This is a genomic window from bacterium (assembly GCA_021372515.1).
Taxonomy (GTDB): Bacteria; Gemmatimonadota; Glassbacteria; order GWA2-58-10; family GWA2-58-10; genus JAJFUG01.
This window is the reverse complement of the sequence record JAJFUG010000044.1, coordinates 1-44,212: the sequence shown is the minus strand read 5'-3', so window position 1 is coordinate 44,212 and position 44,212 is coordinate 1. Positions and strand designations below refer to the sequence as shown.

The window sequence follows — 44,212 nt, the reverse complement described above, 5'->3', positions numbered from 1 at the left end:
GAGCTACCTGTTGACCGACGACATGGTCATGGACCTGGTGGCCTATTACCGGGACATTGACGGCAACCTGGCGACCAAGGAGTTCTTCCGGGACTACTGGAAATGGAAAACCGAGGAGCGCATCCGCGACTGGTTCACCGGTGCGACGAACCGCGACATGGGCAACATCAAGGGGGTGGACCTCACCCTGCGCAAGCGCTTCTCCAACAGCTTCGCGTTCAACCTGATGTATACCCTGCAGTTCTCGCGGACCACCGGCAGCGCGCCCAACACTCCCAGCCTGATCGGCAATCTCGACCCGGCCACGGGAGAGCATTACGTGTCGCCGGACGAGTTGCGGCCGATCGATAACGACCGCGCCCACAAGCTCACCTTCCAGTTCGACTACCTCTTCCCGGAGGATTACAGGAGCGGGACAGTGGCCAACACCATACTCGGGAATCTGCGGGCTTACGCGGTCCTTTCGCTGCAGAGCGGTGAGCCGCTCCTGGATATCGGTGGCTCGAACTGGACCCAATACGATGACCTGAGCCTGACCCGCGACGCCTCCGGCCGGCGGGTCGGCGGCCTGAATTTCTTCCGCGGCCGCTGGAACTACAATCTGGACCTGCGGTTCTCCAAGCAGTTCAGCCTCGGGGCGCAGCGCAGGGTGAGCGCGTTTGCCGAGGTCTTCAACGCTTTCAACAGCCGGGACAACCGTCCGTACCCGAGCGGCTACACGCTCGAGCCCTATGCCCACGAAACAGGTGGCGTGGACATGAAATGGTCGGACCTCTCTGTCGGTGACGCCAACCTGCCCCGGTTCAACGCCGACTTTGACGGCAACGGCATTCTAACCGTGAATGAGGCGGCCCTGGGAGCGATCGCCCAGTCGGTCATGGATGACACCATGGACAAGAGGATGTGGGGCCGGGCCAGACAGATCCGGACGGGACTGGAGCTGAATTTCTGATAGCCGCCGGACTTGCGGATTTCTTTCCCGGGGCCTGCCGGATATGCAGTCTGACAAAACCCGTCAATCAACGAGGACAATTCCTATGCATAAACACAAGTTTCCGATGATCTTCATCTTGGCTGTACTGTTGGTCAGCCTGGCCGGTCAGTCGGCGGCCGAGATGAAACAGTCGCGGACATCGCAGGGCAACAACCTGGGCTGGGACCTGGCGGTCGGCTGGTGCATGCCCTGGCGCAGCGGGAACCTGGCCTTTCCCAGGGGCTCGACCAATTTCATCACCAACGGCGGCTGGACCATCGGGTGCTACGGGTTCGCCGACCTGGACGGCGACGGGCTGCCCGGCGACACCATGGGCGTGGAACACATCCGCGACCAGATGCCGAACCTGTGCTCGATCGAGTCCCACGACCTGATCGAACAGTGGGCCGCCGCGGGGGAGATATATTCCCAATCCTCCAAAATCGCATACGCCCGGGTCTGGAGTTCCCTGGACAAGGATGAGCTGGCCCTGTGGCCGGCCGAGGGACGTGTCGGCCACACCGCCTCAGGCGCGCCGGACATCACCGAAAGCGGCGAGACCGTTTTCATGCACAGCGGCGACGTGTTCACCGACTGGGGCGGGCCGAACCTGGGCTTCTACATGGGCTGGACCCTGCGTTTCCTGGATTTCGCCGAAAGCAGCAACATGTGCTACGGCCATGTCTACATGGAAAACGCCAGCGAATACATGAAGTACAACTCGGTTCCCGAATACGCCGGGATCGGCAGCGCCAACCCGGACGGCTTCACCTGGAATGGCCTGCTGATGATCAATCATATGCGCGGTATCAGCTACAACGGCTCGAATGTCGGCACCTGGGCCATCCACCCGGAGAAGAAGATCACCGTCGTGTATCCCACGACGCCATCCTTCGGCGCTTTCACCCCGCCTGTCGCCCCGCTGCTGGGTTTCAAGATGGTCAACCCGCCGCGCGACAAAAACGGCGAACAGATGGACCTTTCTGTCCTGCACACCCACAACCAGGGCGGTTCGGAGTTCGGATTTTCGGGCACCAAGCAGATCTTTGTCGGGTTCACCTACGGCCAGGGCTACCGTGCGGCGATGGACGTACCGCAGGGCTGGTACGAGGGCGTGACCAACCCCGTAACAGGCAGGTCCATGGTCGGCGCCTGGCCGGGCCGGATCGGGCCGGAGGACTCGCGCTACAACCAGTGGGTCTGGGGCGGGAACGGCACCTGGCTGATCTACACCTGTTACGGTGAGCTGCACGACATCGCCCCGCGGGACACCGTTGTCTTTGATTTCGCCTACATGCTCAGCCCCCCGGGACTGAGCTCCTACATCCGTCCAGACCTGGACGTGGCCAACATGGATGATCCTATGATGCAGAACGTGCTGGCGCCGATGGAGCACTATGCCGAGGTGGCCGATCTGGTGATCAACAGCGGTTATTCCTTGCCCTCGGCGCCCCAGGCCCCGCCCCTGACCATCATTCCCGGAGACCGCCAGGTGACAGTCACCTGGAGCGATATCAACCTTCAGACCCCCGATCCCTATTACTACTTCCTGGAAGCCAACGGGCTCAACCCCAACGGCTATTACCGGGAGTACGATTTCGAGGGCTTCCGGGTCTACCGCAGCTTTGTCGGGCCCAGCGACTCCCATTCGGAACTGCTGGCCGATTTCAACAAGACCGCCAACAACCTTCAGTTCTATTATATCGACAGGCTCGAGGACGACAAGCCCTATTTCCGCATGAAAAACGGGATGAAAGTCTGGTATGCGGTGCAGGCTTACGATATCAACTACGATCCGGTGAACGACAAGGCGTTCAGCCTGCCGCCCGATTCGATTGTCGGCGGCAAGACCTGGAACAGGACCGGGGACCAGCTTTATGCCGTGGTCCCGCGCAGCGAGGCCAGCAATTTCAAGAGCGCCTCGATGGGCGAGGTGACTTTCAGCCCGAGCGGCGGCGGCGCCTATACCGCCGAGACGACAGCCAGTCTGGCCGGCGATGGCAGCGGCAAGCTCACCGAGCCGCCCAAGCTGCTGGCCCCGTCGCTCAAGGAGCTCAAGTTCGTGCCGGTGAACAACGAGAAGATCACCGCGGATAAAACGATCAGCATCTCGGTCACCGGGATGAATTCCTACGACATGGGCTGCCCGGGCAACTACCCGGCCGGCACTCGTGAGCTGGCCTTAACCGACGGCGCGGTGACCACCCTGTCGCAGACCCTCAAGGGCGGCGGCGACAACGTGCAGAGCGCCACTTTCCTGGGGCCGGTGGATACCGACGGTGTCGGCTATTCGGTGGAGACCTCTTTCCAGGGGCTGACCAACGTAAGCGTCTGGAACCGGGTGTATTTCGATATCGACCCGGGCATGTACACCGGCGGGGATTTGTACCTGCCCAGCGCGCGCGGCTGCGGGGTGACGGTGGACCGCGGCACCTCCCCGACCAACGTGGGTTTCGTGCGGAGCGGCGTGTTCGAGATCGTCTGGAAAGATGCGGGAGGCGGCGACCTGACTCTCGAAGTGACGGACCTGACGCGCGGCATTCCGGTGCCGTTCACCCGGTTCTGCGACACCTACGGCTGGGGTTTCCAGGTCCAGGCCGATTTCGGCGGCGAGATTGGCGGTAAACGGACCGTGGGCGGCCGGGGCAATTATTTCGACCAGGCCTTTGTGGACCGTATCCCGCAGGACCAGCGCACGGCGAAGATGCTGGACAAGATGCCCTCGGACAACACGCTCGAATTCGCGCTCTGGGTCAACGGCTGCCTGTGGAGCGTCTCCAAAGGCGCCGGCAACGGCGGCGACGGGATCGTCATGCCCGCGCCGGGCACGGTCTGGAAAGCCACCAACGCTTTCGGCGCCTGGAACGCCGACAAGACGGTGTTCACGCAGTACGCCGACATGCCTTTCGAGGGCGACAAGTGGACCATCCAGATCAAGAAAAGCTCGATGGATGCGGAGGACGCCGACCTGAGCAAGATCAAGGTGGCGCCGAACCCCTACCTGGCCAGCTCGTTCCTCGACCTGTCTCCGTCCAACCGCCGCATCGAGTTCATCAACCTGCCCAGCTCTTGCACGATCAGGATTTACTCCCTGGGCGGGGTGCTGGTCAACGTGCTGAACCACATCGGCCACAACCGTCAGGGCTGGGGTGAATACACCGACTGGGACCGTCTGACCCAAAGCCAGCCCAATGTCTACCACGGCTATGACAACCACGGCGGCACCGAGCCCTGGAACATGCGGAACCGTTTCGGCCAGCTGGTGGCCAGCGGCCTCTATTTCTACCATGTGACTGATTCGAGGAACAAGACCTATACCGGCCGGTTCTACATCGTCAACTGAACCGGCTCAGGCGACAGCCGGGACGGATGTTACGAGTCCATTCCTCGATGAAGATACGGAGGTAATCATATGTTGAAGAAATCGGCCATCAGCGGCTCGATAACTGTTTTCCTGCTCTTTTGCCTGGCCGGCGTGCCGTTGCTGGCCCAGGGGGTATCGAATCAGGATTACAGCGGTCTGGATAAATATCTTACCGAGGGTCGGCAAAAGGACGCCTCATTTGCCGGAGTGCGTGCGGCCGAGTTCCTGACCATCCCTGTCGGCGCGCGCGGTATCGCCATGGGGAGCGCCTACTCGGCTGTCACCGACGATATCGCCTCCATCTGGTGGAACCCGGCCGGGCTGGGTTTCCTGGAGCACAGGGAGATGATGCTGACCCTGGTTGACTACACCATGGACCTGGTTTACAGCTATGGAGCGTTCGCCGCGCCGGTCGGCGACGGCCGGGTGACCGTGGGGGCGTTTTTCGGCTACCTGGACATTCCGGACATGGAGGTGACCACCGTGTCCAGCCCGCAGGGCACGGGGAGATATTTCTCGGCCTACGATTTCCAGATGGGCGGCGCGCTGGCTTTCAATTTCTCGGACCGTTTCAGCGGCGGGCTCAACGTCAAGTACGTCCATCAGGAGATGTTCAGCAATGTCGGCGGCAACGCCATGGCGATCGATGCCGGCGGGATTTATTACTCCGAGCTCTTCGGCCGCGACGTCAAGTTCGCTTTCTCCATCCAGAACCTGGGCACCAATATCACCATGCGCGGCTCGAACCTATTGTACGAGGTCGGGGCGGAAAATCTCGACGGACAGTTCCCCAGCGGGTACGAGAACTATTCCAACTCAGGGGATTCGAAGCCTGGGGAGAACGAGGCGATCTACTCCATCTCGGCCCGCAACACCCGTCAGATGATGATCCGCACCCACACCTACCGCCTGCCCACGGTGGTCAAGCTGGCCCTGGCCTACAACCTTTACACCAATGAGAAGACGAACTGGCTGGCGGCTGGGGAAATCTGGCGCAACAACAACATGCCTATCAGCTACGCCACGGGCACCGAACTGACTTACAATTTCAACCCGGCCATTTCGGCGGCGCTCCGGATGGGCTGGAAAATCCAGACCGATGAGTTCACGGACGACAAGGACCAGTTCGGCTACAGCTATTACGGGGACGATCCCACGCTGCAGGGTCTCAGTTTCGGCGGGGGCCTCAAGCGCCTGATGGGCGGGCGGTTTATCGAATTCAGCTATGCCTACAGGAACAGCGGCCGTCTGAGTGCAAACAACTTCTTCACCCTGTCATTCGGTTTCTGACAAGCTTGGAAGTCAGAAGCCGCCAACCCTTCGCCGGTCTTCCGGCCCGGACTGTTGCCCCGGACCGGAAGACCGGGAGAGATTCGGACTCCGAGGTGGACATGAATGAGATCGGCGTGTCGAGAAGGGATTTTATCGTTACGGGTGCCGGAGGCGTGGGCGCCCTGGTGCTCGGGAAAATGGGTATGAAGGAATCAGCGCCCGGGTCCGCGGAGGGTGACAAGACCCCCGATAAGGTGAGGCTCGCGGTGGTGCAGCAGGCAAGCGTCCCCGGCGCGGTGGAGAGCAACCGGGCCAAGGCGCTGGCGTTCGCCGCCGAGGCCCTGGAGCACGGCGCGGACATAGTGCTGTTCCATGAGGAGCTGCTGGTCGGCTACGTGGAGAACATGAAAGAGCTGGCCGAGGAGGTGGACGGCCCCACGAGCCGGGCTTTCCAGGCTCTGCTTAAGGACCGTGATTCCCTGATCCTCTGGGGCCTGACCGAGCGCGAGGCCGGACGGTATTTCATCGCGGCGACCCTGGTCGGCGCATCGGGTGTGCTGGCCAACTACCGGAAAACGCACCTCTGGTGGAAAGCCAAGGGGCTGCGTCACGAGCCGTCTTTCTACGAGCCCGGCAACGAGTTGGTGACTTTCAGGGTGAAAGGCCACAAGAGCGGGGTGATGATCTGCTACGACGGCGATTTCCCCGAGATGACCCGCGCTTACGCCAACCAGGACTGCAGCCTGCTGTTCTGGCTGAACAACCGCGGCGAAAGGGGACACGGCGAGGTGACCCGCCTGGCCGAGATAAACTCGATGATCATGGCCGCCTCCTGTGTCTGCGGGAAAAACGAGAACGGCTACTACTGCCGCGGCGGGAGCAATATCACGAACCATGACGGCTCGCTGCTGACCGAGATCTGGGACAAGGAGGGCATCATCTACGCCGATGTGGAGCCCGCGGCCGTACCGGAGGCGCGGCGCAACAACCCCTGGTACACGGGACGCCGGGGTGATCTGTACTGCCGGTACGAGTGAGGATCCGGCCCCAACGGACTGAGATTCAGCGGTGAGCGCGGCCCGGGCACAGTCCCGGGCCGCGTTTTTTTTGCGGACGGTCCGAGCGTGGACCTCTGTCGGTCGTCGCACAGTCCTTATTGACAATTCCCGGGCCGCACCATTATTTACCCCTGTATTGTCCATTATTGTTTGTCTGGCTTCGAGCTTCCAGGCGGACAGCCCCGGCGGAGCTGCGGGACTGAACATCAACCTCGGCGGAAAGAGCTGCCACTATGAACATCACGAAGCGTGACTTCATCCGGGGCGCCGGCTTTCTCGGCCTGGCCCAGCTTGCCGGAGCGGCCCCGGCCCCGGCCCTGACGCCTGAATCCGCGGGCGCGCAGAACTCCTCCGTGTTCAATGTCCGTGATTTCGGCGCTCAGGGGGATGGCAAAACGCCGGATTCCGCGGCGATCCAGAAAGCTCTCGATGCGGCCGGGGCGGTGGGCGGCACGGCGTATTTCCCGGCGGGACGCTACCTGTGCCACGGCCTCGGCGTGCACCAGCATACCACAGTCCTGGCGGAACCGCAGTGGGGCTACCGTGGCCCCGCCGGGGCCACGCTGGTGCTGGACAGCGACGAGGCGGACTGCCTGCTCAACATCACCGGCGCTTTCGGCGTGCACCTGAGAGGGTTGTTCCTGCAGGGCCGTCGGGAGTCGCAGAAAGCCATCCACGGCGTTTTCCTCAACAACGCCGAAAAATACAGCGACCAGGAGGACTCCATTGTCATCGACGACTGCAAGATAGCGGGATTTTCCGGCCATGGTGTGTATCTGAAACGCATCTGGCTCTTCATCATCCGTCACAGCATCATGCAGAACAACAAGGGCTGCGGGGTCCAGATAACCGGCTGGGACGGTTTCGTGACCGACAACCAGTTCTCCGGCAACGGCAGCCACGGTTTCGGCTGCGACGAGGTGGGGGCCACGGTGATGTTCACCGCCAACCGGGTCGAATGGAACGGGGGATACGGCCTGCACCTCCTGGCCGGGGATGCCTGGAACGTGACCGGCAACTGCTTCGACCGCAACTGGGGCGCCGGTATCTGCGCCCTGAAAATGCGCACCACCACGGTCACCGGCAACGTGTTCAGGCGCTGCGGCAAGGACAGCAAGCAACTGGCCGAGGGGGAGCGCTCCTGCCATGTCCGCCTGGAGGAATGCAGCGGGCTGACTTTCGTCGCGAACACCTGCGCGGCCGGGCGCGATGACGGCGGCCAGGGGCTGTACACCCCGCAGGTCGGGTTCATCCTGCGCAAGCTCAGCCATTCGGTGATAGCCAACAACGCGCTCTACGAGGGCTATATGGACCAGATGGTGGTCGATCTCGGGGAGCACGGCGAGGGGTATATATTCGAGAACAACGTCGGATGCCCCAGGGCTTGAACCGCCGCGAGGTCCTTGACTGAGCGGCTTATCGTCTGTCCAGTATCCTGCGGATCACCCGGGCCATTTTGTCCCACAGATACGGCTTCAGTATCATCTCCTTGATGCCGTACTGGCTCACGATCTGCGGGGTGATTTTTTCGCTGTAGCCGGTGCAGATTATCACCGGCAGGTCCGGCCGGATCGAGAGAATCTTGATTGCCAGTTCCAGTCCGGTCATTCCGGGCATGGTCTGGTCCGTTATGACAAGGTCGTATGATTGGGGTTCGGCCTGGAATGCCGCCAGCGCCTCCGGTCCGCTTCGCCTGACCGTAATCCTGTAGCCCAGCCGGTTCAGGGCCATCCGTCCCACGGCCAGAATGCCTTCCTCGTCATCCACGAGCAGGACGCTCTCTTTACCTCCCGGGATATCATCGTACACTTCTGTCTCTTCCTGCTCGGAATCCTGGGTGATCCGGGGCAGATACACCGTGAACCGGCTTCCCTTGCCGGGTTCGCTCTCCACCCCGATCGCCCCCCCGTGCGCCCTGACAATGCCATGCACCACCGCCAGCCCCATCCCAGTGCCTTCGCCCTTGGGTTTGGTCGTAAAGAACGGGTCGAAAATCCGGTCCCTGATCTCGGGGGCGATGCCCTGGCCGGTGTCGCCGACCACCAGCATGACATATTTGCCCTCGGCCAGCTGCAGGACCGTGGCGGCGGCACTGTCCAGCTCGGTGTCCATCAGCTCCACAGTCAGGCGGCCGCCCCGCTCGCGCAAGGCATACGCCGCGTTGGTGGCCAGGTTCATCATCACCTGGTGCATCTGGGTCGAGTCGGCCAGGACGATCCCCGAGTTGTCGTCAACCCGTTGACGGATCTCCACTGTCGAGGGGATCGAGGCCCGCAGCATCTTGAGGGCCTCTTTCACGATCAGGCTGAGTTTCAGCGGCCGTCTCTCCTGCTCCGAGCGGCGGCTGAACGCCAGTATCTGCTCGATCAGGCTTTTGGCGCGTTCAGAAGCCTTGCCCACCTGTTGCAGGCATTCCAGGGCGCTTTCCGGCTCGGTCATCACATCCAGCTCGGCCATTTCCGTGTAGCCGCTGATAATTCCCAGAATGTTGTTGAAATCGTGGGCGATCCCTCCGGCCAGCACACCCAGGCTCTCGAGTTTCTGTGCCTGAAGAAGCTGACGCTCGAGGCTCTTCCTTTCATCTTCCAGCTTCTTGTTCTCCGTTATGTTCAGGATAGTCCCCGAAAGGCGCAGCGGCGTTCCCTCGGCATCCCGTTCCACGACCCTTCCCCGCGACAGCACCCAGATGTAGTCTCCCGCTTTGGTCCTGAGACGGCACTCATACTCGACAAGCGGTATCCGGCCGGCCAGATGATCTTCCAGTATCCGGTTGATTACAAGCTGGTCGTCCGGATGCAAGATTTCGTTCCACAAATTGGGGGCCTGCACCTCCTCTAACGTATAGCCCAGAAGGTCGGCCCAGCCCTGGCTGCGCATGACCTTGCCGGCTGCCAGGTCCCAGTCCCACCAGCCCATGCCCGCCCCCGACAGAACAAAGCTCAGGCGCTCCTCGCTCTCTCGCAGCTTGTTCAGCGCATTGATCCGCTCGGTGATCACTTCCGTGTAAAGGACAATCCCGCCGACAGCACCGTTTTCCTCGTGCCAGGGACGGCATTCCCAGCGCGTCCAATCCACCGACCCGTCCTCGCGGTAAAAGGGGTCCTCGTCTGCGCTGGAAACCACTCCGGCCAGGGCCTGACGGTGCACTTCCCGCAGTCTTACGGGCAGGTCGGTGAACACGTCGTAATGGCACTTGCCTATGACATCCTTCTCTTTCACCTTGTAGTCGTTGAGGAAATGCTCGCTGACGAAAATGTAACGCATGTCCCTGTCCAGAACCGCGATCGCGCTTTGGGCATGCGCAATGATGTAGCGCATGAGCGTGTGGGAGTGAACGAGCCTGGTTTCCGCCCGCATGCGTTCGAATTCGGCGGCGGACCGGGCCGAGAGCATGCTCATGATCGGCTCGGCCCACTGGGGAAGGTGCAGGTTGCCGTGCGACATGACGCAGATCACGCCCAGGGTCTCTCCCTTGCCGTTGCGCATCGGTATGCCGGCATACCCTTGGATATTGAACCTTTCAACATCTTTGGCGTTCGGGAACAGGTGTCCCAGGCTTTCGGCATAATGGCAGAAACCTTTCTGGGAGGCGTTTTCGCACGGCGTTCCGGCCAGCGTGTACTCGAAATGCTCCACCGGCAGACCGTCGGTTTCCATGGCCAGGCTTCTCTGGATGCCGTCCGCCCCGCTCTCGCTGATCAGCGCGATGTCCGTTCCGAGCCAGCGGTTCAGCCAGCGGACCATCTGATTGAAAAACTCCGTGCCTGTCGGTCCGGTCGTATCGAGCACCAGAGACAGCAGTGCGTTTTCGGCCCTTTTACTTTCGGTGATATCCAGCAGGATACAATGCGTCTGCTTGAAAGTCCCATCCTGAGCGTGGGCGACCCGGCCCTCGAAGGCGATGTAGCGTCTCTCGCCGCTCTTTCGCAGCATTTCGAATTCGGCATGTATTCTGCCGGCTGATATGAACCGCCTGAACTGTTCGCGGAACGCCTCGACGTATTCGGTGGCCAGGAAATCGCCGAACCACTTTCCGATGACTTCCTCATGGGCGTGGCCGAGAGTTTCGAGCCAGGCCTCGTTTACCTCGATGATTCTGCCATCCTCGTCCAGCGACTGGTAGCCGAGGGGAGCGTGCTCGAACAAGTCGTGAAAGCGTCCCTCGCTCTCGCGCAGGGCCTGCTCGGCCTGCTTGCGGCAAGTAATATCGCGGCAGATACACAATATATATTTGTTCCCGCCGATCAGCACGCCGTTGGTGCTGATCTCGACCTCGAATATACTCCCGTCCTTGCGCCGGTGGCGGGTCTCGAAGAAATCCCCCTTCTCGTCGACCGTGTGGATCATCTGGAGCAGCTTTCCACGGTCCCAGCGGGCATCCCAATCCCAGACATGCAACTGGAGGACCTCCTCTGGCGTATATCCGAGCATCTCGGCATAGCGCCGGTTCGCCTCGAACACCTTGCCCCCGTCGTCCAGCACCACGATCCCGTCCCTGGACTGATCGACCAGCACACGCCGCCGGAGCACTTCCTCTTCCAGTGCGTATTCGGCCTGTTTCTGCGCGGTGATGTCGGTAAGGCAGGCCACCACCCGGTCCGGCTTTTTCCCGCCGGAGATGAACACCGGCTGGGTGCTGACCAGTAGCCAGCGTGATTCTTGCCCATCACCCTGGATCACCCGGAGGGGGAAATTCCGCAGCGGTTTGCCGGTGGCCAGGGTCAGCATCGAGGGGTGGCGCTCCGGAGGCAGCAGGTTGCCCTGGTCATCGTAGACTCTCCAGGAGGGATGGAACGAATCGCGGCTCAGGAAATCCTCGGCCTTCAGCCCCAGGATTTCCAGGGCGATATCATTGGCCTGGATCAGTTTTCCATCGCTGGTCTGCACGAACACGCCGCTTGAAATCGCCTCGTAGAGGCTGCGGAAATTTTCCTCGCTTTCACGGAGGGCCAGCTCGACCGCCTTTCGGTCGGTGATATCTTGCACCGTGCCGATCATGCGCACCGGAAGGCTGCTGTCATCGAAAGTCACTTCCGCCAATTCGTGCACCGTAAGGATTTCACCGTCCGGTCTTATTATGCGATGGTCCACATCGAAAGGCTGCCGGTCGTTCCAGGCCGCGAGCGTGAGATCTTCCAGCATCTGCTTGTCGTCCGGGTGAACACAACGGAAGAAAGTCTCCATCGTCCCGTCGAATTTGTCGCGCTCGAAACCGAATATCCTGAATACTTCATCCGACCACCACAGTGCGCGGGACCGGATATCCAGCTCCCAGCTTCCGACCTGCGCCACGCGCTGCGCTTCCAGCAGACGGTTTTCGCTCAGATGGAGGGCCTGTTTTATCCTCTTGCACTCCGTGATGTCGCGGGCGATACCCTGGGTGCCGATGAATGTATCGGCCCGGGGCTTCTCCGACCGGTAAAGGCCCTCGGCGCTGACCGTAAAAAGATAAGGCTCAGGCTCAGGGGCATCGGGGGATTGAGCCTCGACTGTTCCGTGGGGGAACCGAAGACGTATTTCGAACAGGTGGGTGGCGCGGTCGCCGGTGCGGCGTTCGTTCAGACGGAAACGGGCCAGATCGAAATCCTCGGGGTGGACATAATCGAGGATGCTTTTTCCGATCAACTGGGAGGGGGTGCAGCCGTAGTTGCTTACCACCTCGTTCACGTAGACAATACGGCCTTCCGTGTCCAGCCTGTACACCAGATCGGGGATTCTGCCAGCGAGCGATTGCAGCAGCGCGCCGGAGGACGGTTCTGTCTTCCTCAGGCGCCTGTTGTCGGCTTCCAGTTGCGCCACTTTCTGACGCAAGCTGGTAATTTCTTTCAGGTCATCGGCATTCACTTCTTTTTTATCCATTTATCATCCTTGAACAGCCCGAGGTATCCCTCAACAAATGGAAACAGAAAAAAGTGAATGCAATTTTTCTTGATTTTACTCCCTACTGCGAAGGATGTCAAATGGTTGTAAACCGTGGGAACGCTCCTCATGAACCGGCCTGTTTTTGCGCCCGCCTGCGCACTGCGGCCCGGTCGGGCTGATCTGACAGTGTATCTTTGTAGAACGGGTGGGGTGTTTACTGCCTAAAAAAATGAAATGTGCTGCCGATCGGCCGTAACCGGGGGCTGAAAACATCATTTCCCGGGGTGGCTCGGACCGGTTCTGTCAACTCCCGGGCCACACACGCAGGACATTTAGAAGACCTCTGATATGTCCGGCCATAAACGGACAGGGCCCGGGAGGTCTTCCCAGGCCCTGTTTTTTGTCCCGAACCGATGTCCGGCTATCTGGTGATACGCATATTCAGGGTGTTCTTGAGGGATGAGCCCGCCGGGACTGTCAGCATTATCCGCCTCAAGCCCTGCGTCCAGAGCCCCTGAACTTTGGGACGGTTTTACCTGTCGTTTCCCTTGAAGAGTGTGTAGGCCGCGGCATCCGTCTGTCGAGGAGATTTTGCTTTCCTTACCACAAAAAAAGCACAAACCATACCGGAAATCGAAGGCAACTTTCGGCCGCGGCGGAATCGCCTCTCGATGACACCCGGGCCGAAGCAGTTGCCAATTTCCGGGCCGGCCTTAATTTTAGGGGCGTATCAAACTTCGCGCCGATTCCAATCCAGGGAGCCGGTCCGCACGGCTTGCGACTGCATAATTCCGTCAGGGGGTATCCCGTCATGAAAACCCGTCTCACCTTTCTGCTGGCAGTCTGCCTCGTTGCTTTCGGCTTTGCTCCCACGATCCGGGCGGCCGCCTCGCCGGATGAGATTTCGCTGGATGGCGCCTGGCGGATGAAGGATTTCGTGATCGGCATGGGGATGTGGAAACCCAGCCTGGCGATCACCCTGGTCGATCCGCCGCCCGACACCGCTCAACTGACCGGCGGCGCGCTCTGCGCGCAGGTGCCGGGCAGCGTGCAGCACAACCTGTTCGCCCTGGGGCGGGTTCCCGACCCCTACGTGGAGCAAAACTGCGATTCGCTCAAGTGGGTGGAGGACCGGGAGTGGTGGTTCACCCGGACTGTCGACATCCCGGAGGCGTGGCGGGGACGGCGGGTGGCGCTCAAGTGCAACCTGATCAATTACCGCGCGGATGTCTGGGTGAACCAGACCTGGTGCGGCGTGACAGTCGGCGATTACCAGCCGCTGGACATCGAGGTGCAGAAAGGCCTTCAGTTCGGCCGGAGCAACGTGGTCGCGATCCGTCTGCGGGCGCCGGAGAACTCCTCCAAGGCCATACCGGACCTGAAATTCATCGACTGGCACACCATGGACGGATCGCTGCACAAGCGGCCGCATGTGACACCCACCAACCCCCAGGCTGGCGAGTTCCTGATGTCCAAGTGTTTTTTCGGCTGGGACTGGGGCCCGCACCTGGTGCCGCTGGGCATCCTGCAGCCGATCCGGCTCGTGGCCTCGGATTTCCTGAGCCTGGACAACCTGTTTGTCCGGACCGTTGAGCTGGACGGCGGCGGTGCGGCGGCCCGTCTGGCGGTGGATTTCAACCTGCGCAACGAGAGCGACAGGACCCGCACGGCCGAGCTGCGCTACAGTGTGCGCCCCGGCGGCCGGGAGAGCGTGGCCCTGGAGCGGACCCTTGCGGTCTCGGTCCCGGCCGGTGGGCGGCTCTGCCTGTCGGACACGTTCAGCCTGGAGCGGCCCGAGCTGTGGTGGCCGCTGCCCCTGGGAGGCCAGCCCCTGTACCGGATCGAGGCCGCTCTGGTGGATGAAAGCGGGGCCATGCTCAGCCGGGCCCAGGAGCGTTTCGGGGTTCGCACGCTCAGGATGGTGCGCAACGAGGAGTCGGATGCTCCGGTGACGTCCATCTATCAGCGCCGGGTCGACCCCGAGCTTGAAGGCGGCAGGTACGACTGGACGTTCGAGATCAACGGCCGCAAGGTGTTCTGCCAGGGGATGAACTGGATCCCTGTGGACGCTATGCTCGACCTGGCCCCGGAGCGCTACGAGTACCTTCTGCGGCTGGCCGCCGGGGCCGGGGTCAACATGTTCCGGGTCTGGGGCGAGGGCCTCTACGAGACCGACACGTTCTACGACCTCTGCGACAGCCTGGGAATACTGGTCTGGCAGGATTTCTGGGTCGGCAGCTTCTCCAACGCCCAGCCGCAGGACCTCTCCTGGCAGGCCGTGGAGGCCAACATTGTCCGCACCCGCAACCACCCCAGCCTGGTCCTCTACTGCGGGGGCAACGAGTTCGACGCCACCCGCAGCGACCGTCTGTGGCAGATCGAGCACCTGCGCGAGCTCTGCCGCCGTTATGACGGGACCCGTCAGTTCCACAAGTCCTCCCCGCACGGCGGCGATGTGCACGGCGGGATGGGCATTCTCCCCACGGCCGGGCGTGCGGCCCGCTACGGCAGTTTCGTGAGCGAGGGCGGCTACCAGCAGTCCTGGCCGCCGCGCTCGGACATGCTCAAGTTCCTGAAAGAGGACGAGCTGTTCCCGATCGAGCCCAACACTGTTCCCCTGGCTTTCCACAACGTGGAGCTGATCGCGGACGTGCACGGCAACGACTCGCTCTACGGCGTGCCGCGCAACCTGGACGAGCTGATCCGGATCGAGATGCTGAACAACGTCATCGGCTGGCAGTCCCAGCTCGAAAACACGCGCCTGGAACGGTTCAAGGTCTCGGGCTGCCTGTTCTGGGCCATGAACGATGTCTGGCCCACCACCTCCTGGTCCATGGTCGACTGGTACGGCACCTGCAAGAACCATTACTACACGTTCAAGCGCTCCGGCCTTCCGCTTCAGGTTATCGCCTCGCAGCAGTACGCGGTCCTGAAGCCCGGCGAGCCCTATAATCTGGACATCTGCCTGGTGAACGACAACCTTCAGGCTATGAACGGACTAAAGGTCACGGCCGGGATATACCTGGGCGAAAAAGCCGCGCGGGTGTACAGCAAAGCATTCAGCGGCTCGGTGGGGGCCTACGGCGCCGCCTGCCTGGGTAAGCTGGATTGGACCGTGCCCACGGGCAGCCCGGAGCACAATTTCCTTCTCCGGCTGGAGGTGTTCGACGCGCAGGGCCTTTTCCTGGTGCGCAACGAGTACACCGGCCTGATCGGCGACGCGGACCGTCACAGCGTCTCGGGCGGCTTCTTCGGCGAGTACGGACGGTGGGCCAAGAATGGGATTCAGCCGGCCCTGGCTCAGCTTCCCAAGAGCCTGGCGCGCGGCGAGGAAAAACAGTTCGAGATAACCTATGTCAACCGCGGCCCCAACGCGATTATGGGCCTGGAGACCCTGGTCACCGACCTGCCGGAGGGCGTGCGTTTCTACCTGGATGACAATTACATCAACCTTCTGCCCGGGGAAAAGCGCACCCTGCGCGCCTCGCTCCAGGTGACCGGGCGGGCCGCGGACTTGAGCGGTCTGGAGCTGAACCTTCAGACCGACGGCTGGAATGTGGAGCGCAGCGCCCGGAAACTCCTGATCGGGCTGAAATGAGCCGACCCGCGGGCGAGGTGGAATTCTCTGGTGCGGTTGTTGCATGGAATGGAGCCGGGTATTGTTCTTGCCTGCCTGAGTATGCTACAATCGGGTCTGAATTCACCGCGGCCTGTTTTCGAGACAGCCGGAGTGCAAGTTGAAGGTTTTATGGAGACCCCTGGCCTATGCCGCACCCGGTTTACACAATCTGGCGCCCGCTGGCCGTCGCCCTGTTCTTGGGAGCGGCCGCGCTGCTGTTGTGCATCCGTGGGGCAAACTGCCAGCAGCAGGCCGAATGGCGGTTTTTCGGCGTGGAGGACGGCCTGTCGGGTCCCTATACAAGCGGGGTCTCGATCTGCCGTGACGGACAAGTCTATATTTCCCATGGAGAAACGACCAAACTGGGCCGTCTGGACGGCTGGCCGGCGCCGGATGGAGGGTTTGTCCGCTATTCTTATGAGGTCAGCGGGAACGGGCGTGTGTATGAGAGCGGAGCGGGCCAAATCTGGGTTTTCGCTACCGGCAATGCATACCTGCTAAGCGACGGTGGATTGACCCAGTACACGGTGGATGAAATTGAAAGCCTTGCCTCCAAAGTAGATGAAGACGGTCCCAAGATTAACGCCCGTATACTCATGCTGCCGGGGGAAAAGGACAGTTTCTTTTTCCTTCTGCCTGCATCGCTGGGCCGCTTCGACATCGCCACAGGCAGCCGGGCAGTCGCCGTAACGGCTGAGAATATTGGTCTGGGCCGCTTTATCGACATGAACATTGATGCAGCGGACAATATCTGGCTGACCGCCGAAAGGGGTGTCTGCCGTCTCACCCGGCAAGCCGGGGGCGCCGGCCTGCAATGGCAGGCTTTCCCCTTGCTGAGCACGGGATTGAAAAACTTTCAGACCCTGAGCTGTGCACCGGATGGAGAACTGGTGGCCGTGGGAGTGAACGCCCGCAGCGGCCGGAAAGAAATGGTCCATTTTGACGGGACCGGCTGGCGGGTTCTCACCGGCTACAGCGGCGAGGTGATCAAGGGCTGGCCGGGACAGGACAGCAGCTTCTGGGCGGTCAAGGAACATCAGGCGCTTTCCCTGATCCTGGGGGGAAAGGAGAAAGTCCAGGAGAAAGCCGGTCTGCTCTCCGGGGAGCTGTTCGATGTCGCAGTCGGGGAGCAGGGAGTGTTCTGGCTGGCGACCTCCCACGGTCTGGCCCGGTATACCCCGCCGATATGGAGGACCCCGGTGCAGGTCCGTCAGGTCGACAGCCGCATCCATTCGATCTGCGAGGACCGCCAGGGAGGGCTCTGGTTTGCGGCGGTCTACCAGTTGCTGCACTTTCAGGACAACTACTGGACAATCTATCCGCTGCCGAAGGGCGTGGAAACCCATCCCTACATGACCCAGTCGATCAGCAGCCTGCCGGATGGCCGTATCGCGATCGGAACGCTGAAGTACCAGGATTCGCTGCTCACCTTCGACCCGGTCAGGGAAAGCTTCGGGTTTGTGCCGCACCCCCAGCAGGTGGCGATAAGCAAGTCAGATGTACATTACATCCGGCTGATCGCTCCCCGGCGGGACGGTACGCTCTGGGTCGAGACTCACCCCGCGGCCGATTCCTCCGTTTTCCGTCTGGAGGTCTACGACGGGCACAGCTTCAAGCATTTTCTGGACGTGAACCAGCAGAGCAATATCAGCAACCTGCGCTACCTCTACGAGACCGAGAGCGGCGACCTCTGGATCGCCAGCACGTTCGGCAACGGCATCGCGCTGTACCGCCAGGGTCAATTCAGGTCTTTCGGTCCGGCGGACGGCTACACCGGGGGGAGTGTGTTCTGTATCTGCGAGGTCGCTAAGGGCCGGGTCTGGGTCGGGGGACGGGACGCTATCCAGGAGTACGACGGGGAGCGCTGGTCGTTGGTGCGCTCGGGCCTGGCCAGCGTGCGCTCGATAGTAAGGGGCAAGGACGGGACAGTCTGGGTCGGCAGCGGCAACGGCATCCACCGCTGGCGGGACGGCGCCTGGGTCACCAACTCCATCGAGGACGGACTGCCGAACACGGCGGTCTTCTCGATCTTCCAGGACAGCCGCGGGCGGGTCTGGGCCGGCACTATCGGCGGCCTGAGCCTGTACCACCCGGAGGCGGACGCCGACCCGCCCCTGACTTTCGTTCCCGAAAATGAGAATTTGCGGGAAACCCCGCCGGATGGCGAGGTGCGGCTCATCTTTTCCGGTGCGGACCGCTGGAAACAGACCCGCACCGAGCGCCTTCTGTACTCCTGCCGTCTGGACAGCGGCGAGTGGTCGCAGTTCAAGCCCGGTAACGTGGCCGTGTACAACAAATTGCCCTACGGCCCGCACCGTTTCGAGGTCCGGGCCATGGACGACAATCTGAATGTCACTCCCGAGCCGGCGGGGTTCGGGTTCACCGTGCTCGTGCCCTGGTACCGGGAACTCGGTTTCCAGATCATCATGACCATCGGTGGCACGGTCATCCTCATCCTTCTGGGTTACGCGGTCCACCGGCATGTCCTGCTCGAAAAGCTCGTGGTCGAGCGCACCCGCGACCTTCAGCAGCAGCATTCCAGCCTGGAGGTCATGCTCAAGCACCAGAGCCTTCTGGCCGCGATCGCCTCGCGCATGAGCTCGTCGGTCTCGTTCCAGGAGGCGGTGGAGGAGATCATGCTTGCGATTGCCGAGCAGATGGGCCTGGATGAGGCCTGCCTTCTCGAACCACTCCCGGACGGCCAGTCGGAGGCGGGGAGCGGGGAAAAGTGCGCGCAGGATGATCCCACCGCCCGGGAGAACCGGGGTGAGAAAGCCATCGTCCTGACCCACTGGCTGCTGCAGCGGATCAGGCAGAGCGGGTGTTTTGTCTCGGAGGATGTCCGCGCCCTGGAGCCGGAGCGGCGCGATTTCTTCCTGGGGCTCGCTCTGGGCTCGGTCTGTATCTTCCCGCTGCTCATTTCCGGGCAGGTAGTCCGGCTGGTCTGTTTCGGCCGCCGGGAGAGGTACGGCTGGAAACCGGAGGAACTCGAATTCTTCCAGACCGCCACGGACATAATCACCAACGCCTGGGAACGGTTCTGTCATTTCCAGGCCCGCCTGGAGGCTGAGAAAAAGCAGGGCGAGTCGATCCAGATGGCCGAGAAAGCCGCGCGTCTGGCCTCCATCGGCGTGATCGCGGCCGGGATAACGCACGAGATCAACCAGCCGCTCAACGACATCAAGGCCGTGGCGGACACCGTGTTTTTCTGGCTCCGGAAGAACGCGGGCATACTCCCGGAACAGTACGAGAAACTGCTGCTCTCGATCTCGGGCAGCGTGGGCCGTATTTCGAGGATAATCAGCCAGATGCGCTCCTACTGGGCCTCGCCGGGTGGCGGTCGGACCGAGATAATCAGCCTGAACAAGGCCGTGCACAGCGCCCTGCTCCTGGTCCGCGGCCAGCTTGATTCGCATGGCATAGATCTCGCACTCGAGGAAAAGGACAAGTCCATCCTGGTCCAGGCCAACAAGGTCAACACCGAGCAGATCGTGCTGAACCTGGTGGTGAACGCAATCCACGCCCTGGACACGGTGGACGGCGGGGACAAATCGATCCGGATCAGGCTGTACCAGGATAACGGCTCGGCCTGCCTGGCGGTGGAGGACAACGGCCCCGGAGTGCCTGCGGAGCTGCGGGACAAGCTGTTCGACCCGTTTTTCACCACCAAGAAGCCGGAACAGGGCATGGGCCTCGGCCTGGCGATTGTGAAGCGCTTTGCGGAGGAGTTCGGCGGACGGGTCAAAGTCTCCGATGCCGCCGCGGGCGGGGCGGTCTTTCTGGTCGAGATTCCGCTCATCCACGTAGAATAGGGATAGGGGCCGGCGTTATGCACATACTGTTCGTGGATGACGAGCCGCTGGGACGGGACGCGCTGAGCGTGCATATCGAAAGCCAGCTCGGCCATCATGTCACCTGCTGCAACAGCGCGGCCCAGGCCCTGGAGGCTTTCCGGAACGACACCTGTCAGATGGTGCTGACCGATATCCGCATGCCGGGCATGGACGGGATCGAGCTGCTGAAAAAGCTGAAAGAGACGCCCCAGGGCCGGGCTGCCGATGTTGTACTGGTGACCGCCCACGGCGACATGTCAACCGCGGTGTCCGCCTTGCGCGCCGGCGCCTACGACTACCTGAGCAAGCCCATCGACCTGGATGAGCTGACCGCGGTGATCGAGCGGGTCACCGAGCACCAGGCCCTGATCAAGGAAAACTACGAGCTGACCCACCATTTCACCGAGAAAGTCCGGGAGGCCACGCGCGAGACCCGTTCCCAGCTCGAGCAGCTCCAGAGCGCCTATGCCGGTGCAGTCGGCCTGGAGGGAGTGGGCATCTTCTCGGACAAGATGCACCGGGTGGTGGAAACGGCCCGCAAGCTGCACCGCGAACGCTCGATCTCGGTGCTGATCGAGGGTGAGACTGGAACGGGCAAGGAGATTATCGCGCGCCTCATCCATTACGGCGATGGTGGAGTGAGCGCCCCGTTCGTGCCGATTAACTGTCCGGCGATCTCGCCCGGCCTGTTCGAGAGCGAGCTTTTCGGCTACGAGGGCGGCGCGTTCACCGGGGCCAGGCGGGAGGGGCAGAAAGGCAAGTTCGAGCTGGCCCAGGGCGGGAGCCTGTTCTTCGACGAGATCGGGGACATGCCCCTGGAGCTGCAACCCAAGCTGCTGCGGGTCCTGCAGGAGAAAAACCTTTTCCGGGTCGGTGGGCTGAAAAAGATTGAGATCGATGTCCGGGTGATCTGCGCCACCAACCTCGACCTGGAGCGTCAGGTCAAGAGCGGCCAGTTCCGCCAGGACCTGTTCTACCGTCTGAACGTGGGCCGGGTCCTCATTCCGCCGCTGCGCGAGCGGCGCGAGGAGATCGGGCCCCTGGCCCAGATGTACCTGGAGCAACTGGCCAGTCAGAAAAAGCTGCGTTTCAGGTCGATAAGCCCGGCGGCGCTGGCGATCCTGGAAGCCCACGCCTGGCCGGGAAATGTCCGCGAGCTGAAGAACACGATCGAGCGGGTGGTGCTGCTCCACGACGACGAGGAGATCAAGCCCGGTCACCTGGATTTCCTTCTGCCGGGTAAGCCCACCCTGGGTGTCCAAGCCTCTGGAGTCGCCGAGCATGCGCTTTCTATCCTGTTGCCGCCGGAGGGATTGCGCCTGGACGATGTCGAGGCCCAGGTGATCCGCAAGGCCCTGAGCCTGCACAAGGGCAATATCACCCGCACCGCGGCTTTCCTCGGCCTGACCCGCTGCTCCCTGCGCCGTAAGATCGAGCGGCTGCTGCCCGGGTCCTCCGACTGACCGCCGGTCTGTCCCTCACCTCCCGCCTGGATTGAATGTATCCGGCTCAGAATGAGCCTGTGGATCAATCCGATACACCTTTTTCTATCCGCCTGCCCTCGAAGCGGTCTTCCAATTGCCGCAATGACAGCCCTTTATTTCCCGGTATCCCCCTGGCACCGTTCTTGTCAAATGACCTCCCGAATCGAAGTCCGTTTGATTCATCCCTTTTTCCATGTCCGAGCATAGCACCTTGGTCTTCCATCTAATCCCCCAGGATGGGTTGGAGACTCGGGACGGGGAAAAGTGAAAGGAGGGCGCCCACCCCGACGGCGGCCCGACCGAGTAGCTTTTCCCTGCATAAACCGCTGGCCCCCTCGTTTCTCAATGCCGTTGCAACCCGGGCCGGACGACCGCCCGGCCACTCGAGGCAGAAGGAGGGCAAATGATACAGGCTTAGTACTGTCGACAATTTATCCGGAATGATCCCATGAATTGTCAGGAGGATTAAATGGAAAGAAAAATATCTCACCGGACCGGAGCACTCCTCGTCACGGCCCTGTGGCTGCTTATGCTGCTGAGCGCCGGAGTCCTTTTCGGTCAGCTGAACGTGGGCAAGATCGAGGGCACGGTCCGGGACAAGGACAGCGGCAATCCCCTGGCTGGGGTCCAGGTGATAGTGGAGGGGACCCGTCAGGGCAATGTCACAAACGCGGATGGCTACTATTTCATCCTCAACGTCTCCCCCGGCCGGCGTTCCATTGTCTTCACTTTCACCGGGTACCAGAAGACAACGGTCGCCGGCCAGCTCATTCTCGCCGGCCAGACCACCACGGTGGATGCCAGGCTGAGCGGCTCGGTCGTGGAGATGGAGGGGATCGTGATCGAGGGCCAGAGCGAGGTGCTGATGCCGAGGGACAATACAGCCACCAAGCACCGTCTGACCACGGCCGAGCTTATCTCCTCTCCCAACACCACCCTTCAAGACCTGCTTGTCCTGGAGGCCGGCGTTCAGATCGGAGGAGAGGGCGGCATGAGCCGTGGACTGCGTATCCGCGGTGGCCGTCTGGGTGAGGAGGCGATGATGGTCGACGGCGTGCTGGCGCGCAATTTCACCGCCGAGCCGATGGCCAACAACGATCAGCCGAACTCGAACCCAAATGGGAACATGTACTCGCAGGAAATCTCTTCCACCGGCGCAGATTCCCACCCTCTGGAACTGGCCACCGGCTCGGTCGAGGAAGTGGACGTAATCACTGGCGGCTTCCAGGCCGAGTACGGCAACGCCCAGTCCGGCATCATCAACATCGTCACCAAGGAGGGCGGGCCGGAGTTCCGTGGCAACGTGCGCTACACCACCGACATGGTCATGCCCATCACCTCCGACTGGGGCTACAACCAGCTCCAGACCGGGATCGGCGGACCGATACCCCTGATCCCGAACCTTTTTTTCAATGTTTCGGGCGAGATACAAAGTGCTCTGGACGCCGACCCGACCCATGCGGATGAGGGCTTCCGCGGTGTGAACCAGGAGTTCGTCGACCGTCTCAACACGGCGGTGAAAAACGACCCTCTGCTGGGCAGCCAGAACCCACCTTACACCCTGGAGATGTTCCGCAACGGGTATGACAGCTGGGCGGCCAAGACCGGAAACACACCCGGCCTTTTCACGCCAGGCAACCCGGTGCGCCTGCCCGACAACTGGAAAGACCGCTCGCTGCTGTCCGAGAAGCTGGTCTACAACCCCCTGCCGGGTCTGAAAGTGATCCTCAGCGACAACTACTCGCGCAACCAGCGGTCCTATCCTGTGGGCAACAGCGCTTTCAGCGGGGGCGAGGGTAACTATTTCCTGAACGGCATTTTCACAAAACAGGATTTCCCCAACCGTAACTGGAAAGACGGGGAGACCCAGGTCTACGTGCCCCAGAGCTACGCCCGTCGAACCAGGACCTATAACATGCTGGCCGGATTCGACTGGGATTTCCTGAAAAGCTCCACGCACAGCGGCGCCCTGCAGTTCCGTCTGTCGCGTTTCAGCACCAACGATGTCGCCAGCTCAAGCCTCAAGACCAACTACCGCCGCGAGGACAACACCACGCTGTGGGGTTGGTCGCTGCACGATATCCCGTTCGAAATCGAAAGCTACCCGAACTGGGAGATACCGACCAACAACGTGGAAGCTCAGCACTTGTACCTGCCGGACGGACTGACCCACGGTGCAATCGATAATCCCTACAACACACCATTCGGCATGGTGACTGAAAATTGGGCCTACTGGCTGGCCTATTTCCATGTGGACGAGAGCCAGTGGAATTACAAGGGCGATCTCGATTTCCAGCTCAACCGCGAGAATCGCGCCAAGCTCGGATTACAGTGGACCGATTTCAAGAACCGCGAGCTGGAGATTCACGGCATCGAGCCGCGGCGCCTGGGAGAAAACGGGCGCAACGAGTTCAACTACCGGCCCCGGATGCTGGGGGCCTATCTCCAGAACCGGACTGACCTCGGAGATTTTATTTTCGATTACGGAATCCGCTACGACTGGTTCGACCCGGTGGACAACTGGGGACGCCGCAACGGCGACAACCTGGGGGACCGCTTCTTCGTCAAGAACCTCTCCGCCTGGTCGCCGCGTTTCAACGTGGCTTTCCCGGTCACCGACCGCTCGCAGCTCCGGTTCTCCTACGGGACTTTCTCCCAGGTGCCCGGTATGACCACGATATTCACCGAGCTCAACCCGGGAAACCTGAAGTTTTCGCGGACCCAGGCTTTCGAGACCGGGATCAGTTTCCTGCCCTCGAACGATGTGGTCCTGGACCTGGTGGCGTTCTACCGGGACATAGACGGTAACGTGACCCAGAAGACTTATTTCCGCGACTACTACCGGTTTAAGGAGGGGCGCCGGATCAGGGACTGGGAAACCGGTTTCACCAACGGCGACATCGGAAACATCAAGGGTTTCGATTTGACCCTTCAGAAAAAGTACTCCAACAGCCTGGCCTTGAATTTAGCCTATACGATGCAGTTTTCCAGGGCTACAGGCTCCAATATCGGAGCCACGCCCAATGGCTCCGGAGGCGGACGTCAGGGCGCAGACAACGATTATCTGGATGCGACCACGAACGAAACATTCACCCCGCCGGATGTGCTGTGGCCGAACGACGGCGACCGGACACACGAATTCTCGGTCCTGGCGCAGTACCTGGTCCAGACGGATTATCTGCCCGGCGATCTGGCCAAGAAGCTTCTGAAAGACGTCAACCTCAACGCCAACTTCTCGCTCAAAAGCGGCCAGCCGCTCTCGGATGACGCGACGCTTCTGGATTCAGACCTGACTTTCCTGATGTCGCGCAGCGTACTGCTGAACCACTACCGCGGCCACTGGTACTACAACCTCGACCTGCGGGTCAACAAGAGTTTCAGCCTGGGCAAGTCGCGCAAGCTGAATTTCTATTCCGAGATATTCAACCTGCTCAACCGTAAGAACAGCGCGCTCTATCCCTCCGGCTACCAGTCCAAGGAGTACCTCAACGTGGCTGGCGGGGTGGACCTGAACTGGAATGACCCCTCGCTGGACCAGTACAAGCGGGCCCGGTTCAAGAACGACTACAACCAGGATGGCATCCTGACCGTGGAGGAACAGGCCAAGGGCGCCATTGCGCAGCAGTTCATGCTCGATACGATGAACAAACGGCGCTGGGGAATAGCCAGGCAGGTGCGTTTCGGCCTGGACCTCAATTTCTGATCCCCTGGCCGGACGCCCTGCTCCGGATCGAGATTAAACAGCGCAACGCTCAGCAGGAGATAAACAAATGAAGCTGATCAAGATTTCTCTGATCGCTCTGACCCTGGCCGCCGGCGCACTGATTCTGGCCGTTCCACTCCGGGCGGAGGTGAATCAGACGGTGACCGCCTCCGGCAACAATGTCGGCTTTGTCGTCGTTTCCACCGGAGACGCCCTGACATTCTCGGGCTCACCGGCGCACCAGTTTCCGGCTGGCTCCGGCAACCAGATCGCCGCTGACCGCTGGACTTTCGCGCTCAACTGCGTGCGCGACCTGGACGGCGATGGAACGATTGAGGACACCACCTGCATCCAATCGAGCGGCGCCTGGATGCGTGGCTACACCGCCACACCCGAGGCCCGTGACCTTCTTGAGGCCGCCTACCACAGCGGCATCGAGATGAAACTGGGCGCCAGCACGGTGGAGCTCAACCAGGTCTGGTCCTCGCTGGACGCGGCCGACCTGGAGGACTGGCCGTTGCAGTTCCGCGAGGGCCGCTCGGCCGGCGGCGCCCCGATACTCCACGGCGCCCAGACCCTCGCCACCTTCAGCTCGGATGTCTGGATACCGGGCGAGCTGGGCAGCGGGGCCTCGCTCGAAAACCAGTTCTATTTCCTCAATTTCAGCATCAGCGCCAACATGGTTTTCGGCCACACGCGCATCCAGAACATGAGCGAGTACCTCAAGTGGAACCGCGACATCGCCAGCATGGTGGCCGGCACTCAGAACGGCCAGACCTGGCGCCAGTGGGAGTTGATGCATGTGGTCACCGCCATGACCATCGGCGATGGAGGGACGTCAGACGTCGGCTGGGCCTTCCATCCGGGCCTCAGGGTGCCGGTTCAGTTCGATATCGACGGCACGAACGAAGGTTTCACCGGCGGCTATACGCCCTTCGTCGCTTTCAAGCTCCTCAACCCGCCCTCCTGGCAGGGTGAGGTGATGGACTTGACGAATATCGAGTGCCGTCTGGGCAGCACCACCACCTACGGTTTCACCAACGGCCCCAACCTCCTGGCCACCGGGCGTCCCACCGGAGAGGTCTGGCGGTACGGGCTGGGCGATGGCGGCAATGTTTTCAGCGGACAGATCAACCCGTTCACCGGTCAGACCGCCCAGGGCTGGCCGGGCGTCCTGCGCGGCACCCAATACGAGAACCGCTGGGTGTTCGGTCACGCCGGCTCCTCGGTGTATTCTTTCTACAGCGTGCTTAATAATTTCGCTCCACGCGACACCACCAGCATCGACTACGTGTTCATGTTCGTGAATCCGGCCAACCCGCCGGCGGTGCTGCCCGCGGACCAGATCGCCAACATCGACGATCCGGGCTTCCAGGCCCAGCTCGCCCCGATCGAGGACTACGTCGCCGCGGCGCAGTCGATCCTGAGCAGCGGCTACTCCCTGCCCGTGCCGCCGGTGGCCCCCACTATCACCATCATCCCCGGCGACCGCCAGGTGACCCTCACCTGGAGCGACATCAACCTGTCCCAGTCCGACCCCTACTACGCGTTCCTGCAGGCCAACCCGGAGCTCGACCCGAACCATAACTACGTGGAGAAGGATTTCGAGGGTTACCGCCTGTACCGCAGCTACACCGGGCCGAACGACTCGCACGCCGAGCAGATCTGGGAGGGCAACCTCTCGGACGGGACCCTGATGTTCAGTCATGTCGACAAAATCGACGGCGACGAGCGCCGCCGCATGGCCAACGGCCTGCGGGTCTGGTACGCCCTGGTGCCGTACGACAAGAATTTCGACCCGGTCACCGGCGAGCAGTTCAGCCTTCCTCCGGTCGAGGCCAGCAAGATCTGGTACGGCAGCCCGCAGAACGGCCTGTTCACCGTGATCCCGCGAAGCGATGCCAGCAATTACCGTCCCGCCGCCGCGTTGCCGATCGTGTTCCATCCGCTGGATGGGAGCGCGCAGACGGCCTCCACCGCCCTTCTGACCGGGGATGGGACCGGCAAGCTGACACAGCCCCCGGCGCTGCTCGATCCGGACCTCCAGGTGGAGTTCGAGGCGATCAACAGCGAGCGGATCACCAGCGCTTTCACCCTCACGCTCGCCTGCACCGGCGCGGACGCCTACACCCCTGACTACTGTATCGGGAAAGCGAACGCCGGACACCGGGTCATCTCCCTCACCGGCGGCGGCTACGACGGCCCGGCGATGGATATCTACGGCGGCGGGGACGACGAGCAGAAGTTCATTTTCAGCGGCCCGCGGGATTCCCAGGGGCTGAACTACCTGCTGAACGCCACTTTCAAGGGACTGTCCAAGGTCAACATGTTCGGCGCGCCGCCGCTGTACTACCATCTGGATGACGGCGGCTACCTGACCGCCCACCCGATCATGGAGATCGGGCTTTTCACCAGCCGCGAGTGCGGCGAGGAGGAGGGCCCCGGCTCCATGCCCAGCAATATCGCCATGACCCGCTCCGGACGCTACCAGGTCACCTGGAAGAGCGCCGGCGGGGGCTTCCTGACCGTGGAGGTCCAGGACGTGACCCGCGGCCAGGCCATGGGCCATGTCGAGTTCGTGGATGAAATGGGCTGGGGCTTCCAGACCACCGAGGATTACGGCGGCAGCTTTACCGAGCCGGGCAACATGGGCAATTACCTGCGGGAAATCTACGAGGACGAGGTGCCCAGGGAGGAGCGCCAGTACAAGATGCTGGACAAGCTTCCCTCCGACCGCACCGGGGAGTTTGGGTTCTGGATCGACGGCCTCTGCTGGGTCGTGCGTCCCCTGGGCGGGGACGCGGAGATGCCGGAGCCGGGCACGGTCTGGACCGTGGATGTGGCTTTCGGCGCCTGGAACGACGGGATGACGGTGTTCACCCAGTACGCCGACTTGCCGCAGCTGGGCGACAAATGGACCGTGGATGTAAAGCCCTACAGCCTGAACCCGGAGGATGCGGACCTGAGCAAGATCAACGTGGTCCCCAACCCCTACATCGCCTCCTCGTTCCTGGACATCGGGCCGGCCTCGCGCCGCATCGAGTTCGTCAACCTGCCCGCGGTCTGCACGATCCGCATCTACTCCCTGGGCGGCGTGCTGGTCAACGTCCTCAACCATATCGGCGCCAACCGCAACGGCTGGGGTAACTACACCGACTGGGACGAGCTGGACATTGAGAACAACCCCAAGCAGTACCAGGGCTGGGACAACCACGGCGGCGCCGAGCCCTGGAACCTGCGCAACCGTTTCGGCCAGATGGTGGCCAGCGGCCTGTATTTCTTCCATGTGACCGATTCGCGGGGCAAGACCAGCACCGGCAAGTTCTACATCGTCAACTGAGGCAGAGGGGCCGGGTCGAAACTGATTAAACAGCCCGATGTCTTCTCTTATTCGGAGGTCAGCTATGTCGAGTAAATACATGAAGCACACGCTGCTCACCGCCGCCGCTGCCCTGCTGGCCATGGTCGGGTCCCTGCTGGGCCAGGGCATCCAGAACCGGGAATACACCGGTCTGGACAAGTATGTCACCCAGGGGCGGCCGGACAACCTTTCGTTCGCCGGGGTGCGCGCGGCCGAGTTCCTCACCATTCCGGTCGGGGCGCGCGGCATCGGCCTCGGGGATGCCTACACCGCCGTGGCGGATGACATCTCCGCGATCTGGTACAACCCCGCCGGCCTGGGTTTCCTGCAGAACACCCAGATCATGGGCACCATGGTCGATTACACCATGGACCTCAAATACAGCTACCTGTGCGGCGCCACCCCGGTGGGGGACGGCTCCGTGGTGCTGGGCGCGTTTTTCGGCTACCTGGATATCGGTGAGATGAAGATCACCACTGTCTCCACGCCCAACGGCGACGGACGGGTGTTCGGGGCCTACGATTTCCAGATGGGCGGCACCGTGGCCTACACCTTCTCCGACCGCTTCACCGGCGGCCTGAGCCTCAAGTACGTGCACCAGGACGTGTTCAACAACCTGTCCGGCAATGCGTTCGCCATCGACGCGGGCGGGATCTACCATACGGAGTTCGCCGGCCGCGAGGTCAAGCTGGCTTTCGCCGTACAGAACCTCGGCACCAATGTCACCATGCGCGGCTCGCTGCTGGACGTGTCAGTCAGCCCGGAGGGACGGGGCGAGACCGGTGAGGCCTCGATCCCGGACGGCTACGGCGACTACTCCAACGACCCGCTGGCGATCATGCGGCGCACAACCAGGGAAGGCCAGTACAAGACCCACACCTATCACCTTCCCACCGTGGTCAAGATGGCGCTCTCGTACAACCTGTACACCTCGGGCGGCCTCAACTGGCTGGCCACCGGCGAGATCAACCGTAACAGCTACATGCCGCTCAGCTATTCCACCGGCTCGGAGGTGAGCTTCAATTTCACCGAGTACATTTCCGCGGCGCTGCGCCTGGGCTGGAAAATCCAGACCGACGAGTACACGGACGACACGGACAACACCGGCATCGCCTACAACGGCGACGATCCGACGTTCCGCGGCTTCAGCTGCGGCGGCGGGATCAAGCGCAACGTCAAAGGCAAGACCCTGGAGTTCAACTACGCCTACCGCAACAAAGGTCGGCTTTCCTCTGACAACTTTTTCACCGTGGCTTTCGGTTTCTGAGCCCGGTAAGGACAGAATCGGCTTCCATGTCTCCCGGTTCGGCGCCGAACCGCCGGGCCGGGAGACATCCGGTTCCAGTCACTCACGACTTTGAGATGTTCTCGGAGGACAGGCGGCGACAGACCCGCCGCGGGCTGTGCACCGTCGGCACGGATTGACGCTCCGGATTAAGGCAAAGGATGGAATGATGACACTGATTGGGCGGAGAGCGGGTATTTATTCAGCTTTGGTCGCAGCGGCCATAGTATGTTCGGTGCTCACGGTCTCGGCGCTCACCCGGGGAATCGAGATAGGATCGGTCGAAGCCTACCCGACGTTCGAAAGTATCGGGCTGCGTCTGAGCTATGACGGGGATTCCAATTCCAACGCCACGGCCGCGGTCCGTTACCGTTTGCAGGGCCAGGCCGCCTGGAGACCGGCCCTGCCGCTGGAGCGGATAAGCGGCAATCGTTTTGCCGGAAGTGTCTTTTTCCTGCTGCCGGGCCAGAGCTACGAGGTGGAGGTCGTCCTTTCCGACCCGGACGCCTCCGGGACCGAGACGCGGGTGCTGCGAGTGGCCACGCGCCGGGACAGCTTTCCCCAGGGCGGCGCGAAGGAGTACTATGTCTCGCCCGAGGGGCCGGAGAACGGGGACGGGACATTGCTCCGCCCGTTCCGGACCATCCAGCGGGCGGCCTCCCTGGCCGCTCCGGGGGATGTGGTCTGGATCCTGCCCGGGCTCTACCGCGAGACAGTGGAAGTGACTGCCTCGGGCAAGCCGAAGGCTTACATCGCTTTCAAGGCCCTGGGCAGGGGGGTGATCCTCTCGGGAGCGGACCCGCGCTACGAGGAGAACCTCGGGATCGGGGCCTGGCAGGCCGAGGCCGGGGGGGGAGCGGTCTACTGTACCGAGCCGGGTTATGCCACGAGGTATGTGGCGGCGGACGGTGAGCGTCTTTTCCACTACCTGTCCCGTGCCGAGTTCGACCGCTTTGTCTGCGGCGCGCCGGGCGGCTGGTATCAGGAAAAGGCCGGCGGCCGCCTGTACCTGCGCCTGGCCGACAGCCGCGACCCGAACCTCATTCCGGTCCAGGTGGCGCAGCGCGAGGCCGGTTTCCATCTCAAGGGTGCTGACTGTATCCTCATCCAGGGCCTGGAGGTTCGGGATTACGGCCGGGCCACCTTCGGCGCCGGGATACACCTGGAGGCCAGCGCCTGGAACGTGATTCGCGATTGCTCGATCCACGGGATGAACGCCGCTGTCCTGCTCGAGGGCTGGGAGAGCGAGGGCAACCTGGTCGAGGGCTGCGAACTCTGGGACAGCTCCATCTCGCGCTGGCCCTGGGCAATGACCAAGGGGCGCGACGAGGAGGGCGCGGGGGTGATATCTTATTCCGGCGGACGGGGAAACGTGGTGCGAGCCTGCCGGATACACTGCCTGTTCGACGGGCTTTCGCCGGCCGCGGAGTCGGAGCACCTGAACGATGAGAGACTCAACTGCGACTGGGACGTGTACGACAACGAGCTCTGGGACCTGCGGGACGATGTGATCGAGCCGGAGGGGCCCTGCCTCAATTTTCGTTTCTGGAACAACTACTGCCACGAGGTTTTCTCGGGGGTTTCCCTGGCTCCGATCATTGTCGGACCGGTCTACGTGATGTACAACGTGATCGCCAATCACGGGTTTCTGAGCCTTAAGTACAACGGCGTCGGGCCGGGTGTGTGCAATATTTTCCAGAACACTGTTTACACCTCGGTTCCAGGCGTGGAGGCGCTCCGCAGCGCGGACCCGATCACCGGACAGCATTTCCGGAACAATGTTTTCTTCGGCGACGGGCTGGCCCTCAACGCCATGCATGGCTTGGCCTTGGACAATGATTGGGATTACGACCTGTGGTACAACCGGGATGTCCAGTGGCTGCAAAGCTATGTCGAGTCGAAAGAGAAACGTCTGTTCCAGCTTGATCGGCGGACTGTCATCTCGATGGCGCGGTTCCAGGATCTGACCGGTCTGGAAAAGAACGGCTTGTACGCGGACCCGTTGTTCGTGGACCCGGAGCGCGGGGATTTCAGGCTGCGGCCCGGCAGCCCGGCTGTCGACCGCGGCGTGGTGCTGCCCAACGTGAACGACGGGTTCCGGGGCAAAGCCCCCGATCTGGGGGCCTGCGAGTGGGGCTCGCCGGTCCGGGGCCGCTGTCCGCTGGGCAAGGCTCTCGGCAACGGAGCGAACTGAGCCGACCGGTTGGCCGACACCCTTCGCAGATCGTTAAAGGTTTGACAGACATGGCAATGGCATGATAATAATTATGGCATCCGGGGCCTTGATTCGGCTGCTGGAGACAGGGAGAGCGGGAGAATGATTGTCAGGATTTACGAGTCCGGGGCCGAGCTGGCCGCGGCCGCGGCCGCGGTTGGCGCGGAGAAGCTCCGGCAGGCGATTGCAGAACGTGGGCGGGCCGTGTTCCTGGTGGCCACCGGCGGGTCGCAGATCGAGTTCATCCGTCGTCTTACCGAAATGCCAGGCATCGATTGGGGCCGGACAGTCATGTTCCATCTGGACAACTATGTCGGGCTGCCCACCACGCACCCGGGCTGCTTCCACCGCTACCTGAAAGAGCGCCTGATCGACCGGGTGAACCCAGGGGCGGCGTACCTGATCGACGGGCTGGCGGAGGACCCGCAGGCCGAGTGCGAGCGCTACGGCCGCCTTCTGGAGCAGGAAACCGTGGATGTCTGTTTCGCCGGGATAGGCGAGAGCGGGCACCTGGCTTTCAACGACCCGCCGGCGGATTTCAAGACCCGCAGGTCATTTCTTGTCACCCCGGTGAGCGAGGTCTCGCGCCGTCAGCTTGCCGGTGAGGGCTGGTTCGACTCCCCTGCGGAGTGCCCGGACACCGGCATCACAATCTCCATCGAGCGGATCATGAAAAGCCGCTCCATCGTGAGCGTGGTGCCCGAGGTCCGCAAGGCGGAGGCGGTGCACAATTGCCTGGAGCGTGGGATATCCCCGGACTACCCGGCCTCGATCCTGCGCCTGCATCCCGATTGCCAGATGTTCCTGGATGTCGATTCGGCCTCCAGGCTCAAGGGTTTCCGGGCCGCGCTTCAGCTGCAATGGCCGGCGGTTGTCACTCTGACGGATTGAACGGCGCGGCCGGGGAAACCGATGGCTCTATCCTGAATGTTAAGCCACGGTCGGAGCAGCTTGGGCCGCGGCTTTATTACTGGTAAATATGTTTTCCGCTGCGGCAGGGTCGCGGCGCGCACCAGGGACCAAGCGAAAGGTCAGGCACATGTCCGGACTGTTCGGCAGGATAAAGGTTTTGAGCGAGGCTGAGATGGGGCTGCTCCAGCAGGCGGCCCTCGACATTCTGGAGCGGGCCGGGATGATCGTGCATCATGCCGAGTCGCGGCGGATGCTGGAGGCCCTGGGCTGCGCGGTCGACAATGCCGGCGAGCGGGTCCGGTTCCCGCAGGCCGTGGTCCAGGAGGCGGCCCAGCGGCTCCGCGGCGATTACCTTCGCCCGGAGAGGCGCGGCCTTCGCCAGGGCAACCGCTACACGGAATCCAGCTACTACAAGCGCGATGAGGAGCTTTGCCATAGTTTCACGGCCAACTCGGGCGGGTTCTGCACCCTGGTCTACGACCTCGACCGCAACCGTCGCGCCGCCACCCGCCAGGACCTGCTCGACGGCCTCAAGCTTGTCAACGCCCTGGATGACATCACCCACTCCGGCCTGCCCTGCTCCGACCAGGCGGTGCCGGCCCCCCTGCGGCCGGTCAAGATGGCGGCCGAGCTGGCCAAGTACACCACCAAGCTGGGCGGCATCGAGGCCTGGACCGTTACCGATGTCCGTTTCATCAAGGAAATCGCGGTCGTGGTGCGCGGGGACGAGGCCACTCTTCGCGCCCGCCCCTGCCTGGTGGGTTACGCCGAGAGCCGTAGCCCGCTGGCGCTGGACGGCAACATGGCGGATGTGTTCATCGAGTACATCCGCCAGGGCCTGCCGCAGTCGATAGACACCATGCCCTGCGCCGGCACGACCACACCGGCCACCGGCGCCGGGACCCTGGCCGTGGGACTGGCCGAGACCCTGGGCGGACTGGTCCTGGGCTACGCGGTCGACCGGGAGGCCGTGCTCAGCCTGGATTTCTGCGGCAGCTACTGCGACATGAACACCCTTCTGTTCCAGCTCGCCGGCGCTGACCGTCTGCCCCTGCTCGGGGCCTGGATCCAGTTCCTCAAGGAGATGTACGGGATCAGTTGCGGGGTGCACGGCGGCAAGAGCGACGCCTGCGAGCCGGGGTTCCAGGCCGGGATGCAGAAAGCCGCCAGCGCGCTGATCCCTCTGCTGTGCGGCGCCACCGGGATCGGCACTGTCGGCCAGGTGGAGGGCTGCCTGACCTACAGCCCGCTGCAACTGGTGCTGGATGCCGAGATGGTGCGCTACCTGCGCCGGGTGCTGGCCGGGCTGACCGTGACCGAGGAGAGCCTGGCCGTTGACCAGACTCTCAAGGTGGGGCCGGAGGGCAATTTCATCGGCGAGCCGCACACCGCGGACAATTTCCGCAAGGAGTTCTGGCTGAGCGAGCTGACCGAGTGCCTGAGCTGGGAGGTCTACAAGGACCGTCCGGTGCGCGGCATGGAGCGCCTGGCCGAGGAAAAGGTGCGCGCAATCATCGCCCGCCCGCTGGAGCCGGTCCTGGATGACAATCAGATCACCGAGATCGACCGCATAGTCCGTCACGCCGAAAAGGCCATTCTGGGCTGAGAGCGCAGCCGAAGAGAGGGGTTATGGGAAAAATCAGAGCGGCGCTGGCCGCGATCGGCCCGGGCCTGTTCATGATCGGGTACAATATCGGCACCGGCAGCGTGACCACCATGGCCGAAACCGGCAGCAAGTACGGCCTGACCCTGCTCTGGGCCGTGGTGCTGTCGTGCCTGGTCACTTTCGTGATGCTGGTCGCCTACGGCCGTTTCACCCTGGTGACCGGAGAAACGGCCATTTCCGCTTTCCGCAGGCACCTTCCCCTGGGCAATTTCCTGGCGCTCTACGCCATGATCGCCCTCACTTTCGGCGAGCTGGCCGCCCTGGCCGGGATCATGGGCATCCTGACCAGTCTGATCAAGGAATGGACCCGCATTCTTTTCGGCGGGCAAGGGGCGAATGAGGTTCTGACCACCGTGGCGATCCTGGGCGGCTGTTTCTGGCTGCTCTGGCTGGGGCGCTACTCCTATTTCGAGAAATTCCTCAGCCTGCTCGTGGCGGTGATGGGGGCCAGTTTCCTGGCCAGCGCGGCGCTGCTGACAGGTGACCCGGCGGCGCTGCTGTCCGGGCTGAGCTTCAGGATGCCCTCCGGCGAGGGGGCTTTCATCAACCTGGCCGCCATTGCCGGGACCACCTGCGGGGCGATGGTGTTTGTCATGCGCAGCCTGGTGGTGGCCGAGAAAGGCTGGAACGTGGGCGACCTGCGCCGGGAGCGCCTGGATGCCGCGGTCAGTGCGGGAGTGATGTTCCTGCTGTCGGCGGCGATCATGATCTGCGCCTCGGAGGCGATTTTCCGCCGGGGCGGCGCGCCGGTCTACCAGGCCGTGGACATGGTGCGGATGCTGGAGCCGCTGGCCGGGCGGTACGCGATCAGTGTCCTGGTGGTCGGGATAATCGGCGCCGGGGTGAGCACCATTTTCCCCATCGCCCTGATCGCTCCCTGGCTGGTCTGCGACTACACCGGCCGCAAGCCCGACCTGAGAAGCCCTCTGTTCCGGGTGCTGGGCGCGGCCGGCCTCATGCTCGGCCTCACCGCCCCGGTGTTCCACTGGCGGCCGGTCTGGGTGATGGTCGCGTCGCAGGCGTTCCAGGCCACGATCCTGCCCGCGGTGACCGTGGCGTCGATGCTGTTGCTCAACGACCGCAAGCTGATGGGCGTCCACAAAGCCGGCCCCTGGATGAACCTGGGCCTGGTCCTGACCCTGCTGTTCTCCTTTTTTACCTCGTTGCCCGGCATGTTCGACCTGACCGCCGCCCTGACCCGTCAGGCCGCGGGGATAGCCCCCCTCTGGCGCGTCGTTCTGGTCCTGGCCGCGGGCGCGGCGGTGGTGGCCCCCTGTGCCTGGATTGTCTACGCCTGGGCCACGAGCCTCAAGGCCGGGCTCCGTTCGCGGCCCGGCTCCGGCAGTTGAGCAGATCTCCAGAATTGAATCGATATCTTGCCGATTTACTGAATTTATGTAAATTATGCTATGTCCGCGAGACTGTCAGGCCATTCTTGACGGAGGTAATAATGAGAATCACCCTGCGCACAGTTCTGCTCTGCCTGCTGCTGGGTTTCGGCTGGACCGAGGCCCGGGCCGCGGTCGAGGTGGCCGCCTCGACCTCGGACAGCAGCCGGTTCAGCACCGCTTTCCGTTTCAGGACCTACCAGGATGAACAGGGCAAACCGCGTCCCAACCCGGCGCCGGAGCAAATCTACGGGCCGCTCTATTCGGTCGGGCCGGTGGACGTGAGTGTCTATTTGCTGAAAACCGCCCAGGGGCTGGTCCTGTTCGATTCCGGCTACCGCGGGCGGGACAGCAGCCTGGTCGAGGACAATGTCCGCAAGCTGGGCCTCGACCCGCAGCAGATCAAGGAAATCTTCATCACCCACTGGCACCCCGACCACTCCGGCGGTGCGGCGCGGATCGCCGCGCTCTCGGGCGCCGAGGTGCTGTTGAACAAGTACGACGCCGAGGTTGTCCGCACGGGCCTCTACCGCGGCAAATCTGTTCTGACTCCGTGCGATAGAGTGAAAGACATAGAAGACGGCCAGGTGTTCGACCTGGGCGACGCGACGGTGAAAGTGCTCTACACCCCCGGACAGACCCGCGGCGAGGTGGTCTACCTGGTCACGCTGGACGGTCCCCAGGGTCCCTGCCGCGCTTTGGCGGCCGGGGACGCCACCGGGTTCAAGGACGATGTGGAGGAGTTCGAGCAAAACAAGTATCCCGGTATCTGCGCCGATTACGACCGGACCGTGGAAATCCTCAAGTCCCTCCAGTTCGACCTCTACCTGGGCGGGCACCCGCACCAGGTGTTCAACGAGATGCGCGCGGATGGTTTCCCCTTTGTCACGCGCGGGCAGTGGCTGAAAATGGTGGAGAACCGTCACCAGCAGAAAGTTGTCTTTCTGCAGGCACACCCGGAGTATGCAAACTACTGAGCCGACCGGTTTCCACAGGCTGGGCCGCGAGGAGCCGGAGCAGCAATTGGCGGCAAGTCTGCGACAGGACACAGTCACAAATTGGAGGACAAATGTCCAACTCCTGCAAAGAGGCAAGGGAATGTGGGAAGCCGCGGCCGGTTGATAAAGGCAGAATGAGCCGCAGGGATTTTTTTGTCGCCGGTGCGTTCGTGACGGCCATTCTCGGAATGAACGGCAGCGGCAAGGCTGATGCGGCCGGTGGCGGTACCCTGACGCAAATGGAGCGCGCGGTTCTACCGGATTCGGAATGCACGGCCCAGACGGTACGAAGACAGGAGATAAAAACTCAGAAAATTGTTTTCGACCGCGGACCGGGGGAGAGCAACTCCATTCTTTTCTCTCCGGTGCTTGCCGGAGAAGTGACTGAACTGGCCACCGACGCCATTTCAATCAGCGGGCATTGTTCATATGTGCAAGCCGGCAGGGAAGACGTCTACGATGTCCTGCTGGTTATGTCCGGTAAGGCGGCTTTCTCCTCGGCAGAGAATCTCCTGGAGGCTGTGGCGGAGCAGATAATAAGGCCTCCCTATGGGAACAAATACCGGATAGAGGTCAAGGCGGGTGATGAATTCAGGTGTCTGAGAGTTCGCAGGACTCTGACAGCCGAGGACATCGAAGCGATCCGTCAGAACGCGGACATGCATTCCGGTCTTTATGCGAAGAAGTACACCGAGTGCCAAGCTTACACGGAAGCGATAAAGAGTCCGAAGACAATCAACCGGATGCTGTTGCCTGAGGGCTATGTGCCGCGATTGTGCATGGGAACGGTGGAGACGACTGGCCCGGATTCAGTCGGAGTCCACGATCACCCCATGCTCGACCAGCTATTCCTGGGCTTGAAAAACTGCCGCTGCACCTGTAACGCCGATGGAGCAGAGGCGCTCCTGCTGGAGAACACTCTGCTGCACATTCCCCTCGGCTCGAAACACTCCGCATCGGTCAAACAGGACGAACTCCTTTCCTATCTATGGATGGACATGTTTTTAACGGCCGAGGGACAAAGCTATATTAACAGCCAGCACAAGATGGTTGAGCCGAAGCAAAAATAAGGCGGCAGGCGGTGACCTTATCCAGAGATGGGCAGTGATATAAAATGAACAATAAGAACACCGATGCCGGCTCGCAGGGTTAATGCGGTGACACTCTTCCGGAAGGTTTCATCCAACGGTCGCGGGGAAATAACATGAACAACTGCACACGTTTGATTATTTCAGCATTGCTCGCGCTCCCTCTCTCTCTGTCCGCCGCGGATGAAACTGCGGTGGAGGCCCGCACCGCGATAGCTCCGGACAGCCTGCTGCTGGTCTTCACCTCCGGCGTGCCTTGCGCCACTGCCACCGATATCCAGGACCCGGCTGCGCTGGATGCGATCAGCACCGCCACCTCGAAGGACCGCGGCACGATCCCCATTGCGGGAATACTCGCGGAAAGACTGGCCGCCGGCGGCGTGAAAGTCCGCCTGGCCCGGGCGGAGGAGTTCTCCAAGAACAACGTGGCCGAGCTGGACAACTACCGGACAATCGTTGTCGGTTCGCCCACCCGGATGGGCAACTACGCCTGGGAGATGAAACGCTTCCTGGACCTGGCGCTTATCGGCAATTACCTTCTCAAGCAGCCCGAAAAGGCCAGGACTAAAAGGTTCGCGCTGTTCACCACCGCGGCGGGCGAGCGCGGCGCGACGAGCCTGATGACTGTCATGGAGAAGGATTTTAAATCCTACGCGGTCGTGGCCAGGCAGACATTCTGTGACCGTCAGAGCGGCGAACAGTTCCAGGCGGCGCTGGACAGTTTCTACACCGCAATAGATTCGACAGCCAAAGCCGGGGAATGAGCTTTACGCCGGTCAATATCGATTCATCCGGAACCCGATCCGAGGAGCGGTAGTCATGCGAATGTTTGCGGCGACGCTGATCGTGTGTGTTTCCAGCCTGTTTCCCTCCGCCGGGTCCTGCCAGAGCGCTGTCACGCCACCTTTGATCCCCCGTCCGAACGGGCTGCGGCTGAACGGCGGATGGATGCGATTGTCCATCGGCTCGCCGGTGGTGGTCACCCCACAGACACGTGAGGTGGGAGAATACCTGGCCGCGTTCCTGGAGCGGGCCAGCGGCTCGCTGATCGAGGTCCGGGAGCGCTCCGCCGGACCGGATGGCGAGTACGCCCCCTGGGACAGCGACGCCGATATCGGCGCGGTGGTGCTCAGCCTCGACCCGACACTCGAGCGCCTGGGCCCCGAGGGCTACCGTCTGAGCATTGACAGCAACAGCGTGCGGATCAGCTCCTCCACTGCGGATGGGGTGTTCTACGGCTGCCAGAGCCTGCGCCAGCTCCTGCCAGCCACGGCCGAAACCGGACGGGTGCGGGATGCGGCCTGGACAGTCCCGCAGATGCAGGTGGAGGATTCGCCGCGTTTCCGCTGGCGCGGCCTGATGGTGGACTGCAGCCGCACTTTCCAGAGCCTGGAGTACCTGCGCAAGTTGATCGACTGCCTGGCCCTCTACAAACTGAATGTCCTGCACCTGCACCTGACCGACGATCAGGGCTGGCGCCTTGAGATCGAGCGCTACCCCGAGCTGACCGGCTGCGGGGCAAACTATCCCGAACGGTACCATCAGAGCGGCGGTTTCTACACCCAGGCCCAGATGCGCCAGTTGATCGAATATGCCCGCCTGCGCCGGGTGACAATCGTGCCCGAGATCGAGATGCCCGGACACTGTATGGGAGCCCTGGCGGCCTATCCGCAGCTTTCCTGCACCGGCGGGCCGTTTGAGATTTTCCCGTTCTTCAAGGGTGACGGGATCCAGGCGGATGTGTTCTGCGCCGGGAACGACTCCGTGTTCACGTTCCTGCAGAACGTGCTGGACGAGGTGATCGGGCTTTTCCCCTCGCGCTATGTCCACGTGGGCGGGGACGAGGTTCCCAAGACCCGCTGGGAGCACTGCCCCCTGTGCCAGGCCCGGATGCGGAAAGAGGGTCTGAAAAACGAGGAGGAACTGCAGAGCTGGTTCATCCGCCGGATCGAGGGCTACCTCAACGCCAAGGGCCGTCTGCTGATCGGCTGGGACGAGATACTCCAGGGCGGCCTGGCCCCGCGCGCCGCGGTGATGAGCTGGCGCGGGACCGAGGGCGGGGTCCGGGCCAGCGGCATGGGTCACGACGTGGTGATGAGCCCCACCAGCCACTGCTACCTGGACTACGAGCACACCACCATATCGGTCGAGAAAGCCTACTCTTTCGACCCGGCGCCGGAGACGTTCACCGGGCAGCAGAAAAGCCACGTGCTGGGCGTCCAGGGCAATATCTGGACCCACATCGCGGTCAGCGAGCCGGCCGTGGACAGGCAGGTGTTCCCGCGCCTGATCGCCCTGGCCGAGGCGGGCTGGACCGCGCCCGCGCTCAAGGACTGGAACGATTTCAGCGCCAGGCTGGGCCGGCATTTCAGACGCCTGGACGAGCTGGGGGTCAACTACTACAAGGGGGAGTGAGCGAAGGAAGGGTGACATTTCCCGGCTGTTTTCTAACGATCCGAGCTGTGCCTTTTGCGGGGCCCCGACGTTCAACACTGTCGGGGCCTTGCTATTTCCGCGCGCCGGACGGAAAAGCTTGATTTGGCGAGATATCTCTTTATACAATTAGTTGCCGGAACATTTTGGTTTCAGAAGAGTTGGGGCTGGTTGTAAAACCATTTGCAACAGGATGAGGCATCCGGGAGGCGAGCATGTCGTTCAGCAGAAGAGCCTTCCTCCGGTCTTTTTCGGGCCTCCTCGTTCCGGCGCTCTTTCCCGCCTACGCGGCCGGGCTCGCCAAGAGCGATCCCGAGATATTCGTGCAGTATGTCCAGGGCAGGAAAGAGCGCCTGATCCGCGTGCCGTTGGGCAGCGACCTGCAGGTGAGCGGCCTGGTCACCGGCATCGTGGTCAACCGGGCCGATACGGCCAACCTGTCCCTGCTGCCCGACATGAAGCGGCTTATCCCTTTCGACCATCCCGAGTGGAGCCAGGACAACGAGCTGCTCCTGCGCAGCGGCATCTACCAGTTCGACATCCACCGCGCCGGCCTGGACAACATCGGCCACGTGATCAGCCCCAAAAGCCTGACCCAGGGCACCTTTTTCTCGTTCTACCGCGAGCCGGTCACGTACAAGGATTTCTTCATCTCAGTGGATGACACCCGCCTGTCCATCGACCACCAGAACCCCGTGCCGCTGGTCAAGAACATCATGTACATCGGGAACAAGGCGGACAAGTTCTACACCGAGAGGAAGGAATACCTGGAGGTCCTGCTCAAGCGGGAACAGGAGCTGAGCGCGTTCCCGAACCACAACCTCCCCATCATTTTCAACCGTTTCGGCGTGGGGGCGGCCAGCCTGACCCGCGAGGCGATCTGGATCATGCCGGAATGCCACAAGAAACACCTGGTCCCGGTCTACGAGCATGAGCAACTGCACGACATCACCGAAACCACCGGCCTGGTGGGCGACCTGGAGCTGATCGATTACTTTGTCAGCCTGATCGAGGAAATCCCCGAGGTGAACCGTCAGCTGCTGCGGCGCACTCTGATGGAGAACCAGGGCCTCAGCCCCTACAAGATCCTGCGCGTGGGCAACCGGATGCAGATTTTCGAGTTCATCGACGAGAAACAGTACCTCGAGGTGCCCATCGAGACGCACCCCGAGCACGATGTCTCCGAGTTCGCCACCAGCTACTCGCACACGCTGATTTACCCGGAGATCACGCTCCAGCGCTTGAAAGACGCCCGGCAGGAGATACGGCTCTCCTACGTGGAGGCCGGGGACAGGATGCTGGGCATCCTCAGGCGTGACCCGCAGCGAGCGGGCGGTTTCCTCGAATTTTTCGGCGAGACGTTCCACTGGATCAAGGGCCGGGTGCTGGCCTGACCCCGGGGGGCCGGCCCCTCGCGTGACGGTTGCCCCCCCGTGTTGAAAGATCGCTTCCCTCTAAGAGATATCCCTCCGCGCATCCGCTACGCCGCGTTTTCCTTGCCTTGTTCGATAAAACAACTAATATCTCCGGGGTCTGAATTTATCCACGCTTTCAAGCTGCTTTCAGCCATTTCCAGGAGCCGGCGACCATGACAACGGACAGGAACTGTGGCACAGCTCCGCGCGGGACTGTCTCGCGCAAGGACTTCATTTCATTGACCGGCAAGGGCGTGGCCGGGCTGACCCTGCTGGGCGGCCTGCCCTCGGTGGCCCAGGCGCAGGCCGGGGCCGCGGTCCCGGGCACTCCGCTGGTGGGGCATGTGGTCCCGCACACGCACTGGGACCGGGCCTGGTACTACCCGTTCGAGCAGTTCCGCCTGCGCCTGGTCAAGCTGATGCGCAAGCTGCTGGACATTCTGGAGAGTGATCCCTCCTACAAGTTCCACCTGGACAGCCAGACAGTCGTGATCGAGGATTTCCTGGCGCTCTGTCCGGACCAGCGCGGGCGGATCGAGAAATTCGTGCGGAACGGCCAACTGGCGATCGGGCCGTTCTACGTGCAGCCCGACCAGTTCCTGGTCTCGGGCGAGTCCCTGATCCGTAACCTGAAAATCGGCCTGCGCCAGTCCGCCGAGCTGGGCGGGGCCGAGATGGTGGGCTACCAGGCCGACAATTTCGGCCACCCGGCCCAGTTGCCCCAGATCCTGCAGGGGTTCCACATCGGCTCGTTCATGACCAACATGAGCCGCGGCATCGGACGCGAGGGGATCAGGAAAGGCCGCGTGCAGCGCTGGATCGCGCCGGACGGTGCAAGCTCGGTCTGCGCCTATTTCATGGTCGGCTACGCCAATTTCTACTACTGGGGCTTCGACAATCTGAACCCGGCGGACTATCCCACCCCGGCCCCGGACATGGACAACTGGTCCCTGGAGCTGGCCCGCAAGCAACTGGAGGCCGCGGTCGCGGAATACCGCAAGGACGCCGAGCTGGACACCGCGCAGCTCTGGCTGGGCAACGGGGTGGACCACCAGGAGGCCCAGCCGCACGTGCCCCGGCTTATCCGCGAGCTCAACCGCGGGCAGGGCCGGGTGCGCCTGGTGCATTCGAGCTGCAGGGAGCTGATCGAGGCTGTGCTGGCCGAGGGACGCACTCTGCCCGAGTTGCGCGGGCCGCTGGTGGAGGACAGCCTGTTCGGGGTGATGACCAGCCGGGTCTACCTTCAGCAGAGCTACGCCCGTATCGCCGCGCGGACCGAGCTGCTGGCCGAGCCGCTCCTGGCCCTGGCCGACCTCTACTGCAAGGGGCGCCGCGCGTTCCGCGAGCCGCAGCATTTCGGCTACACGTTCAACCCGGGGCAGAACTGGCCCGAGTATCCGGTTTACCCGCAGGCCGAGCTGGAGCACCTCTGGAAGCTGCTGCTGCAGAACGCCCCGCACGATGACATCTGCGGCTGCTCGGTGGACTCCGTGCACCGCGACATGGAGAACCGTTTCGAGCGCAGCAGTGAGATAGTGGACAGCCTGTGGAACGATGCCCTTCTGCTGCTGGCCCGCCGCCTTCAGGAGAACGAGCCGGACTCCACGCTGCCCGGCCTGATTGCGTTCAACCCGCATCCTTTCGCCTGCGCGGACACGCTGCGGGTGAAGCTGGCCCTGGAGGGGTTCACCGACCCGTCCGAGCTGGCGATCCTCGACAGCCGGGGACGCGAGCTGCCCCTGGAAGTGCTGGCGAGCAGTCACGCCGAGTACCCGCTTTTCGACGGGAACGAGTTCAACGAGAAGATGATGTTCAAGGGCCTGGAGGCCGAGGCGGCGTTCCGGCCGGAGCTGACTCCCTGCTCGCTGTCCCGGTTCAGCGTGGTCAGGCGCAAAGCTGTGTCGGCCCAGGCTGCCCCGCAGGCCACGGCGCAGGAGCAGGACGGGGCCGTGACCGTGGAGAACTCTTTCTACCGGCTGACATTCAAGCCGGATGGTTCTTTCGACCTGTACGACAAGGAACTGGACCTTAACCTGAGCGGCCTGGGGCATCTGGAGGATGTGGAGGATGCGGGGGACGAGTACACGTTCACCCGTTTCGACCCGCCCGCGCCCGCGGTCACCGCGGAGGGATCGGCCGGCCGGGTGCGCATTCTGGAGCATAACAGCTTATTCACCTCGGTGGAGGTGAGCCTGGACCTCGTGCTGCCGGCCTCGCTGACCGCGGACCGCAAGGCCCGCTCGAAAGAGAGCGTGACCAGCCCGCTGCGCCTGGTCTACGAGA

The 44,212-nt window shown here is 62.4% G+C and carries 22 protein-coding genes; 21 read left to right on the top strand and 1 reads right to left on the bottom strand.

Translation table 11 applies throughout. The features are described 5' to 3' along the window. The 5 genes from LLH00_04235 to LLH00_04215 all read left to right on the top strand — a co-directional run. Window positions 1–952: hypothetical protein (locus LLH00_04235; GenBank protein MCE5270472.1), on the top strand; the 952-nt coding region annotated here is incomplete at its 5' end. An 85-nt stretch (window positions 953–1,037) separates the two neighbouring features. Continuing rightward, complete coding sequence (locus LLH00_04230) at window positions 1,038–4,316, top strand: hypothetical protein (GenBank protein ID MCE5270471.1); 3,279 nt, start codon at window positions 1,038–1,040, stop codon at window positions 4,314–4,316. Window positions 4,317–4,385: 69 nt separating this feature from the next. Beyond that, complete coding sequence (locus tag LLH00_04225) at window positions 4,386–5,627, top strand: PorV/PorQ family protein (GenBank protein ID MCE5270470.1); 1,242 nt, start codon at window positions 4,386–4,388, stop codon at window positions 5,625–5,627. A gap of 185 nt (window positions 5,628–5,812) precedes the next feature. Further along, window positions 5,813–6,646 (top strand): hypothetical protein, encoded by an 834-nt coding sequence (locus LLH00_04220; GenBank protein ID MCE5270469.1) that lies wholly within the window; start codon window positions 5,813–5,815, stop codon window positions 6,644–6,646. A 254-nt stretch (window positions 6,647–6,900) separates the two neighbouring features. After that, window positions 6,901–8,055: a right-handed parallel beta-helix repeat-containing protein gene (locus tag LLH00_04215; protein ID MCE5270468.1), complete on the top strand. Its 1,155-nt coding sequence runs from the start codon at window positions 6,901–6,903 to the stop codon at window positions 8,053–8,055. A 28-nt stretch (window positions 8,056–8,083) separates the two neighbouring features. Here LLH00_04215 and LLH00_04210 read toward each other — a convergent pair whose 3' ends face one another. Next, window positions 8,084–12,526: a PAS domain S-box protein gene (locus tag LLH00_04210; GenBank protein MCE5270467.1), complete on the bottom strand. Its 4,443-nt coding sequence runs from the start codon at window positions 12,524–12,526 to the stop codon at window positions 8,084–8,086. Between the two features lie 814 nt (window positions 12,527–13,340). On the opposite strand from LLH00_04210, the gene LLH00_04205 reads away from it, so the two are divergent. The 16 genes from LLH00_04205 to LLH00_04130 form a co-directional block, all read left to right on the top strand. Next, entirely contained in the window at window positions 13,341–16,127 is a 2,787-nt protein-coding gene (locus tag LLH00_04205) for a hypothetical protein (protein ID MCE5270466.1), read from the top strand. A 167-nt stretch (window positions 16,128–16,294) separates the two neighbouring features. Further along, entirely contained in the window at window positions 16,295–19,960 is a 3,666-nt protein-coding gene (locus LLH00_04200; GenBank protein ID MCE5270465.1) for a GHKL domain-containing protein, read from the top strand. A 17-nt stretch (window positions 19,961–19,977) separates the two neighbouring features. Then, on the top strand, window positions 19,978–21,444 hold the full coding sequence (locus tag LLH00_04195) for a sigma-54 dependent transcriptional regulator (GenBank protein ID MCE5270464.1): 1,467 nt from the start codon (window positions 19,978–19,980) through the stop codon (window positions 21,442–21,444). A gap of 490 nt (window positions 21,445–21,934) precedes the next feature. Next, window positions 21,935–25,168 carry a TonB-dependent receptor gene (locus tag LLH00_04190; GenBank protein MCE5270463.1) on the top strand — a complete coding sequence of 1,078 codons (3,234 nt, stop codon included), beginning with the start codon at window positions 21,935–21,937 and terminating at the stop codon, window positions 25,166–25,168. Between the two features lie 67 nt (window positions 25,169–25,235). Continuing rightward, window positions 25,236–28,508, top strand: coding sequence for a hypothetical protein (locus tag LLH00_04185; protein MCE5270462.1), 3,273 nt, complete (start codon window positions 25,236–25,238; stop codon window positions 28,506–28,508). Between the two features lie 64 nt (window positions 28,509–28,572). Then, on the top strand, window positions 28,573–29,796 hold the full coding sequence (locus LLH00_04180; GenBank protein ID MCE5270461.1) for a PorV/PorQ family protein: 1,224 nt from the start codon (window positions 28,573–28,575) through the stop codon (window positions 29,794–29,796). 184 nt (window positions 29,797–29,980) lie between these two features. Then, on the top strand, window positions 29,981–32,008 hold the full coding sequence (locus LLH00_04175; protein MCE5270460.1) for a hypothetical protein: 2,028 nt from the start codon (window positions 29,981–29,983) through the stop codon (window positions 32,006–32,008). Window positions 32,009–32,131: 123 nt separating this feature from the next. After that, on the top strand, window positions 32,132–32,920 hold the full coding sequence (locus tag LLH00_04170; GenBank protein MCE5270459.1) for a glucosamine-6-phosphate deaminase: 789 nt from the start codon (window positions 32,132–32,134) through the stop codon (window positions 32,918–32,920). A gap of 88 nt (window positions 32,921–33,008) precedes the next feature. Continuing rightward, the gene (locus tag LLH00_04165) at window positions 33,009–34,547 is read left to right on the top strand and encodes a trimethylamine methyltransferase family protein (protein MCE5270458.1); all 1,539 of its coding nucleotides are present in this window, start codon (window positions 33,009–33,011) and stop codon (window positions 34,545–34,547) included. A gap of 23 nt (window positions 34,548–34,570) precedes the next feature. Continuing rightward, entirely contained in the window at window positions 34,571–35,956 is a 1,386-nt protein-coding gene (locus tag LLH00_04160; protein MCE5270457.1) for an Nramp family divalent metal transporter, read from the top strand. Between the two features lie 101 nt (window positions 35,957–36,057). After that, window positions 36,058–36,972, top strand: coding sequence for an MBL fold metallo-hydrolase (locus tag LLH00_04155; GenBank protein MCE5270456.1), 915 nt, complete (start codon window positions 36,058–36,060; stop codon window positions 36,970–36,972). 92 nt (window positions 36,973–37,064) lie between these two features. After that, window positions 37,065–38,063 carry a hypothetical protein gene (locus tag LLH00_04150; GenBank protein MCE5270455.1) on the top strand — a complete coding sequence of 333 codons (999 nt, stop codon included), beginning with the start codon at window positions 37,065–37,067 and terminating at the stop codon, window positions 38,061–38,063. 134 nt (window positions 38,064–38,197) lie between these two features. Further along, a complete protein-coding gene (locus LLH00_04145) occupies window positions 38,198–38,845 on the top strand; it encodes a hypothetical protein (protein MCE5270454.1) in 648 nt (215 codons plus the stop codon). Window positions 38,846–38,906: 61 nt separating this feature from the next. Next, on the top strand, window positions 38,907–40,496 hold the full coding sequence (locus tag LLH00_04140; GenBank protein MCE5270453.1) for a beta-N-acetylhexosaminidase: 1,590 nt from the start codon (window positions 38,907–38,909) through the stop codon (window positions 40,494–40,496). 233 nt (window positions 40,497–40,729) lie between these two features. After that, complete coding sequence (locus LLH00_04135) at window positions 40,730–41,908, top strand: hypothetical protein (GenBank protein ID MCE5270452.1); 1,179 nt, start codon at window positions 40,730–40,732, stop codon at window positions 41,906–41,908. A 194-nt stretch (window positions 41,909–42,102) separates the two neighbouring features. Then, a partial coding sequence (locus tag LLH00_04130; GenBank protein ID MCE5270451.1) for a hypothetical protein occupies window positions 42,103–44,212 on the top strand: 2,110 nt, incomplete at its 3' end.

Bases quoted from the DNA above. Each gene is read 5' to 3' on its own strand.
- LLH00_04230 (MCE5270471.1), top strand. From the start codon at position 1,038: ATGCATAAACACAAGTTTCCGATGATCTTCATCTTGGCTGTACTGTTG.
- LLH00_04225 (MCE5270470.1), top strand. From the start codon at position 4,386: ATGTTGAAGAAATCGGCCATCAGCGGCTCGATAACTGTTTTCCTGCTC.
- LLH00_04220 (MCE5270469.1), top strand. From the start codon at position 5,813: ATGAAGGAATCAGCGCCCGGGTCCGCGGAGGGTGACAAGACCCCCGAT.
- LLH00_04215 (MCE5270468.1), top strand. From the start codon at position 6,901: ATGAACATCACGAAGCGTGACTTCATCCGGGGCGCCGGCTTTCTCGGC.
- LLH00_04210 (MCE5270467.1), bottom strand. From the start codon at position 12,526: ATGGATAAAAAAGAAGTGAATGCCGATGACCTGAAAGAAATTACCAGC.
- LLH00_04205 (MCE5270466.1), top strand. From the start codon at position 13,341: ATGAAAACCCGTCTCACCTTTCTGCTGGCAGTCTGCCTCGTTGCTTTC.
- LLH00_04200 (MCE5270465.1), top strand. From the start codon at position 16,295: ATGCCGCACCCGGTTTACACAATCTGGCGCCCGCTGGCCGTCGCCCTG.
- LLH00_04195 (MCE5270464.1), top strand. From the start codon at position 19,978: ATGCACATACTGTTCGTGGATGACGAGCCGCTGGGACGGGACGCGCTG.
- LLH00_04190 (MCE5270463.1), top strand. From the start codon at position 21,935: ATGGAAAGAAAAATATCTCACCGGACCGGAGCACTCCTCGTCACGGCC.
- LLH00_04185 (MCE5270462.1), top strand. From the start codon at position 25,236: ATGAAGCTGATCAAGATTTCTCTGATCGCTCTGACCCTGGCCGCCGGC.
- LLH00_04180 (MCE5270461.1), top strand. From the start codon at position 28,573: ATGTCGAGTAAATACATGAAGCACACGCTGCTCACCGCCGCCGCTGCC.
- LLH00_04175 (MCE5270460.1), top strand. From the start codon at position 29,981: ATGATGACACTGATTGGGCGGAGAGCGGGTATTTATTCAGCTTTGGTC.
- LLH00_04170 (MCE5270459.1), top strand. From the start codon at position 32,132: ATGATTGTCAGGATTTACGAGTCCGGGGCCGAGCTGGCCGCGGCCGCG.
- LLH00_04165 (MCE5270458.1), top strand. From the start codon at position 33,009: ATGTTTTCCGCTGCGGCAGGGTCGCGGCGCGCACCAGGGACCAAGCGA.
- LLH00_04160 (MCE5270457.1), top strand. From the start codon at position 34,571: ATGGGAAAAATCAGAGCGGCGCTGGCCGCGATCGGCCCGGGCCTGTTC.
- LLH00_04155 (MCE5270456.1), top strand. From the start codon at position 36,058: ATGAGAATCACCCTGCGCACAGTTCTGCTCTGCCTGCTGCTGGGTTTC.
- LLH00_04150 (MCE5270455.1), top strand. From the start codon at position 37,065: ATGTCCAACTCCTGCAAAGAGGCAAGGGAATGTGGGAAGCCGCGGCCG.
- LLH00_04145 (MCE5270454.1), top strand. From the start codon at position 38,198: ATGAACAACTGCACACGTTTGATTATTTCAGCATTGCTCGCGCTCCCT.
- LLH00_04140 (MCE5270453.1), top strand. From the start codon at position 38,907: ATGTTTGCGGCGACGCTGATCGTGTGTGTTTCCAGCCTGTTTCCCTCC.
- LLH00_04135 (MCE5270452.1), top strand. From the start codon at position 40,730: ATGTCGTTCAGCAGAAGAGCCTTCCTCCGGTCTTTTTCGGGCCTCCTC.